At 43.9% G+C, this 44,964-nt stretch carries 37 protein-coding genes and 1 tRNA gene; 19 read left to right on the forward strand and 19 right to left on the reverse strand.

Annotated features, from left to right (window positions below; genetic code table 11):
- Positions 1-11: 11 nt before the first annotated feature.
- The 3 genes from A8L45_RS18140 to A8L45_RS18150 form a co-directional block, all read right to left on the reverse strand.
- Positions 12-85: transfer RNA gene (locus tag A8L45_RS18140), tRNA-Cys, on the reverse strand.
- Positions 86-252: 167 nt separating this feature from the next.
- Positions 253-861 carry an alpha-ketoglutarate-dependent dioxygenase AlkB family protein gene (locus tag A8L45_RS18145; protein ID WP_068904778.1) on the reverse strand — a complete coding sequence of 203 codons (609 nt, stop codon included), beginning with the start codon at positions 859-861 and terminating at the stop codon, positions 253-255.
- Between the two features lie 150 nt (positions 862-1,011).
- Positions 1,012-2,292, reverse strand: coding sequence for an NAD(P)/FAD-dependent oxidoreductase (locus tag A8L45_RS18150; RefSeq protein ID WP_068904779.1), 1,281 nt, complete (start codon positions 2,290-2,292; stop codon positions 1,012-1,014).
- Positions 2,293-2,502: 210 nt separating this feature from the next.
- On the opposite strand from A8L45_RS18150, the gene A8L45_RS18155 reads away from it, so the two are divergent.
- Positions 2,503-3,543 (forward strand): ABC transporter substrate-binding protein, encoded by a 1,041-nt coding sequence (locus A8L45_RS18155; RefSeq protein WP_068904780.1) that lies wholly within the window; start codon positions 2,503-2,505, stop codon positions 3,541-3,543.
- Between the two features lie 139 nt (positions 3,544-3,682).
- The gene (locus A8L45_RS18160) at positions 3,683-4,180 is read left to right on the forward strand and encodes a DUF7010 family protein (protein WP_217492180.1); all 498 of its coding nucleotides are present in this window, start codon (positions 3,683-3,685) and stop codon (positions 4,178-4,180) included.
- A gap of 80 nt (positions 4,181-4,260) precedes the next feature.
- Here the strand turns inward: A8L45_RS18160 and A8L45_RS18165 are convergent, their stop codons facing one another.
- Positions 4,261-4,875, reverse strand: coding sequence for a flavin reductase family protein (locus A8L45_RS18165; RefSeq protein WP_068904782.1), 615 nt, complete (start codon positions 4,873-4,875; stop codon positions 4,261-4,263).
- Between the two features lie 372 nt (positions 4,876-5,247).
- Between A8L45_RS18165 and ltaE the strand changes: the two genes are divergently transcribed.
- The 7 genes from ltaE (at position 5,248) to A8L45_RS18200 (ending at position 13,055) form a co-directional block, all read left to right on the forward strand.
- Entirely contained in the window at positions 5,248-6,261 is a 1,014-nt protein-coding gene (gene ltaE / locus A8L45_RS18170; RefSeq protein ID WP_068904783.1) for a low-specificity L-threonine aldolase, read from the forward strand.
- 18 nt (positions 6,262-6,279) lie between these two features.
- Complete coding sequence (locus A8L45_RS18175) at positions 6,280-7,227, forward strand: DUF808 domain-containing protein (protein WP_068904784.1); 948 nt, start codon at positions 6,280-6,282, stop codon at positions 7,225-7,227.
- A 225-nt stretch (positions 7,228-7,452) separates the two neighbouring features.
- Positions 7,453-9,834, forward strand: a complete 2,382-nt coding sequence (locus A8L45_RS18180) for a Lon protease family protein (protein WP_068904785.1) — start codon at positions 7,453-7,455, stop codon at positions 9,832-9,834.
- A gap of 214 nt (positions 9,835-10,048) precedes the next feature.
- Entirely contained in the window at positions 10,049-10,678 is a 630-nt protein-coding gene (locus tag A8L45_RS18185) for a LuxR C-terminal-related transcriptional regulator (RefSeq protein ID WP_068904786.1), read from the forward strand.
- 329 nt (positions 10,679-11,007) lie between these two features.
- Positions 11,008-11,697, forward strand: a complete 690-nt coding sequence (locus A8L45_RS18190; RefSeq protein ID WP_068904787.1) for a hypothetical protein — start codon at positions 11,008-11,010, stop codon at positions 11,695-11,697.
- 11 nt (positions 11,698-11,708) lie between these two features.
- A complete protein-coding gene (locus tag A8L45_RS18195; protein ID WP_068904788.1) occupies positions 11,709-12,449 on the forward strand; it encodes an SDR family NAD(P)-dependent oxidoreductase in 741 nt (246 codons plus the stop codon).
- A 147-nt stretch (positions 12,450-12,596) separates the two neighbouring features.
- Positions 12,597-13,055 (forward strand): hypothetical protein, encoded by a 459-nt coding sequence (locus A8L45_RS18200; protein WP_068904789.1) that lies wholly within the window; start codon positions 12,597-12,599, stop codon positions 13,053-13,055.
- A gap of 41 nt (positions 13,056-13,096) precedes the next feature.
- On the opposite strand, the gene A8L45_RS18205 is transcribed toward A8L45_RS18200, so the two are convergent.
- Both A8L45_RS18205 and A8L45_RS23910 read right to left on the reverse strand, forming a co-directional pair.
- Positions 13,097-14,008 carry a S1/P1 nuclease gene (locus A8L45_RS18205; RefSeq protein WP_068904790.1) on the reverse strand — a complete coding sequence of 304 codons (912 nt, stop codon included), beginning with the start codon at positions 14,006-14,008 and terminating at the stop codon, positions 13,097-13,099.
- A 154-nt stretch (positions 14,009-14,162) separates the two neighbouring features.
- Positions 14,163-14,408: a DUF2798 domain-containing protein gene (locus A8L45_RS23910; RefSeq protein WP_083228408.1), complete on the reverse strand. Its 246-nt coding sequence runs from the start codon at positions 14,406-14,408 to the stop codon at positions 14,163-14,165.
- Between the two features lie 81 nt (positions 14,409-14,489).
- On the opposite strand from A8L45_RS23910, the gene A8L45_RS18210 reads away from it, so the two are divergent.
- A complete protein-coding gene (locus A8L45_RS18210) occupies positions 14,490-15,368 on the forward strand; it encodes a LysR family transcriptional regulator (RefSeq protein WP_068904791.1) in 879 nt (292 codons plus the stop codon).
- 63 nt (positions 15,369-15,431) lie between these two features.
- Positions 15,432-15,563, forward strand: a complete 132-nt coding sequence (locus A8L45_RS25555; RefSeq protein ID WP_281181531.1) for a hypothetical protein — start codon at positions 15,432-15,434, stop codon at positions 15,561-15,563.
- Between the two features lie 304 nt (positions 15,564-15,867).
- Here the strand turns inward: A8L45_RS25555 and A8L45_RS18215 are convergent, their stop codons facing one another.
- Complete coding sequence (locus A8L45_RS18215) at positions 15,868-16,965, reverse strand: M20 family metallopeptidase (protein ID WP_245680763.1); 1,098 nt, start codon at positions 16,963-16,965, stop codon at positions 15,868-15,870.
- A 195-nt stretch (positions 16,966-17,160) separates the two neighbouring features.
- On the opposite strand from A8L45_RS18215, the gene A8L45_RS18220 reads away from it, so the two are divergent.
- The 4 genes from A8L45_RS18220 to A8L45_RS18235 all read left to right on the forward strand — a co-directional run bounded on the left by A8L45_RS18220 (position 17,161) and on the right by A8L45_RS18235 (position 22,597).
- On the forward strand, positions 17,161-18,096 hold the full coding sequence (locus A8L45_RS18220; RefSeq protein ID WP_068904793.1) for an ATP-grasp domain-containing protein: 936 nt from the start codon (positions 17,161-17,163) through the stop codon (positions 18,094-18,096).
- Between the two features lie 5 nt (positions 18,097-18,101).
- The gene (locus A8L45_RS18225; protein ID WP_068904794.1) at positions 18,102-19,487 is read left to right on the forward strand and encodes an ATP-grasp domain-containing protein; all 1,386 of its coding nucleotides are present in this window, start codon (positions 18,102-18,104) and stop codon (positions 19,485-19,487) included.
- 70 nt (positions 19,488-19,557) lie between these two features.
- Positions 19,558-22,158, forward strand: coding sequence for a M14 family zinc carboxypeptidase (locus tag A8L45_RS18230; protein ID WP_068904795.1), 2,601 nt, complete (start codon positions 19,558-19,560; stop codon positions 22,156-22,158).
- Positions 22,159-22,402: 244 nt separating this feature from the next.
- The gene (locus tag A8L45_RS18235) at positions 22,403-22,597 is read left to right on the forward strand and encodes a hypothetical protein (protein ID WP_068904796.1); all 195 of its coding nucleotides are present in this window, start codon (positions 22,403-22,405) and stop codon (positions 22,595-22,597) included.
- A gap of 197 nt (positions 22,598-22,794) precedes the next feature.
- On the opposite strand, the gene A8L45_RS18240 is transcribed toward A8L45_RS18235, so the two are convergent.
- Entirely contained in the window at positions 22,795-23,415 is a 621-nt protein-coding gene (locus A8L45_RS18240; protein WP_068904797.1) for a LysE family translocator, read from the reverse strand.
- 617 nt (positions 23,416-24,032) lie between these two features.
- Between A8L45_RS18240 and A8L45_RS18245 the strand changes: the two genes are divergently transcribed.
- A complete protein-coding gene (locus tag A8L45_RS18245; protein ID WP_245680762.1) occupies positions 24,033-24,839 on the forward strand; it encodes a M12 family metallo-peptidase in 807 nt (268 codons plus the stop codon).
- Positions 24,840-24,994: 155 nt separating this feature from the next.
- The gene (locus A8L45_RS18250) at positions 24,995-25,399 is read left to right on the forward strand and encodes a GrpB family protein (protein WP_349267005.1); all 405 of its coding nucleotides are present in this window, start codon (positions 24,995-24,997) and stop codon (positions 25,397-25,399) included.
- A 627-nt stretch (positions 25,400-26,026) separates the two neighbouring features.
- Here A8L45_RS18250 and A8L45_RS18255 read toward each other — a convergent pair.
- The 9 genes from A8L45_RS18255 to A8L45_RS18295 all read right to left on the reverse strand — a co-directional run bounded on the left by A8L45_RS18255 (position 26,027) and on the right by A8L45_RS18295 (position 38,543).
- Positions 26,027-26,236: a cold-shock protein gene (locus A8L45_RS18255; protein ID WP_068904798.1), complete on the reverse strand. Its 210-nt coding sequence runs from the start codon at positions 26,234-26,236 to the stop codon at positions 26,027-26,029.
- A gap of 284 nt (positions 26,237-26,520) precedes the next feature.
- Positions 26,521-26,739: a DUF3820 family protein gene (locus tag A8L45_RS18260; RefSeq protein ID WP_068904799.1), complete on the reverse strand. Its 219-nt coding sequence runs from the start codon at positions 26,737-26,739 to the stop codon at positions 26,521-26,523.
- A 228-nt stretch (positions 26,740-26,967) separates the two neighbouring features.
- The gene (locus A8L45_RS18265) at positions 26,968-27,201 is read right to left on the reverse strand and encodes a hypothetical protein (protein WP_068904800.1); all 234 of its coding nucleotides are present in this window, start codon (positions 27,199-27,201) and stop codon (positions 26,968-26,970) included.
- Between the two features lie 195 nt (positions 27,202-27,396).
- On the reverse strand, positions 27,397-28,533 hold the full coding sequence (gene nspC, locus A8L45_RS18270; RefSeq protein ID WP_068904801.1) for a carboxynorspermidine decarboxylase: 1,137 nt from the start codon (positions 28,531-28,533) through the stop codon (positions 27,397-27,399).
- A gap of 54 nt (positions 28,534-28,587) precedes the next feature.
- Complete coding sequence (locus A8L45_RS18275; protein WP_068904802.1) at positions 28,588-29,832, reverse strand: carboxynorspermidine synthase; 1,245 nt, start codon at positions 29,830-29,832, stop codon at positions 28,588-28,590.
- Between the two features lie 74 nt (positions 29,833-29,906).
- Entirely contained in the window at positions 29,907-32,828 is a 2,922-nt protein-coding gene (locus tag A8L45_RS18280; RefSeq protein WP_068904803.1) for a pyridoxal phosphate-dependent class III aminotransferase, read from the reverse strand.
- A 592-nt stretch (positions 32,829-33,420) separates the two neighbouring features.
- Positions 33,421-33,975, reverse strand: coding sequence for a glutathione peroxidase (locus tag A8L45_RS18285; RefSeq protein WP_068904804.1), 555 nt, complete (start codon positions 33,973-33,975; stop codon positions 33,421-33,423).
- 276 nt (positions 33,976-34,251) lie between these two features.
- The gene (gene cysS / locus A8L45_RS18290; RefSeq protein WP_068904805.1) at positions 34,252-35,634 is read right to left on the reverse strand and encodes a cysteine--tRNA ligase; all 1,383 of its coding nucleotides are present in this window, start codon (positions 35,632-35,634) and stop codon (positions 34,252-34,254) included.
- 371 nt (positions 35,635-36,005) lie between these two features.
- On the reverse strand, positions 36,006-38,543 hold the full coding sequence (locus tag A8L45_RS18295; RefSeq protein WP_068904806.1) for an FG-GAP-like repeat-containing protein: 2,538 nt from the start codon (positions 38,541-38,543) through the stop codon (positions 36,006-36,008).
- Between the two features lie 789 nt (positions 38,544-39,332).
- Here A8L45_RS18295 and mrdA point away from each other — a divergent pair.
- Complete coding sequence (gene mrdA / locus A8L45_RS18300; RefSeq protein WP_068904807.1) at positions 39,333-41,225, forward strand: penicillin-binding protein 2; 1,893 nt, start codon at positions 39,333-39,335, stop codon at positions 41,223-41,225.
- Between the two features lie 137 nt (positions 41,226-41,362).
- Here mrdA and A8L45_RS18305 read toward each other — a convergent pair whose 3' ends face one another.
- Positions 41,363-42,028: an SRPBCC family protein gene (locus A8L45_RS18305; RefSeq protein WP_139122413.1), complete on the reverse strand. Its 666-nt coding sequence runs from the start codon at positions 42,026-42,028 to the stop codon at positions 41,363-41,365.
- Between the two features lie 198 nt (positions 42,029-42,226).
- A complete protein-coding gene (locus tag A8L45_RS18310; RefSeq protein ID WP_068904809.1) occupies positions 42,227-42,895 on the reverse strand; it encodes an SRPBCC family protein in 669 nt (222 codons plus the stop codon).
- 1,285 nt (positions 42,896-44,180) lie between these two features.
- Between A8L45_RS18310 and A8L45_RS18315 the strand changes: the two genes are divergently transcribed.
- Positions 44,181-44,964 (forward strand): hypothetical protein (locus A8L45_RS18315; RefSeq protein ID WP_139122414.1); only part of this gene is annotated, 784 nt, incomplete at its 3' end.

Here is a 44,964-nt window from a genome sequence, read left to right on the forward strand (position 1 = left end):
TTTAAGTGAAATGGAGGCGCGTCCCGGAGTCGAACCGAGGTCCACGGATTTGCAATCCGCTGCATAGCCACTCTGCCAACGCGCCTTTTTTTGTTTACCGCTTTAGGAAGTTGCCCTCCGCTGCGGTACGGGTGGGCATTCTACGCATTAGCTTGATCGAGTCAACAATAAATTTTGTAAAACCTTGCCGTTAGGTCAATCTGCCGCCAAAAGCTATAAAAAAGCAACATAGCGGTAGCAAAATAAGCAGAATCAGTGGTTAGAAATGATTTTTCTATAAGTGAGATTAATTCTCCCACGCCGAGGTTTGGCTGTTTTCGGCACTGTATGTTGCCAGAATGTCTGAGTTCTTCCCCCCATCACAAGCATTGAGCCCGAGTTCAGCTCAAATTCTTTTTTCTCCTTGGTTTTCAGATGCCGTAATACAAATCGCCGAGTTTCACCAAGACTGACTGATGCAATCACCGGCGTTTCACCGAGTTCCTTTTCATTATCTTGATGCCATCCCATGTAATCACATCCATCACGGTAGTAATTGACCAACACAGAATTGAAAGTAGCTTGGGAGACCTTCTCACACTCAGATTTTATCTCGTTAAGTACGTCCGGCATGGGGCTCGGTGGAAGAGTCAGGCCTGAGTATGTGTATTCATGATCACCATGCCATGCCTGCAGTCTGGGCTGGAGCAATTTGCGACCAAACATTGTTACGGGTAACTGGCTCCAGGCTAACGTATTCTCAATACAGTCATACAAATCGGTGGCATGATGAAGCGGATAAAACTCTGGGTACCAAAGAAGCCAACTCTCATCATCGAGTTCTATCCTGCCTGGTTGGTCAAACAAGTCCTGTTGATGCATCAGTTCCTCAATCAGTCAGTCCCCCAGCCTTCTATTTACGGCACCGCATGGTTGTATAGGGGATACAAATTATTCAGTGAAGAGTAAATACGAATCAAATACAAAAAAGCCCATCGTAATGACAGGCTTAATTGTGTATTGAAACTGTACTTACTTTGACAGCTTATCCTCAAGCTGGGCTTTCCAAATGGCCATCGCCAGGGCAGGCTTCCTCAGCACCTCTGGTGTTGGTATCCATTTTTGCTTAATACGTGAAAAGACGTCAAAGCGACCCGCCTGACCCGCCATTGCCTCAGCCACCACACGGCCTGCAATATTTGTCAGCCCCACACCGTGTCCGGTGTAACCGTGAGCCGTATAGATATCATTGCCAAGATGGGCGATCTCCGGCATATAACTGCGAGTGACGGCAAACATCCCTCCCCAGTGATACTCCATTTTTATATCGTCTAACTGAGGAAATACCTTCAGCATACGCTGACGCAGTCGTTCCTGACTATCTTTATACTCACCATTGAAAGGGTGGTTTACGCCACCAAACAGCAGCCTTCCATCTGCGGTAGGACGATAGTAATCGATACAGTTATTGAGGTCTGACATCGCCATCCTATTAGTGATTGGCATTCTCTCGCCCAAAGGTTCAGTAACAGCAATATATGAAGCCACGGGTAACACTTTAGACTGAGCTCGTCGATCAAGGCCGTCAAGATAAGCGTTACAGGCCAACAACACTTGACTGGCAGATACCCGTCCTTTGTCCGTGATAACCTCGTTGACCTTGCCCTTTTTGATCTGTTTTACAGGGCTGTTCTCAAAGACTCTAGCACCAAGAGATCGTGCAGCCTTAGCCAGACCTAGCGTGTAATTTAGCGTATGAAGATGTCCGCTGTTACTGTCGAATAACCCTCCGAGATATCGCTCTGTATTGGCAACCTCAGAGACTTTTTCGGCATCCCACCACTGGGCGCTTGGATATTGATAGTCTCCCTGTTTGAGCGCAAACCAGCTTTTAAGCTCTTCCTCTTGCGAGGCATTCAAAGCCAGTTCAATGTATCCGGGTTGAAAGTCACAATCGATATCAAATTCTGATATGCGGTCGCGAACTATATCAACGGACTCTACCGACAAATCCCACAGTTGCTTGCCCCACTCTCGGCCATAAGCGTCATCAACGTCGCGTAAGCCAAGACAGTAGCCCACCAGACATTGCCCTCCGTTTCGGCCTGAACCACCAAAAGCAATATGTTGAGCCTCGAGCACCACTACACTCAAGCCCTTTTTCCTCAGTTCAATAGCGGCGTTCATGCCAGTAAGACCTGCCCCGATAATGCAGACATCTGCCTGAATATCACCCTCAAGGAAAGGATGAGGATCAAAAGGATTGGCTGTCTTGTGGTAATAACTGTTCGATAAGTCGTGCTTTACTGACATAAATTTTTACAGGCCCTGATAAACAACGTGGGATGACAGAAAAAAAACGCGGGCAGTTTGGCACTAACCTCTATCACCATCAAGTGTAAATATTGTAGCAATGTTGCATTTTTTACGTGACAGTAATCAGAGTGTTGACTCTAAAGCAAAAAAAAATATGATTCACAGTCAGTTCCATCGGTGGGACAGTTTATAAGGATTGTGACAACTATGATTTTTTCGAAAGAGGTGAAGGCGGCAAGCATCGCACTGTCCGCAATGTGTTCTTTTTCAGTTTCTGCAAACGAGCAAGTGCTGAACATTTATAACTGGGCAGAATATATGCCAATGAAGGTGATTCGTGCGTTTGAGAAGGAATATCATGTTTCGGTAAATTACTCGACCTTCGAGAATAACGAATCTATGTACACCAAACTCAAGCTGCTGGATGGGAAAGGCTATGATCTTGCGTTTGCGTCTACCTACTTCATTGATCGCATGAGTTCAGAAGGCATGCTAGCAAAAATCGACAAGTCACAAATCCCTCATTTGAAAGATCTGATCCCTGGATTACTCAATCAACCGTTCGACAAAAACAATGACTATTCACTGCCTTATATCTGGGGTGTGACAGGCATAAGTTACAATGGTGAATTAGTGGATGGCAAAGGTGTCACCAAGTGGGCAGACCTTTGGCAACCTCAATTTGCAGGTCAGCTCATGCTACTGGACGATGCCCGGGATGTGTTTGGTATGGCACTCAAAGCAAACGGACACAGCGTGAATAGCCGCAGTGAAGCTGAAATCAAGCAGGCCTATGAGAGTCTTAAATCACTCCGCCCCAATGTCGTCGTTTATAATTCAGACGCACCCCATGTTCCTTTTGTGACGGGTGAAGTTGGTATAGGTCAGCAATGGAACGGTAACGCCTATCTCGCTCAGGGAGAGATGGAGGATATACACTTTATCTACCCAGAAGAAGGGAGCATTCTATGGATGGATAACTTCATTATTCCAAAACACGCCGAGCAGAAAGTACTCGCCCATAAGTTTATTGATTTCATGTACCGACCTGAAAATCAGGCCGCTATGGTGGAAGAACTTGGCTATCCGGCACCGAGTAAGCGCGCGAAAGAGTTACTTTCGAAAGAGTTTACTGAGAACAAGACGATATTTCCTGACGACAAAGATGTTGAAAACGGCGAGTTTACCGATGATGTCGGTGACGCTGTCAGAATCTATGACAAATACTGGCAACTGCTAAAAAGCTAGACGTCAGCGAAAACCACAAGAGAGCCGCTCATGCCCAGCGGCTTTTTTGACTGACTTGGCAGGTAGCAAATCTGATACGTTGACAATAACGGCTCCTACCTAACTTCATAAGCTTTAGCCTAGGTTTACTGCTATCCCTTTGGCAGGCATGATTATTTGGAGTTTACTTATTGCCACAGGTTTTACATTTACTCTACAGACGCAAACTTGGGCAATTTATATTGGTACGGGTTCTATTGTTCATTTGATATTAGGGCTTACTAAATTAACAGGAGAAGACATAAAGTTCAAAAAAGGCGCTGAAAGAAACCCCTTCGACAGCATATTTTTAGCCGCTGTAGGCATGACGTTTCTCACTTTTGTGATTAGCATCAGTCTTGCGATTGAGACCCCCTATGCATTACCCTTTGCGATAGCCGTTCAATCAGGTTTAATGTGGTTGGTGCATGGTGCGATTTGTAAACTTAAGGTCTGTATTTTTCATGCCATAAGCAGAACTATTTCATGTACCTGTGCGTTCATTATTAGTCCAGAAAATAGCTTTATCCGTCAGCCTATCATTGTCGTCTTTTGCTATGCATTCACTATTTTCAAACTAGAAAAAAGATGGGCGAACATTCAACATGGAAAAATTTAACACCTCGTATAGCTTAAATAATGACATGTCTAAAGTAACGCGCACAGTGGTGTTCTGTGCGCCAGTAAATAAGGTAATTTTTATTGAGGTCTCACAATAGCAAAAGGCTCAGTGATGCCCGCATACTCACCTCCACCTAGTCTTGCAAGGGGAGATACTTTGTCAGCAAACACTTTTAAACGTTGTTTAGCATCAAGCGAAACTACTTCGTCATTAATATGTAAAGTTTTAACTTGAACAAATACCAATGACTGTGGTGTATCACCTATCTCTTTTACTTCGAACAACTCACAACCATAAGCAATACTGCAGTGTTTTATTCGTGGTAAGTCAAAACCAGTAAATTCAACCAACTCAACTTCATTGGCTAAGACCTCTGAATCACCATGCTCAAGAGTTGCTGCCGTTGCGGTCACTAAATCTGCATCTTCTTGAGATGCAATATGAATCACACATTGTTTGGTATTCACCACATTTTTGACAGTATCTTTAATCTCACCAGAGGGCTTTTTCCCCGCTGAAAACATCATTAATGGAGGGGCACTGGAGACAGCACTAAAGTATGAAAAAGGCGCTAAATTATAGTTTTTTTCGCCTGAATCAGTTAATACCCAAGCTATCGGGCGTGGAATAATGGTTTGCGTCATTAAGTGATAAATTTGATGACTAGAAAAATCAGAAAAATTCAGTTCCATGTACATGATCATATTAAAAATAAGACAATCATCATTACACAGTTAACGACACATAAGAAGCCATTAAAATTAATCTCTACTATAAACGTGTGCGTATCTAATGAGCGGATATCTAAAGGCACCCACTTCATCTCATACAGTGAGAAACTCCTAACATCAGTGTCTGAATACGTACTAAGCATTCAGAATTTATTAGTCTCATTGAATAATCGTCAGCCCAGACAGCCTGTACAGGATGTTGTTCTTCCTCGCATTAACCTGCCTCAAGTTACAGAATCTCAACTATTTGGCGAAAGAATCATTTTTTGTTTTTTCCATTTAACGTTAAGCTCTTAGGCATGAACGGTGGATTTATATATCAGGTAGGGATACATGCTCGATTTTCGCTCAGATACTGTCACTAAACCTTGCAATCGTATGCGTAAGCTCATGGCTGAAGCGCCGGTTGGCGATGACGTATACCAAGATGACCCCAGCGTAAATGATCTTGAAGCATGGGCCGCCGACAGGCATGGATTTGAAGCCGCTCTTTTTACGGCATCTGGTACTCAGGCAAATCTGCTCGCGATCTTGTCTCATTGCGAACGAGGAGATGAGTATCTATGCGGACAACAAGCTCATAATTATAAATATGAAGCGGGCGGCGCTGCTGTTTTAGGTTCAGTCCAGCCTCAACCTATTGAAAATGATAAGAATGGTACGCTTCCATTTGATAAGCTTGCAGCGGCAATTAAGCCTGAAGACCTTCATTTCGCCCGCACGAAACTGCTCAGTCTTGAGAATACGATTGGTGGAAAGGTCCTTCCCCTAGAGTATCTGGCCAAAGCACGTCAGTTTGTTGATCAGCATAATCTTCTGTTACACCTTGACGGTGCAAGGGCTTACAACGCAGCGGTGGAGCTCAGAGTCGATATCACAGAGATCAGTAAACACTTCGATTCAATGACCATTTGTCTGTCTAAAGGCTTGGGAGCACCTGTTGGCTCATTATTACTCGGCGATACCGCTTTTATCGCGCGCGCAAGAAGACTCCGAAAAATGGTTGGTGGCGGTATGCGCCAAGCGGGGATCCTTGCCGTTGCGGGTAAGATGGCGCTGACTGAAAATGTTGACCGTCTGGCGGAGGACCACAGCAATGCCCGCTACCTTTCTGAGCAACTCGGCGCGATTCCCGGCTTCAATACCTTTATTTATCCCGTGCAAACAAATTTGGTTTATGCCGATGTCGCTGACCACATAGATATTAAAGCGATTGCCAACCAGTTAAAGGAAGAGGGCATTCTCTTCTCTCCTGCTCATAAGTGCATGAGACTGGTCACTCATAAAGACATATCACGTGAAGATATAGATACCTTCTTACAGCGTGTTGAATCACTGGTCGGTTAATTGTAAGAGGAAGAGAGTATGGCCGGAGCCAGTTTGTTAACACTGTTGGATGACATTGCGACAATTCTTGATGATGTAGCCGTAATGAGCAAAGTGGCGGCAAAAAAAACCGCAGGGGTGCTGGGTGATGACCTCGCCCTTAATGCTCAACAGGTTACCGGCGTAACCGCAGACCGAGAGTTACCTGTCGTCTGGGCCGTCGCTAAAGGCTCACTACTGAACAAGCTAATCCTTGTACCCTCAGCGTTGCTCATCAGTGTATTTATGCCGGTTCTCATTACGCCTCTTCTCATGCTGGGAGGCTTATTTCTATGCTTTGAAGGCGCGGAGAAAGTCGTTCATATCGCCTTACACAGCAAAGACAAAAAAGAAGATCAGTCTGATTCTGGTGACCATAATCAAATCACGCTTGACGCGGCGAGTTATGAATCCACCAAGATCAAAGGCGCAATAAGGACAGACTTTATCTTGTCCGCTGAAATTATTGTCATTGCCCTGGGCGTAGTTGCATCGGCACCTTTTGTTACTCAAGTGGTTACCCTCTTCACTATTGCCTTGCTGATGACCATAGGTGTTTACGGACTGGTAGCGTTAATTGTCAAGATCGACGACGCTGGGCTTTACTTGAGCCAGTCAGAGAGATCGGGAAATTTGGGTGTCGCCGCGAGACGTTTCGGTCTTATGCTGCTTGGCTTTGCACCTTATCTGATGAAAAGCCTCTCTGTGGTTGGTACCCTCGCTATGTTTCTGGTAGGTGGGGGAATACTGACTCACGGGGTTCATCTTCTCTCTGAGGTGATCACTGACGCTGCAAGAGAAACTGCGCTTATCCCGGCGGTGGGCGATATTATTTCTGCCGTGCTTCCAACGCTGTTGAATGGAGTTATCGGCCTATTGGCAGGGCTGATACTGGTAGGTATTTTCCAGCTTTTCAGTAAAGCAAAATCAAGCCTTACTCGCGCGTAATCTTCCCTTTCCAGCGACTTATCTATTCTTTGTCATTGCGGATAACGCCGAGGTTATCCGCACCTTATCCCTTCTGCACGCTATCATCGCTCACAGAATAATCATCTGACTCTAAAATAAGTGCGCTAGTCCACATTGCTGCAATTCCCCGCCAAGAAAGGCTCTAAATCAGTCAGTTAACAGCGTTACACTGAAATACGAAATATGTAGCGAAAGGAGAGCCATATGCCACAGAAGCCATTAACCAGTGACAAGCTCTATCGCACCGCAGACTTAAAAAAATTAACTGCCTCATCAACGAAACATCTTGAACCTCTCGAAGAGATCGTGGGACAGGATCGTGCCAGACATGCCGTTGAATTTGCCATGTCGATTAAAGAAAAAGGCTATAACATTTTCGCTATCGGACAGAATGGTCTTGGCAAACGCACTATGGTAATGCGTTACCTAAAGAGCCATTGGGTGCCGTGTGAGAGCGCATTTGACTGGTGCTACGTCGCCAACTTTGACGATTCGCGTTCGCCAAAGGTTCTCAAGTTGCCTGCTGGACAAGGACGTAAACTCAGAAAAGATATCGAACAACTTATGAATAAGTTGGGTAAGTCTCTTCCACTCGCCTTTGATAATGAAATGTATTATTCACGGGCTGACTTACTCAAAAATCAACTGGCTGAGCGTCAGGAGCTGGGGCTCCAAACGCTGTCTGAAGATGCAAAAAAATCTAACGTCAGTCTTTCGGTCACCTCTCAGGGCGATTATCAGTTTATTGCCCTCAACGGAGACGAGCCTCACTCAGAAGAAACCTTTGATGCACTCAGCCTGAAAGAGCAAGAAGCGTTTGATATTGCAATTAGTAACCTGCAAGTAAAACTGCGCGAACTGATTCGCCAGATCTCGGCATGGGAAGAAGACTATGCAGACAAACAAGAGCACCTTGACGAAGAAATTGCATCTGAAGTCGTTTCTCATCATATCAGTAAGCTGAAAAAAACCTATAAATCACTACCCGAGGTCAAACAGTATCTCAAAGCGATGGAAGCCGACATCCTTGAGAACCTCGATATCTTTCTTGAAGAAGATGAAGATCAAGCCGCTCTCGCTTATGCTGCGCTGGACAAGAAGCTGCCTCGACGCTATCAGGTCAATATTCTGGTTGAGCAGGAAGAAGGCCAACCGCCAGTCGTTATCGAGGACAGCCCCTCATACCATAATATTTTTGGCTACGTAGAGAACGCGACCTTCAAGGGAACTGTTTTTACTGACTTCTCGCTGATTCGTCCTGGAAGCCTTCACAAAGCAAACGGCGGTGTGTTGCTCATTGATGCTATTAAAGTGCTTGAGCGCCCCTATGTCTGGGACGGCCTTAAACGAGCACTCAGTGCGAGAAAAATCACCCTGAGCTCGCTGGAGCGGGAAGTCAGTCTAAGTGGCACTATTTCCCTTGATCCAGAGCCGATTCCACTGGATGTGAAAATCATTCTGTTTGGTGACTATCAAACGTACCGAACCCTGCAAAATTATGATCCTGAATTTGCGGAGCTATTCCGTGTTAACGCAGATTTTGAAGATGATATGCCGCGCAATGATGAGTCTGAGCTGAAATATGCCCAGTTCATCTCCAGCATCTGTCATCAAAGTGATCTGAGGCATTGTGACAAAAGCGCAATTGCTCGAATCATCGAACACAGCTCTCGTCGGGCGGACGATCAGTTCAAGCTATCACTCCACTCTGCAGACATTGCTAATTTGCTCCGTGAAGCCAACTATCATGCAATACAGAGTAAGGCTACGATGATCCGCGCGATGCACGTTGAAAAGGCACTCGCAAACCGAGATATGCGGGTCAGCAGACTGCGTGATCACTTTATGGAAGGTTTCCATAATGGTACCACCCTGATTGATACCAAAGGGAAATCAGTAGGTCAGGTCAATGCCCTATCCGTATTAGCCACCAATGATTTTTGTTTTGGCAGTCCGAATAGGATCACTGCTACCACTGCATATGGTGACGGACAAGTACTGGATATAGAGCGCAGTGCAAGCCTTGGCGGAAACATCCACTCCAAAGGGGTTATGATTCTTACTGCTTACCTGACCTCATTATTAGGTAAAACGGCTAAGATTCCTCTCACTATGCATCTGACATTTGAGCAGTCTTACAGCGGTGTCGATGGTGACAGTGCCTCAATGGCTGAACTCTGCGCTGTCATGTCTGCTATTTCAGGCATTTCTGTGCGACAGGATTTAGCGATCACTGGCTCCATGAATCAGTTTGGTGAAGCACAGCCGATCGGTGGAGTAAACGAGAAGATTGAGGGATTCTTTGATGTTTGCACCATTAAGGGGCCAAAACCCACTCAAGGTGTGATCATTCCTAAATCAAACATTCATAACCTGATGCTGCGCAAAGATATTGTCCATGCAATTGAAAAAGGTCAGTTCCAGATTTATGCCATTGATCACGTCACTGAAGCCTTAGAGCTGATGATGGGCTTGCCAGTAGGCAAAGCAGATGCAAAAGGAAAGTACAAAACCAATACCTTATTTGGTAAAGCAATTCAAAGCCTTGAAGCCACAAGGAATGCAGCCGAAAAGGATAATAAATAATCGCTCCTCACAGCCGGGTTTCACCCGGCTTTCTTTCACTCCGACTTCTCTCCTCTATTTGATGCTTCCACCGACGAGATCTATTCTCTTCAAACCAGATCAATATACTCAGTGTTGCAACCAATTTTGTATCATAAATACAGAGATTTAACGTCGAAACGCAACAAACGGTAAGTAATGTAACCGCAAAAGGTTTCGTTTAGGGGTAATGTGAGTGATTAGGATACTGCTGGCTGACAACCACACACTTTTTCAAGAAAGCTTTATCGATCAACTCGAAAGGTATCATCATTTTTCTGTTGTTGGCTCTTCAACAGACGGTGATATCACAATCAAAAAAGCACTGTCTCTTACCCCAAATATTCTGCTGACCGACGTGACTCTGCCGGGTGTAGATATTCTCAATACTATTACAAGGCTTCATCAACAGTTACCTAACCTAAAAATAGTTATCCTGACACGGTTGGATGATGCGTCTCTCGCCGACACGCTAATGAATGCAGGCGCCTCTGGCTATCTCTTAAAGTCATGGCCTATGTCTAAAATTTCAGATACTTTGATACATATTACAAAAGGTGAGTATTTGGATACGCCATTTGGAAGCGCATCAGCTGAGAAAAGTGACGATAGAAAAGAAACAAACACATATCCATCCCGCCTCAGTGCTCGAGAAACAGAAATTTTACGCTTAATTGCTGCAGGACAGAGTAATAAATCAATAGCAGGTTCTCTCAAGATAAGTATCAGGACAGTCGAAACACATCGGTTCCGAATGAAAAAGAAGCTCGGCGTCAAATCGATAATCGAGTGTGTTCAGTTCGCACTGAAAAATAATATCGCATAATGAATGAATTTATATTCATTACTGGCACTATTCCCCTCTCCCCAACTTTTTATATTTTGTTAATTTACCCTCATAAACACTCATTATTTAGAGTTCAAATACTAATTAATTAATACAAAATAAATTCGGTATAGTTGTTTATTTTCCCGTACAAAGTAATGGCTGATAATAATTATTAATCACGCTTATATAAGTGGTAAGAGGACATGTTCTAAAAAATGAGACCTGACAATCAATACGCAAAAATATCGGGACACATGTAACAAATTTAGGCATATTTACGTTAAGTTAATGTTATGTCGATTGTGATTCTACGGAAGGGGGAGCCTATGAACACACCAAGATTCACTGTTCCTTATTTTTCTGAGTTTGTCATCGGCCGATTATCTTACGCCAGACTAATAAGAAAAATGCCTGATTTTATATCTAAAGCTAAATGGAATTTGAGAGTAGGCATATCGTCTTTATTTTTATTTTTTACACTGACTATAGCGTGCACCATTATTTTTCACGGCCTGTCTCACGAAGACTTTTACCGTACATTGTTATGCATAAACTTAATTAGTTATGTGATTGCATTACCTATTGTCACCCATATTGTTGCTCAACAAAAATGGATGAAAGACTGGATCAGAAACTCAAGAAAGTCGCACATAAATAACGCGCTACAAGAATTATCAATGCGTGATCGAAACATTGCTGCAAACCGAATATGGAAAATGTTGCACCACCCAAAGTGGCAAGAGTGTATAAACTACGCGTTTGCTGCTGATCCTCGGCGCGCTCAAAAGAGTTATCAGGCGATAAGACAGGTTCTAATCAATATAACGTCTGACAAACCCAGCGTTTACTGTGACGCAGCCTGGCGGGTGATCAGCGAGCAACGGGGCAGTATCCGCGACCAGCTTGACATTTTAGTCACGCTCGCAAACAGACACTATCAAACACATCAACCTAAAAATGAACAAGCCAGAAAAACAACTGTACTTGAGGGTGAATTTCTGCGCAAAAGCGGCTAAGGGAGTAGCATATGAGAAATGCACTTGTTACCGGCGGCACCAGTGGTATCGGATTAGAAACCGTCATCCAGCTCAGTCAGTTGGGCTATCGAGTCATAACCTGTTCCAGAAACGAGGACAACTGGAATAAAGTACTGGCAACTAACTCAGATCTCTCAGCAGTCGATTATCTATGCGTCGACTTAAAAGATGTAAAACGCGTAGACAGTATGTTTGCCTATATCAGAGAAAATTATGGCAGTCTCGATGTCGCCATTAATAATGCCTCTCCACAGCTGGCCTCCAAGGGGAATTATGAAGAGGTCGGCATAGATAGCCTTTATGGCACATTGATTGGTGACTTTTGGACGCATGCCCTTTGTCTCAAATACGAATTAGGATTGATGACAGAGGACAGTGCCATTGTAAACGTCAGCTCCGTCAATGGTTCCCGTCCCACTCCATCCGCAGCCATGTATTCAGCGGCTAAACATGGTTTAGAAGGTCTTACCCGGTCAATAGCACTAGAGGCAATAAAAAAGAAGATCAGGGTGAATGCGATTGCTCCCGGCGTTACATGGACACCCAGGTGGCAAGAGGGAAACGAAACAGCCATCAACATTTTAAAAGAGACCGTCTCCCGTAAGGTTCCCGCTGGTCGGTTTGCTGAAGTCAGTGAAATAGCAAATGCAATCACTTGGTTATGTTCAGAAAACGCTCGTTATATAGTAGGACATACACTAGTTGTAGATGGGGGGCTTAGTCTCGCCTGAATTCACTCTACGGGAGTGCTATGCTCCCGTTCCTCACATCTATCCCATCACTTTTTCACTGGAACTTTCCTGCAAGTTATGGAACCCATCTCGGTAAAGTTTTGCAATCTCTAATCTAGGATTAATAGGTCAACAGCGGAGCGTGACATGTCCTTTGTGCAAAGCAAACCGCCATTGAGTGCGTCAGCGCTCTCTACACCCGGAGCAATGTCAGAGACTAAGCAGCATCCAGAGGGCGCTCGTGGAGCTGGTTATCTCGGCGGTATGGATGAGAACAATGACAAGTTTCACAGAGCGCCTGACGATGATCGAACACGTAAGGTTGTCTGGAACCCAGTGACCAGAAAGTACGTGGTAGTCGTCATGCCTGAAGATTATCGCGAAACGGATGAACTCTCGACGGATGACGAAGAGATCACGGCAAAACAAGAGCACCAGGGACAAGAAGACACGGATCAGGATGATTCTGAGGACGATGATCTTGATGAAGTCGATCTTGACGACGATGACGACTTCGATGAAACCGAGTTCTATGACGAAGAAGATATCGAGTTTAAAAACATATCAGCTGGCGGAAACCCCCACCCGAGGCTCCGCCGCTATTAAGGATAGTCTGATAACAAAATATAAGGTCTACATCCGAGACGCTATCTGTTTATTGTTGCCAGTGCCTCGTTCATTTCACCCGCAAGCCTGTAGCCAGCCTGAGTGAGTCTTTGTCTGACCATCTCGGTTCCCTTTTTATAGTACGTTTTCCCTGGCTTTTGCCCCTTTGGCGTGTTGTAAGCAAAGTATGCCAGTTGATAACTCTCATCTACCCAGCTACTCACGTTGCCTTGTCCCTGGCTAAATGATGCTTTTGGAAAGGCCACCTGTAGTTCTTTTGCCATCTTGTCAACATTGAATGGTTGTTCGAGAAATCCCAAACCGCTATCCCAAAAATGATGAAGGTCTTTTTGAGCAACATCCAATGAGTATTTATTGGCCCCAAAATCAGAAATACATAAAAGTTCACTGGTGCTTTGAGTAACTGAATGCATTGGTTGATGAGCGTCACCAGCAAGATGGCTCAGAAACATCATGGTTGCGGCCTTGGGGTGCCTTTTGAAAGACGCATAGAGTGCATCATTTACCATAACGATATTTGGCTCTTTGACGAATTCACAATCAGACTTGGCGGGATATGCCTGATTGATGTAATGCCAGCCGCCAGTTGTTTTATCGTCCCAGCCATTAACCGACTCAGGTATCCTCTCTCCCATCAACAACCAAACGTCTTTTGCTGGCATATTTCGGATTAAATCGGGAACCATAGCCAGACGGGCAAACTTACTTGCGCCCTGAACACTTTCCATCTTCTCCAGAATATGGTCAGGCATCGAGTTATATGCTTTGGTTGCCAGAGCATCGACTTTTTTCTGAACATCCTTATCAAGATTCTGATACGCGATCTGAGCAATAGTGACATGCCCCTGATAATTCCATGCGATTGCTGAGGGCGTATAAGCGGTCACAAGAAGAGCTGTGAACGCAAGAGGGATGAAAGCAAGACTTTTCATAATTGATACCAGAAATGGTTATAACTGGAACGGCATTAAGCCCGTCATTTGAGATCTATGTCAAATAAATATTGAAAGATATGGATTTTTAGCCTGAATTCGCACCGATCAGTTCATATTTTGACCTTTCAATAAACGCTAATCCAGCTTTTGGTTAACAATTACCTCCGTCTGGCTTATCCCTCGTTCGTGAAAGATATGCTGAGAATTGCCGTATTTTCGGTAGCAAAATAACACTGATCACCAATGCAATAGGAAACCCCATGGCGAAGCTCCGCATCCAACGGAAAACTAACTCTCCATCAATACCCGTGTTGATGGCTGTAATGATTCCAGACATCAAGAATGCCATGCAAAGCGAGGACAAAAAGGTTGTGAGCAGGCGTTGCGCTTTTGTCATAGATTAAGAACCTCAATTTGCTAGTTTGTCAACCAAGCTTAATAATCAGCAATATGTGAAACAATATTGAAAATCTCAATTATGAATTCCATATTTGGAAACATGGATGATCTCTACCTGTTCTGTCAGGTTGTGGATGCAGGTTCGCTGCAGAATGCAGCCCGTCACCTTCGGCTGCCAGTTTCAACAGTTTCTCGCCGTTTATCACAACTGGAGTCCAGACTAGGTATTCGCTTACTGGAAAAACAGAGTCGGGAGCTGGTGCCAACTCATGATGGCGAGGAGTTATATCAAAGGATCTCAAATGAGATCAGATTTGCTGAAAATCAGATCGAGGGTTTTTTGCAACACAGCGGCCAGATAAAAGGTCACCTTAGACTTCTTCTGCCCTACAGTTTGTACCGTAACCAAATATCGACACATGTTGAGAAATTTCTAAATGAGTATCCGGACGTCACTATTGATATTGAGCTGACACTCGGAGACATTGTTCCTGAAACTGACAGAGACTTGGTATTGGCATTTGGCACCGCTGGACGCACTGACATCGTCGCGAGACCGCTTTTTCAGTCAGCATTTAAGATCTATGCCAGTAACAAATATCTTGAGAAGCACCCAACACCCAAAACACTCTCTGAGCTGGAGCAACATCGCTGGTTGACGTTAAGCTCATCACCTATCCTCACACTTTTCCAAGATGGACAGGCTCATGTGGTAAGGCCGAAAGCAAAAATGCGTATCAATGATGCTGAGATGCTCATCAAAGCAGTCGAGGCGGGTGTTGGAATTGCGGCCATCCCCAGTGTGTACGCAAGAGAAACAGATACCTTGCAGAGCCTTATGGAGGAATATGTTCCGCCTCCCTCACAAGCTTTCTTACTTTACCGACAAAGAAAGCACCAGCCTGCCGCTTTGTCACTGCTGATCGACCGAATAATGAATATTGAATTCATTGTGTAGACATAGCGAGTGGTTTAGCTGGTAGCAGCATAATCGTTGTGCAAGGGCAACGGAGCGCATTGAATGTCTGGCATGTCTGCGTTGACATTGCACAAAAAAGTCGTTGTTGATGTCAATGTAGGCAGCGTTGCGATGGTCTCGGTCGCTGCACTCACTCAAGCCGCCACGCCTCTTGATACGAATGGATCACATTAAATACCGATATCCACCATCATCACCAAAAACAAAGAACAAAGAGCAAAAAAGAAGCTCAATACCAATAAAGTGATGAACATCAACTCTTCACAACAACTATTATTTGTTTTGTTATTAAATCGTAACTAACCATAACAAATTACTCTATAAAAAAGATCGTAGTCACTGTATTTATCATTGTTATTAATAAATAATATTTACCACGCAAAAATATCATATTAAAAAAATAAAAAAATGAGGTTAATTAATAAATAAACTGGTAGTGAAAATCATATTACTACCAGTAAAATTTATTTTAAAAAAACTATTTCATCAAATATCTCAGTATATTTTTCACTTCAGAAATTCGACGTTCAAAACTCTTTTTTGATGCTCTTTCATGAATGGTATGATCACCATCGCCGAAGGGGCCAAAGCCATCCAGTGTTGTCGTGCCAACGCCTGCAGTGACATTTGCGTCACTGACACCACCACGACATTCTGTCAGTAACGGCGCACCAAGCAACTCAGTTAACCTGCCTAACAATTCATACTGTTCACTATTGGGTTCCATAACATCTCGCTGCACACCACCAGAGAGATTTATCACAACACCAAATTTTTCAGCATCAAGACATAGGCGCTCAATCTCATCAAGAACACGCGCTTTTTCTGCTTGATTGGTGAATCGCGCTTCGACACTCAGCTGCGCTTTTGGTGAGATGGTATTGGCACCAATTCCACCTGATATCTTACCCGGGTTCACCGTTGTTCCTTTATCAAGGTCTGTCAGAGACTTAAGGCCAATGAGTAAGTTCGCCAAGGCAAAATTGGCATCTACCCCGTCTTGGTAATGATTACCCGCATGTGCCGCCTTACCCTTGATATCAATGGAAAATGTTGCAATTCCCTTTCTACCAATAACAACTTCATGCTCTTTTCCAGCCGCTTCAAATACCAGACAATAGTCATAATTTTTTGCAAGGCGAGCAGTTAATTCGCGGCTATCATCACTGCCTGTTTCTTCATCACTGACCAAAAGCATATCAATGTTGAAAATTTCACTAAACTCTTCATGCAACTGCCTCAATGCACTCAACGCAACATAATTTCCACCTTTCATATCACAGACACCCGGACCATAAATCCACTCTGCATCTTCTGAAAAGTCAGTGAAAGTACCTGGTGGAAAGACAGTGTCAAGATGCCCAATAAGCAAGACCTTTTCCCCAGGCACTTTAGCTGAAGAAAAGAGCAGATGGTCGCCAATCTCCTGTCTGGTAAAGCGCTCAACAGAAAAGCCGATAGCCTCAAACTTGCTGATCATCTGCTCACCATGGCGGTCTACGCCAGCCTTATTTTTGGTGTAAGAATTACATCTTATCAACTCGGCCAGCTCGTTATAATCTATTTCCATTGGCATGTTAGACACAATTAATACCTTCCCTCTGTTTATATTTAACGCAAAAAAATGTAATTTTAATGGCCGTTAGTGAATGATTTTATTATTTAAAAATCAACCTTAATTTTTAATGCAGCGGTCACATAATTTATTTTAAAATTGATTTAGCCTACTCGCGATTTTCAACAGAGCCAATTTTTTAAAAGGAGTAAATATATGTCTTTGGGCACAGTTGGATTGTGGCTATACCGAAATGGAGGTGGAGAAAGAATACAACGTCAAATCGTCGAAATGCTAAAAGAGCGTAACATTGCATGTGTAACAGGTCTGGACCTTAAACATGCACAGGTGAAAAATGGAAAAATTATTTGTAACGATACCGCTATGGATGATTTAGATGCATTTCTGAGCTATAACGCGGGTGAACAAACTCCTTACCAACGTTATCTCTATCAGATGGTCAGCCAGGTAACGCCAACAATTAACAATTTTGATTCTTTTGCTATCGCCGAAGATAAGTTTCAAACCTCACATTTATTGACGCTTCACGGCGTGAGAACGCCTGATTACCGCTTATGTGGGCGTGATGACGAGGATGGTTTGAAGCAGGCTCTGAATGATTTCGGCGGTAGAATGATCTACAAGCCAATCGATGGCTGGGGTGGCTCAGGTATTGTGAAAATCGAAGGCCATGAATCACTCAAAACGGTTCTTCCTTTCATCTCTCAAACCGACCTTCGCTACTTCTATCTGGAAAAGTTTGTGAATTACGACAACACCGATTTTCGTGTTGATATTGTCGATGGCAAATTTGTCGGATGCTATGGACGCAAAGCGCCGAGAGGCGAGTGGAAGACCAACATCACGAGCGGCGGTTCCGTTTTTGTCCGCGAACCGGATCAGGAAGTAATTGAACTTGCAGTAAAAGCAGCCAAGATTCTGGGTCTTGAAGTTGCTGGTGTCGATATTATCTACGACCGTGAACGAGAAGAGTATGTGGTGCTGGAAGTGAATACTATTCCTGCCTTCGCCACACCAGAACAAGAAAAACTCGGTATTAACTTTAACTCATACAAAATCGACGCACTGGTCGACCTCCTAGAGAGAACAGTGCATTACAAAGCGCGCGAACAAACGATCAAGGTAGCGTAATAACAATGAATAACAACAAGAAACTGCCCAAAATTGGCCTGCTGTATCTGGACTATGTACTCCGCTTTTTTGATAAATCGAATTTCAAAGGCTGGCCGGACAAGATCGAAACCGTTACCTATCACTGGGGTAACGACAAAGACAGATTCGTTGCTGAAGTTAAGAAAAAGAAAATCGACATACTGATTGGGAACATCCCGGCCACAGCGTATGAAACGTTCCGCGATATTGCACGTGAGCTACCGAACGTAAGATTTTTGCCATCGCTGGATAGCCAGTTCTCGAACAAATCAAAAGAGAACGTTACCCATTTTTGTCATAAATACGATCTACCTGTGCCTAAAACAGAGATCTTCTATATTCCTGAGCAGGCAGAACAATATCTGGTCAATACTCAGTATCCAAAGATCATTAAACGATCTTATGGTCCATCAAACTATGGCGGCTATTTTGTTCATAAAGTAGATAGCTATAAAGAGGCCAAAACCCTACTGGCTGAAAAAAAATACTATCCCGTCTATGTACAGGATTTTGTGCCAATGGAAGCCGATATTCGCGTCATGTTGGTCGGTCATAAACCTGTATGTGCTTTCTGGCGTCGTCCACCAAAAGGTGAATGGCTGACAAATACCAGTCAGGGCGGCAGTATGGACTATCAGGATATACCAAAAGACGTCCTTGATCTTGCTGTGAAAGCCTCAAAAGCGGCAAACGCAGAATACTGGGCCTGTGATATTGCACTTGGTAAAGATGGCAAGCTTCGCATATTGGAATGTGCAACCGCTTTTGCTGCCTTCCCATATATCCGAGACTGGATCGGACAGTATCTAATGTGGCTGCTGTCTGATGGCAAATTCAGAAAACCTAATATCCCAATGTATAACTGGGAAGAGCTGGGCAAAATTGACTCCAGCCTACTGCGCACCATGCGCCATATCACTTTCTCCAGCTATACACCAAGCAGGGACAGTGATGAGTTGTTTACTCAGCTTGACGAGATGGGCTTCCCTATAATCGATACTCAGTATCGTCCTGAAGAGGAATGGCCAAGTGAAGTCTGGAACCGTCAGGATAACTTCAAACTAAAAGCAATCAACATTCAAGCCAAGGCACTCCAGCCAGTACCTGGTGCAGATGAACAAGGAGAAGTCGCTGAACTAGGCAGTTACTCACCTGCTGAGTTCGATGACGAAAAGCTTCGAGAGTTTCTATCGAGCATCAAAGGCATTGGTGGAAAAATGGTCGATGACATCATCGAACACTTTGGTGCTGAAGGGTTTGTTGAAGCTATAAACACCCAGCCTGAAACACTCTGCGCAGTCAAAAACCTCAAACAGAAAAAACTGGCACTGATTGTAGAAAGCTGGCAGCAGCAACAGCAACCAGCCTAAACACCGTCAACACTCACTTTTACTATCAAACACCGGAATCTCATTCCGGTGTTTTTTTAAGAGAGGCCCCATGAAAGTTCAATACGCTTCTTACCAGGAAACCATAGATTTTCTAAAACAAACCATGAGAGAGCACCCTCACCTCTTTCGTTTACAGAGCATTGGTGAAACATGGGAAGGCAGACACATCATGCTCATGACCATCTCCAACGAGGTGGCCTATGCAGATGATAAACCCGCCATGCTGTACACAGGATCCATTCATGCCCGTGAGTGGATTGGCAATGAATTGGCGATTAAGTTTGTACAGTACGTCGTTGATAATTACAGATTTAATCCAAAACTTCGCGAGGCGTTGAGTCGAAACACTGTCTACATGGTGCCTTGCCTAAATCCCGATGGTTTTGAATTTTCACGAAATCACTTCTCTTTTTGGCGAAAAAATCGGCGTAACAATGGCGATGGAACATTTGGTGTCGACCTCAACCGAAACTTTGATGCCAAGTTCATGCGAAATCAAAATACGGCATCGAATACCTACGGTGGACCACACGCGTTTTCTGAACCAGAGACCTGTGCCATTCGTGATTTCGTTGAAGGACACTCGAACATCCGCATCGCATTGGACTATCACAGTCAGGGCAATGTATTTTTCCCCGCACACAAATTTAATCACGAAGCAGAAATTGACGGCACCGATCTCAATGTGCTCTGTGCCAATATGAACCACGAAATTCAGAAGGTCACTGGTCGACAATACGGGATACACAGAGGCAAGCCACCAGCCAATTTAATACATGGTAGTGGCCGCGAATACTATTATGGCAAAGGCATACTCTCTACCGTCGTCGAGGTAGGAACCCGTAATATTCCTGACTACCTGAAAAATATGGCAGAGAGTATAGATGAAAATATACCCGCTCTGATCCATGCACTCAGTGAAGCCATTAACTACTCACCCGCTGCCCCTGTCAGGGTTCAAAATTTCACTATCCAGCACGTCGAAAGCGATAGCGTAACCCTTGAGTGGGAATACCCCGAGCGCGACGATATCTACTTCGAGATATATCGGAGTGATACCAATAAAAGTATGTGCGGTGAAGAAAATATGGTCACTGTGACCAAATCTCTCTCGTTCAGAGATACACAATTGAAAAGTGGCCGTTTCTATTTCTACAATATCCGGGCTGTCGATAAAGTTACCCGCGTTAAATCGCCATTCAGCCCAGAACTCCGCCTAAAAACCAGACTTGCGGATAATGAGTGCGCCTTAACTGTTTTTCCCGCCAAAGAACAGGTGGGCTATGTTGGGCAAAATGGTGGTGCGAAAAACAAAGAGCATTTCGGCTATAACTCTATGTTTGCTGGCGTGGACGTTAAGCGCGGCATCAGCTACGGCGTTATCGGTTTTGATGTGAGCAGCATACCTGAAGGCTCAACCATTCTTAACGCCTGCTTTTCCCTTTACCCGATGAACCGTGTGAACACCAAGATAGAGAAATATGGCGAATGGTCTGTCTCACTGCTTGATCCCACGACACTCTCGGATATTCAGGACTATCAAGAGATCGCCAATGCTACCCCACTTCACACCCTTGGAGTAACGATTAAATCAGATCGAATGACACAAGGGATTTGGCTGAAATGGAACTTCAATGGTGTTGAACGTGAGTTGCTTGAAAAGCTACTTACCATTGGCAACGTGCTGCTCCGTCTTCAAGGGCCAAGCCAATTACCATTGGGCAACGACTCTCAGGTTATGCAATTTGATATCGGCTATGGGCCATTTGGCAGCGGTCTTCATTATCGCCCTAACCTTGAGCTTCTTTATCAGTTACCCAAAACCCGACTGGCTCTTGCACCTGCTCAGGTAAACACCATCTGCAGTCAGGAAGTCACTGAGAACAAATTGGCATCTGGCTTTGATGCTGAGGGGAAAATTATTTACGGTCAGATGGAATTCTCCCCAGAGGGTTTACCAGATCCGGCAAAAACTGTCTTTACGCAAGCCTACCTCAAGCTCTGCAACAAAGGGGCACTGGCGACAGGCAAAGATATTCGCTTTACCGTCGAACTGGTAGAACTGAAAGATGTCGATTATCAAAGTGTTCGTAAACGAACCAAGATCGAGTACATCGGTTATGAGGTCAGTAACAACCAACTGAAAGATCAAAGTACTCACTACTTTATCTTTGATAGTTATAGCCTCAGTGAATTAGGCCGACTTCATGCAGAAAATAAACCTTTCTACTTTCTGATAAGAGCCACTGCGGAGTCTCAGGCCAGCAATGTGCAAGTACAATGGCGTGTTGATGAAGAACAGGGAGCTAATTCTGAACTGATCATTCATTGTATAAATCGTCGTAACCACCCTGTTGCACCGGTTACTGATTTGACTTATGGCATAGAGAACAATCAACTGAAATTGACATGGACAAATCCTGAAGACGAGGATTTTGTCGGTTGTTATGTTGTGAGAAACCGTTTCCATCCGCCACGCTCACCCCATGATGGGGTAAAGCTCTATGGCGGTAAAGACGCGTATACGCTGGATAACTTTAGCAATCATGATATCGGTAAATACTATGCCGTCTTTACCTATGATAACGTTCCAAATTACTCTGAACCTGTATTTGTTCACCATCAAGGTCAGGATAAGCGATCAGAGTAACTGATTTTTTATGCTTATATAAGCATATTCATAACCTGAACACTTTAAGGCCTACTCAGAGTAGGCCTTTTTATACGTAGTGATAAAAACGTATAAATTTCTCCTACACTTGGACACTCCTATGGTATTCTCATCTCAATAAGAAGACGAAAAAAGAAAAAAAGAGTTAAAAGTACTTTAAACCCCTCCTCCTTTTGAGTATAAAAACACCGTTCGATATTCATTTATTAAGCAAGAGGAAACTATGAACTCCCATCCCAACCTTATCGTCAAAAGAAAAGAAATTGAGAACATACAAAGTAGACTCAGGGATGCGATCAAAGACGGTAAGTATGCCGTGGCGGCAACAATCTTGCTGGCATTGAATGATGCACAGGCAGAGTTCGAATCTCTCTTCCAAGAGTTGGTCATTAATTCTGGATTAAACAACCTTGTCTGATGTAACAGCACTTAACCCCTTTAAGCAAAAGTGATCATGACAAAGGCATAGACGCTGCTCTCATCAGTGAATGGTAAAAAGTATCTGAGTTGTCGCTCACATCACTAATACACTGAGATCGGAGCACTACAAATTTGTCATGATTGCTATTAGCATGGCGGCTAGTAACACGATTGCGCTTAAATAAAAGAGATACCCTACTGTCTGATGGCGATACTGTGAAAAATATCCTGCAATACGGGTACAACAGACAGCGCGAGTAACAACGCCATAAAGTAGTTAAACCCTATGCGGTATTTTGAAGTGCTAAGCACTTTTCTGATTAACGATCCAAACAACAACCAAATGCCAACGCCGGGAAATGAAACAAATAGGAACGTCACACAAATGATAAAGTGCTGACTGTAAAAATCACCACCCGTCGACGTAAAAGCAGCAATAGCGCCTGTTGCGACGACCCAGGCCTTGGCGTTTACCCACTGAAACAATGCACCCTTCATGAAAGTCAGTGGCCTACTCTCTCCCGCAGAGTCTGAAATATCTCCCGAACGAGCAATGAGCCAGGCAAGGTAAAGTAAGTAAATCGTCCCCACACACTTAATCCAGAAGTGTAAGTCAGGAAATCGATCAAACAGCTGACCAAACCCAAGCCCGACAACTAAAAGCATGACAAAAAAACCGACACAAATACCCGTCAACAGTGGCAGGCTTTTCTTGACGCCAAAATTGAGGCCTGACGTCATCACCATCAAATTGTTGGGTCCAGGCGTCGCAGATGATGTCACTGCGAATAACACGACCGCCACAAGGTATTCCATTTATGCCTCCTGCATTTACAGTCCTTTTCATCAAACTTTATTGGGTTATCTGTCTAAATATCAACCAATAGATATAAGGTTTTTTAGTCAAAAGTGTAATCTTTGCGTTTCCCATCGCAAACACAAGTCGTGAGGCAAGTAAAATTTACTGATGCAGGTTATGCCGAAATTATCGTCGGCAAATAGTTGGAGTTTGATCTAATACAGAAGACGTTCGATCTAAACAAGATGGCAATCATTTGCTCACAGAACCAAGTATTTGGTGATTGGGCGAGAGGGCTGAGCACGACTATCCCATCGATCTGGAAAACGGTAGGCAACTAAATACGCTCCCTAACCACACAAAACAGAGATAACGAAACATGTTAACTCTGGGCAGAAGACCTCTCAATATCTTTAGAACACCGCATATTCTTTCTCGTGGAAAAGTATCGGCCGATAAAGCCAATTTGATTTTTGAGAGCGCATACAGAACAGCTCATCACACTAACTACGGACGTTCGAGATTTGGGTCGAAAAGGCTAGACGTATATCAGAATATCTCTCTTTAGGCTGAGAAACTTTAACTACTATGATCGACCAACGATCAAAGGTGAAGTTAAGCCAAGGAGATAGAAGTGTTGTTCAAGTCTTTTCTCAAAAGCATATTCCTACTCATCACATGCACCTTAATACCCAAGCTTCATGCTATTGAGGGAGATCTTAACTATCCAAGTTGCGAATTCAAAAAAATACTAGAAACGGAGGTCCACCTATATATATCTAAGTCAGTACTTAAAGATCTCTCAAGAGACGATGTAAAAACTGAAATATATACATGGCAAGAGAATGCAAATACAGTGCTTCAGAATTCCTGCATACCAATGCGGAGAAAAGTGACTGTTATAAGCTATGTGAAGCCCATCGACAGCTCATGGTTTACCGAAAGCCAAGTGGATAATACTGTTCTACTTATAGAAATGGAAAATAATATTGAATATCAAGATATAGACGCAGCCGGGGTTCCTATCTTCAACGGAATTATATTCGGACGATTCGAAAATGGCTTTAAGTCGGAGTTTTGTGGTTTTGCATCGGCAAGCTCGAATCACTTCGTTGCTAGGCTTAAATGCGATGACGATGTAATGGAACACGAAATTGGGCATTTAAGCGGAGCAAATCACGACCACAAAACACTGATAGAAATAAACCAATTCACATCTATTAACGCTTTTAAGGCGCAACGTGGACAACCGATAAAACCGTACTCATTCGGAAAAGTATGTGCTGGTAGAGGCACAATTATGACCTATGAGCCAAATATAATCCACGCATACTCAAATCCTGATATAACATTTGACGGCCATAGATGCGGTAACCCTCATCATGCGGATAATGCAAGAGTACTCAGAGAATTTGCCGAATTGTACTTAGCAAAAAATTAATCCAAACCTAAAAATAACAGCCATAAGGAATCGCAATGACACTCGGTGTAAAAGGACCAGAAGTAAAATTAATTGAACACAACGAAAGCTGGGCGACAGAGTTCCAAAATGTATAAAAGGCCTTAGTTAGCATTACCGGGATTGCAGAAGAGTGCATTCAGCATATTGGCAGCACGGCAATACAAGGGATAACAGCAAAACCCATTATAGATATCGCGATTGGTATTGATTCTCTCAATGACATTAACGACAAACTAACTAGCCAGTTGAAAACACTTGGCTTTATTCCCATGCCTCGTCAAATGATGGAAGGCCGATTTATCTTAGCTAAATACACTGACGATACTTGTCAGGTCAAAACGCACTATATCCACTTTGTCGAGCTCGAAGGAAGTGCTTGGTCTGATCTTCTTTTCTTCCGTGACCACCTAAACCAAAACCAACAGGCCAGAGCAGAGTATGCTGCCATTAAACAGCATGCGGCTGAGAAATATAATCATATTGAGCAATATACAGATGCTAAGGAGAGCTTTGTGAAAAAGATTTTTTCACAAAGATAGATATCTTTATAGATAATAAATTAAATACAATAGATACATATTAAAATATCTAGGTTCCTAAATATGTGGGGCCTAAATTTTCGATGGCGTTAACTATAGTATTTTTCAAAAAAAGTGAAGTATAGGTATTTTTATCAACGTAATTATAAAAAACTCTTTGATCTATAAAAATATTGAGTATGTTTATCTCAATTAAAGTGTGAGTAAACGTAGAAAACAATATATTTTAACTAGTGAATAACAGTGAACTCACCGAGCTTATTATTGCTATCATCATAAATGTTTCCTATTAAAGAGTCTTCACAATAGGAAAAGCCCAAGTTGAAGCACCCTGTATGTCCATTTATTAAGGTATGTCTTACTAATACATCACTATTTAATTGATGAATAGTAGCATTCCACTCTTTATTATTTTCAAAAATATTGAACTTAACTAACAATATACTTCCTAATTATTTAGTGTTGATTTTATCATTTGATGATAATTTCTTTGTTTTATTTTTTCTATGAAAGAAGTAACGATTTCTACCAAGAGAACGAGCCATATTTTATACCTATATTTATTATCGTAGGAAATTGAAGTGAAAATAATAATAGCCTTTCATTATTTAGAAAGGCTTTTTATTACTAAATAGCGGTGACATTTTCAGCTTGAAGACCCTTTTGCCCTCTGCCGATATCGAATGAAACTTGCTGACCTTCCGTTAATCTTCTAAAGCCGTCACCAACAATTGAACGGAAGTGAACAAACAGATCATCGCCATTATGTTGAGTGATAAATCCGAAACCTTTCGTTTCGTTAAACCACTTTACTGTTCCAAGAATTTTATTAGACATATGATGCCCCTTATTTGATTAATTTTAAGGTGCACTGATATTAGTAATTATTAGACAATATAACTAAGAGAGAGTAACAGAGAAAACTTGCTAGGAGTGCGCTGGAAGACTTACTTGATTTTATTTTTTAACAACTCTATTGTCAGAGCAAGATAGACTATACAGCATTTTTTACGTTCCGCTACGTTTATTTCAGATTATTTAAATAGCCCAAGTTTTCTGTATTGATTTTTATCGATATTGAATCATGCGGCGCAGCCTCTGCCTAAGCAAATGACAAGCCCTCAACTTTGCGTCTTCATTGGTTTTATCACGCTGTCTAAACCTTCAATTTTTAAAGCAAGACAAAGCGCCGTTAACTTGCCCAACTCGCCGGAGGGAAAACCCTTCTTTTCAAACCAGAGTAGATATTCCTCCGGTAGGTCAATCAACACCCTACCTGTATATTTGCCGAAAGGCATCTTGACTCTGGCCAGTTTGAGCATATTTTCTTTTTCCAACATCGACGAAACCCATTATCAATCTTTGTGAAGAATACGATGCTGCAACACGCGGAATAAAAAAGCCACCTTCTTTGGTAGCTTATCAGCAATTAGACACTAATAGCTCATCCAATTGCCCTCCCCTATCTCAAGAAGAATTTGGCAAATAGACTCATATCGTTGACCCTATTATCCATAGCCTTTAGGGAAAAATTCACTGGAGATACACCATTACAGATTGCGTATCTCCTACTCCAAACGGTAGCTTTTTTCTGTCACTATTTTTTCCAGCACTTCCACACGCTCACGCAGCGCCGCTAATTCTTGTTGATGTTCATCTTTCAATGCTGACATTTTTTCATCAAACTGACGCTGTTCATCTGGCCGCGAACGGGAAGCAAAGATACTTTGAAAGACGGTTTGTATCACTTTTGTGCCGGATAATATAGCGATGATAACCACTGCAAAGGTAAATAAATCCATTGTTATAACTCCTTGTTTATAAATACTATCCGACCATACATCCATTAACAGTCTTTGAGGTTATTTGGGTACTTCGGTCTACTGTTATATGCCACTGCACTTACCAATAGCAATATGAACAAGGTGATCTCACTCTAAGAGCGACAAGATCAAAAATGAAAGGGACGCCGCCATCACGGCGTCAAAGTAGATAGATTAGTGAACTGACCATTGGGACAGTGAGCGCTTGAAGTCGTCATAGTCGAAGTGGTTTAACGACTGAATATCGCCATTTTCACGCCGACAATAGATGGATGGCATTCTCAATCCGTTAAACCAGTTGAGTTTCACCATGGTGTATCCGGCACTGTCTAACACACGTAAACGCTGGCCAATGTGCAACGGTGTCTCAAATTTCGCCTCACAGAATTGATCACCTGCCAGACAAGAACAACTGCCGATAACGTAGGAGTATGCGCCCTTTTCACTTGCGCCGCCGATGGACGCCGGTTCATTGTAAATCAGGGTATCGAGTCGGTGTGCCTCGGTCGCACTGTCGACAATAGCGGTTGTCTTTTCGTTCTCAACAATGTCTACCACAGTCACTACCAGATCCGTGGTGCCTGTGATAATTGCCTCACCCGGTTCGAGGTATACCTGAACCCCATGACGCTGGGAGAATGCTTTGAGCGCAGCAGCCAGTTTTTCAATCTCATAGCCCGGCCAAGTAAAGAAAACACCCCCTCCCAGACTTACCCAGTCGAGTTTATTCAGGTAGGCACCGAAACGCTCTGAGATAACATCAAGAAGATGAACAAAGGCATCAACATCTTTGTTTTCACAATTCATGTGGAACATCACACCATCTAGGCCATCAAAAACGGATGGTTCGATATGGTCAAACTGTACACCGAGGCGTGAAAAAGCACGTGCAGGATCAGCCAAGTCTTGACCTGCATAACTCACCCCGGGATTCAAACGAAGGCCGACAGAAGCTTTACCTTCAACTAAATGGCGGTATGCCCTGAGTTGCGACTGGCTGTTAAAAATCAGTTTATCGGCCATATCAGCGACCTCTATAACATCCTGCTCACTGTAGCCAACACTGTAGGCGTGGGTTTCACCGCCAAAAGTCTCATGCCCCAAACGCACCTCGTAAGGGCCACTGCTGGTTGTGCCATCGAGATATGGCTTAATCAGATCGAACACTCCCCAAGTGGAAAAACACTTGAGGGCCAGCACCAGCTTACAACCTGACAGCTGCTTTAACTGCCGCGCCTGCTCTAAATTGGCAATCAGCTTTTGCTCATCAATCATAAAATACGGTGTGTTTAGGTCTTGCTCTTGTTCCATGTTGATTGACTCATCCTGATAAAGAAAAGCCAGCCCATTGGCTGGCCTTGTGAGTTATTTAAGAATGTTAATGTGCGGCGCTTTGGCTTCCAGCTCTTCCACTCCCCAGTCGAGGCCAATACGAGGCATCAGCTCAAGGAATGGATCCGGGTCAAGCTGCTCAATGTTGAAGACACCGTGGCCTTTCCAGTCCCCCTGGAAATACAGTAGTGCAGCCGTTATTGCAGGCACACCTGTGGTATAAGCAATGGCCTGATGCTCAACATCTTCGTAGGCCACTTCATGGTCGGCGTTGTTATAAACGAACACGCTACGCGGTTTGCCATCTTTTTTACCCTGAACCCAGGTGCCAATGCAGGTTTTGCCTGTGTAGCCCGGCGCAAGAGAAGTAGGATCAGGCAACAGGGCTTTCAGCACTTTGAGTGGTTCAACCACAGTACCGTCTTGTAGCGTGACAGGATCCGGAGACAACAGGCCAATGTCACGCATACAGTTGAAGTAATTGAGGTAGCGGTCCCCAAAGCCCATCCAAAACTCGATACGTTTGGCAGGAATAAACTCTTTCAACGAACGCACTTCGTCATGCGCCATTGAATACACTTTGTGACTGCCCACCAGAGGGAAATCAAACTCCATCATTCGGGTATGGCAAGGCACTTGTTTCCACTCGTCATTTTCCCAGAAGAAAGAGTCGCCCTGAATTTCAAGCATGTTGGTTTCTGGGTCAAAGTTGGTCGCGAACTTCTTCCCGTGATCCCCGGCGTTGACGTCCATGACGTCAATGGTGTCGATTTCATCAAACAGATGCTTGTTGGCGTAGGCAGCGAATACACTGACCACACCCGGGTCAAAGCCGGCACCCAAAATCCCCGTGATACCCGCTGCCTCAAACTTTTCACGGAAGGCCCATTGAGGATCGTAAGCTTCTGGCACCTGTTGGCCTTCAGAGCACAAATCCACTGCCACTGACGTATCGAGATAAGAGACGCGCGCCTGATAACACGCTTCCATTACAGTCACGTTGATCCACGGGGGACCCGCATTAATGACTAAGCCGGGTTTCACTTCTTTGATCAAAGCCACCAGTGCGGCCACGTCGTCTGCATCAACCGCTCGTGCTTCTAGCTTGCGTGCCGGATCTTTCAGGTTATTGCGCCCTTTGATGGAGTCGATGATTTTTTCGCACTTGGATATAGTGCGTGATGCAATGGTGATATCACCTAAAATATCGTTGTTTTGCGCCGCTTTGTGGGCAATAACCCAGCCAACACCACCAGCACCAATTTGAAGAATTGACATGATTTTATTCCTTTTTCAACGGCCAGCCACCTCTGCTTTCTGAGTGGCTGACCAACATCATTATCTATGTATTGTTATGACACGGGAGTCTGACAGCTCATGCTGTCTGCCAACTGCGCGAGCTTGTCGAGCAGCTGTTCAAAGTGCGTCATTTCAAGGCAGGGATTGAGAATGGTAAATTTCAGAGCCGCTTGCCCGTTTACCGTCGTTTCACCCAATACAGCTTCACCTTTTACTAGTGCTTCCAGTCGAAGCTGGCGGTTGAACTGACACAGGTTTATGCCTTCAGCAGACTGTCCCGAATAACGGAACAAGACGGTACTCAGTGCCGGATCAGTCAACAATTCAAACTCAGGCCTGTGGCCGATGAGGTCTGCCACCTGCTGCGCCTGATTGATCAGATGATCGACCATATTGCCCAGTGTTTGAGGACCAACATTCTGCATGGTCATCAACACTTTCAGCGCGTCGAAGCGTCGTGTTGTTGCGATAGATTTATCCACCAGATTTGGCAGTACATCGCTCTCCCGGTTGAGATAATCAGCGTGATGAAGCAGGTAGCGGAAATTTAACCCATCTTTCAGCAACACTGCGCCGCAGCTGATTGGCTGGAAGAAGAGTTTGTGAAAATCGACACTGACAGAGTCAGCACGCTCAATACCTCTCAGTCGGTTTCTGTGACGACCGAGAACAAGAGCCCCTCCATAAGCCGCGTCTACATGGAGCCAAAGGTCTTCAACAGCTGCCACATCTGCAAGTGCCGAGAGATCATCGATTGCACCATGATCTGTTGTGCCTGCAGTACCAACAATAGCGAAAGGAATCAGTCCTTCGGCTTTCAATGCCGCCACGGTTTCTTGCACTTCACTGACTTCAATTGCACCATTATCGACCGTACCGACACACACCACAGACGCTTCACCTAAACCGAGCAGAGACGCTGATTTTTGAACCGTAAAATGGGTTTTGCCTGAGCAGACAATACGCAGCCTGTCAGCATAATCTGGTAGTCCCTGCTTTTGCACCGACTCACCCGATATTTTTCGTACCGCGTTATCACGAGCGATCAGCAGTCCTATCAGGTTACTCTGGGTCGCACCACTGGTGAAAATACCGTCAGCGCCGTCCCCGAGTTCAAACTGAGTCGATAACCAGTCAACGACTTTTTGTTCAACATAGGTGGCTGCACTGGCTTGATCCCACGAGTCCATCGACTGATTTAACGCCGTTATGAAGGCTTCAGCCGCTACCGCTGGTAACATAGGTGGCGTGTGTAAATGGGCAATACAGTGAGGATGCTGAACGATGATCGAATGACGGCCAATCAGGTCACCCGTTTGTTCAATCACAGTATTTAACGGCAGCGGTGTTTCTCCCATCGGCTGCTGATTAATCAGGGAAGCCAACACTTTAGGATCCAGACCACTGTAGGGAGATTCCGCTTGCTCAAACACCTTCTTTATCGTCTGGGTTACCTTATGCATGGCAGATTCAAAGCCGTCAGCACCACTGGCACCCGTATGGATAAAGTGCTCACGCCACTCAGCCACCATGCTTTCTTTGGTGTGGTGGGGTTCGCTGTCTCCGACAACCGAGACCACCGCATCACGCATCACTCGCAAAGCAAAATCTAACTCTTCATAACTGATGATGATCGGCGGCAGAAAACGCAGCACTGAGCCTTCACGACCGCCCTTCTCAATGATCAGGCCACGCTCAAGGCATGCACGTTGTATCGCAGCCGTTAACTCTGGATCAGCTTCAGGCTCAGCGAACTTGTTCTTGCTGCCGTCGGCTTTCACAATTTCCAGACCCAGCATCAGGCCCTTACCCCTCACCTCTGCAATACAGGATGTGGCGTCTGCGATTGCTTGTAGCCCCCGACGCAGATAGTTACCCGCCTCTTTGGCATGGCGTGCAAGTTGGTCTCGCTCAATGATCTCCAGTGCTTTCGCACCGCTGACCATTGCCAGTTGGTTTCCGCGAAACGTCCCTGTATGTTCGCCTGGTTTCCATGTATCGATTGACTTGTCAAAGACCAACACAGACATAGGCAGACCACCGCCTACCGCTTTGGACAGGCAAAGAATATCGGGGGTGATACCCGAGTCTTCAAAAGCGAAGTGACTTCCTGTTTTTCCGATACCGCATTGGATCTCGTCAAAAATCAGTAAAATGCCGTGCTCTCTGGTAATGCGACGTAACTCTCTGAGCCAGAAGTCTGGCGCTGGAATAACGCCACCTTCACCCTGAACAGGTTCAACGATGATCGCCGCGGGTTTCTTCACACCACTCTCATCATCGGCCAGCATACGCTCGATGTAACGCAGCCCCTGACGAGCACCTTGCTCACCGTGGAGACCGAACGGGCATCGAAGGCTGTATGGAAATGGCAGAAAGTGGACATCGGCCATCAGGCCCTCGCGTCTTTCTTTGGTACCGAGGTTACCCATCAATGCCATGGTGCCGTTGGTCATACCATGATAAGCCCCATGAAAGGCAACCATGGTGTTCCGGCCCGTCGTTTGCTTAGCCAACTTAATCGCCGCTTCAACGGCATCAGCACCAGACGGACCACAAAACTGAATGCGGGCATTCTCCGCAAATTCCGGTGGCAGAAATCCCATCAGAGATTTAATGAAGGTATCTTTCGCTGGCGTTGTAATATCTAACGTCTGGTATGGCAACCCCGAGTTGAGTTGTTCAATGAGTGCCTGATTAATTTCTGGGTGGTTATAGCCAAGGGCCAGTGTGCCTGCTCCAGCCAGACAATCGAGATAAATCTGTCCCCGGCTGTCTTCTACTCTGGCACCACACGCACGGGTGATCGCCAATGGCAGTCTACGTGGATAAGATCGAACTTCAGACTCGTAATGTTCCTGACTTAATAGCAGTTCGTCGGGGGTTAAGTCATAAATGTCATTGCTGGTATCTGGCAAAGGCAGCAATGCCTGACCTGTAGGTAATTCAAACAGGTTATTGATCATCGTGTTCATCCATGGATCACGGCCAGACTTCTCACCCCTCTCATAAACGAATGCAACTGTAAAATGTCAGTTGGGAGGAAGGGGTAAAGCCGGGCCAAAACTAAACGTACACACACCAGACATGTGAAAGCAAAACATTGCTACACACACTGATGGTGCATGGCTCCGCTGGCATGCTGTCAATATCGATGATTTAGGATCAACAAGCTGACAGGCAAACGCACTGGCGGAATAACATACCGGGTTTAGTGGACGCTGATGTTCAAGGCTCAGTAATTATACTGCAGTGGGGTAATACGAAGGTTACGAAAGTATGTGATAGTTTCACTGTTGGGTTCCTCAATATGCGCCTGACTTTTCGTCCTTACAGGCCACATTATTAATGCCCTTCTACTGGTAACGAATTTCACCAGTACCTACGGGCACAGCAAGCGCAGAGACTCCCTCGCCTTGCTGTGCATGTGCTCCAAACACCTTGTGTTGGAATTGGCCGCAAATTATCACAGTGTGAATTTAAATGACAAGTTAATTTTTCACTTTGTCATCACAGTGTTTGCTGTGTTCCAGAAACAATTCCTGATATAAACATCAACAAATGCTTCTACAGAGCTTGGGCGACAACACGCTGGAAAGATGACGACATCGGCTCCGAATTGCTGGGAAATACCCCGATGACCTTGCCTTCCCTGTCGATAAGATATTTGTAAAAATTCCATTTTGGCGTGACGCCTGAGGTCGCCGCTAGCTGTTGAAATATTCCCTCACCGCCTCTGACGTTGACTTTCTCCATCATTGGAAAAGTGACACCGTAATTTATATGACAAACCTTGGCGGTCTCAGCTTCCGAGCCACGCTCCTGATAAAAATCATTACTGGGAAACCCAACAACCGTAAAGCCTTTGTCTTTGTATTGCTGATAGAGCTTTTCCAACTGAGTGAACTGAGGCGTAAAACCGCACTGGCTCGCGGTATTGACCACCAGCACCACTTTATCTTTAAACGCCTCACACATATTGACTGACTCAGTTGAATTCAGCTTTTTGTAACTGAAATTCAGAAGATCAGAGCACGATGACTGGCCATAAGCTGGCATAGTCGGTGCGCCAAAAAATATACCGGTTAACAGGGTGAGCAGAGAAAGGTAACGCTGTTTCATCAGGTGACTCCTCGGTAAATAACGGTGACAGGTATACATGTGATAGGCGCAAAACCAGTATTTCGATCATCCCCCCTCCGCACCGAATACAATGGCAGGCAAAGCTGGAAGATCGGACAGAGTCTTCCAGCAACACCTCACCACTTCTTTCAGCATTCAGTGAACGACTACTCATCGCTCACTGAGCTAATGCCCATAGCTTCGTGAACATAGCTCCGTGAACATAGCTCCGTGAACATAGCTCGATGAGCATAGCCCGGTGAATTAAGACGTTTCTCAATGGCTGATGTGTATCTGAATATCTATATTGCCATCTTTGCCATCGCTGACTTTGTAGCCCATCGCCAATAACTTATCCCTAATGGCATCAGCCTCTGCGAATTTCCGCGCCGCTTTCAGCGCCTTTCTTTCCTCTGCCAGTTGATAAATATCGTCCGGGATATGCGCCTGCTCGGGTTGGTCGACTTTCAGGCCAAAGATTTGGTCAAAACACATGAGCGTTGCCCGCTTGGTTGCACCATCTAATTCACTGTCCAGCAGCTCTGATACCAACGACAGTGCACGAGGCATATTGAGATCATCATTGATGAAAGCCACAAACCTGTTGAGGAAAGCGGTATCCACTTCCCCACCCTCGGGAAGTTCCGCCACTCGCCGCTTAAGACGCCTCAATGCCGTCTGTGCACCGCTCAGGCTCTCCCAGGTGAAACTCAGTTGGCTGCGATAATGTCCCGTCAGGATCAAATACCGATAGGCCAGCGGATCAAATCCTTTATCAGTCAGGGTTTTTAATCGCAGTGATGTTCCGGACTTTGAGATCTTCTCTTTGTTGAGGTTAAGGAAAAAACCGTGCAGCCAAACATTCGCCTGAATGTGCCCGTTTTTGGCCTCACACTGGGCAATTTCGTTGGTATGGTGCACCGGGATATGGTCTTCACCGCCAACGTGAATATCAAAACGCTTGCCGAGGTATTTCTCTGCCATCGCTGAGCACTCAATGTGCCAGCCCGGAAACCCTACTCCCCATGGGCTGGGCCACTCCATTTGCCGTTGTCGCTTACCGCTGAATTTCCACAGCGCAAAATCCGTGACCTGTTTTTTTTCTGCCATGTCTACCCGTTTGCCAGCCTCGAGACCTGCGCGATCCAGCCGGGCTAACTTGCCATAATCAGCTTGTTTACTGCTATCGAAATACACCCCATCCTGAGTCATGTAGGTGAAGCCTTTCTTTTCCAATTCACTGATAAAGTCGATTTGTTCCTGAATGTGTTCAGTCGCGCGGCAGGTTATCGAGGGCGAGGCAATATTGAGTTGCGCCATATCGGCAAAAAAGGCCTGCTCAAAGTCTTTGGCGATTTGCCATGCTGACTTCTGTTGTTGTCTTGCCCCCTTCTCCATTTTGTCTTCACCCGTGTCGCCATCAGAGACCAAATGCCCCACATCGGTAATGTTCATCACATGATTGACGCGAAGGTCATTAAAACGTAATGCGCGGGTCAGTAAATCAACAAACAAATAGGTTCTCAGGTTACCAATGTGGGCATAGTCATACACGGTGGGACCGCACACATACAGGCCAACCTCCCCCTTTTTCATTGGCGTAAAAGCTTCAGATTGTCTGCTCAGGGTGTTAAAAAATCGAATAGGCGTTTGAGTCATTGTCTGTCCTTATAAATGCAAAAAGGCCGCAGATGAAGTCATCTACGGCCTGAAAATGTGTTTGTAGGGAGGATTATTCGCGATGCACAGGAATACGGCCGTAAATGATGTATTTACAGCAACAACAGCAGAGGTGAGTGAAAATCAGCGACATATTCATCGTTTCACCATAAAGCAAACAAGCCGTAAATGACAAGGGGTGGTAGTGATGATGGGAAAAACAAAACCAAAAAGTGCGATGTAAGCCGACAGTCATAAGGTGTGAATGATATCTGCTGCCATTATGCCCAAAAAATGCATGTTGAATGGGACGTACAAAAAAGCGGCAGAATGGCTGCCGCTCAATGACATTTACAGTGACTTAATATCTGTTAATTAGATATGTTTTCATATATGCGGGTAAGGTGACTTACATCTTTGAATGATTTACCCTGAATAATCAAGTCAACATCTCCATCAGAATCGAGGTCTGCTGCCTGAATATCATCGACAGTAAGATAATCATTTTTATCTAAAGAAGTGGCTTGCGGACTAAAAAAACCATCGCCCATACCGAGGTAGTTGGTAAATTTCACACGTCCTCTGCCAGAGGATAGGAGAATATCAAGATTACCATCTTTATTTATGTCAAATATTACTGCGGCGAAAGAATTTTTACCAAGCCCAGAATTAAAGACATTGAATGTATTATTCCCATTATTCATGAATAAAACATTATTAGAAGAGGCTTCATCGACATTACTATTGGTAACGAATATATCTAAGTAGCCATCATTATTGATATCGCCAAGAGTAACACTCGTTGGGGCTATATCTGGTGTATATGGAAATAATTCAATAGCATTGTCAAACCTGCCCTTACCATCATTTAAATAGACTTTTCCACCAGAGCCTGTAGCTGCAACGACGATATCCGGATATCCATCATCATTAATATCACCTACTTTTACTATATTTTTTACGATATCTGATGAGTGATCCATATGTATTATTTGTTTTGAATTTTTAAAACCGTATTCTCCGTCACCTATGAAGATCTCTGGTATTCGAGAGATCCGAACTAAATCTGGGATACCATTACCAGTTAGATCTGCCAGCTTTGAATTCTGATAAGTTCCATTTACAATAGCACCCCCGAAACCGCGCCTACCTTTAAATTCACCATTTCCCCTATTTTCGTAGAACCAGATCATTTGTCTTTCTTCATCGCGGCTGATAACGACTAGATCTAAATGCCCGTCTTTATCTATATGGCCGACATTAACGCTATAAACTTTTTTTGGTTCATAAATTCCATATTCAAAAAAATCGAATTTACCATAGCTATTTCCAATACCAACTGAAAAGCCATTTTCGCTGCCTGTCACAATGTCCATTCGGCCATCAGTGTTTACATCACCAATTGCTAACGCCAATGGAATTGAGTTTTTGGTTATGATGACCTGCTTTTCGACAAAGTTGCCGCTACCTATATTCTCATCTTTTTTCAGCATCAACTGGACGTTTTTAACATCAAGCGGCTTAAGGGTAAGGGTTTCGCTGGCTGCGTTGCCACTTTGTTTAACCTCCAGCTGGTGTTCTCCGGCTGTCAGGTGAGCTTTAAACGTACCTGCACCGATATCAGCGCCAGTCACACCAATTTTTTTGCCATCGAGGAACACATTTGCACCTTCTGCTTGCGTCCAGTTTTCGTTCACGACATTGAGGCGAAGGGTGCCCAGTATACGGTTGGTGATAATGCTTTCACGCTTAAGCGCGGTTTTACAGCCTTTGGTCTGGTTGGTTGCCACGTTCAGTTCGATATTACAACTGGCGAAGGGTGTCAGTTCTTCCAGTGCCTGTGAGGTATGGGTGTTGTAGAAGGCGAGATATACATCAACCTTATCTGAACCGCCCGTCTCGAATATATCTTTTGCGATGTAGTCACCATTCACATCCTGAACAGTCAGCAAACGCTCTTGCGCAGGCGCGCCTTTGGCCGTCAGGTTTGCTTTCAGTGTCAGGTTGTCTAATCCGCCAGCTTCATCGACTAATACCTGTGGCAGTTTAAATGAAAAGTTACCGCGGTCTTTAATTGATGAGACCTCAAACCCTACATCAGCCTGCACAGGTACGATATTAGTTTGCGACTTTTCGCCTTCGGCAAAGTTCACTGTTTCACCTTCGCCGTTTTCACCGACCATCAGGTCGCCATCATACAGGCGCATTGAGAGGGTATACTCGCCCGGCTCGACGTTCATTTTGACTTCAGACAGGCCCGTTTCTTTGTTAATGGCATAAACCTGCTCTTTACCACCATTGAGAGAGAGACCGAACTGCGGTTTGTTGATCTCTGCCAACTCGTCTGCTTTCCACTGGAAAGACAGCGTTGGCACGTCTTCAATTTGGCTGATTTCAGTAATGGTGTCGCCAAGGTTTGGCTCAACCGTAAACTGAATCGCAGGCTGCTCGCCTTCTATCACCTCATGGGCAAGAGAGGTGGCTATGTATTGTTTAGGGTTTGGCCCTGTGCTGTTAAGCAACAGGTGAAAATCATAGGTGCCGGGTTTTAATGTCAACGCACGGTGAGAGGTCGTTGTGACATTGCCTTCGCTATCGACAGATTGAGTAACAGGCCACTCAAATTCCTGTTTCTTTTGCGTGACAACATTGGTCACCTGCAATTTGCCAACATAACGGGTCTGCTCAACGGCCTTTGCCGCTTGCTTTGTTTCACGGTCTGTATATGCCGCATAAGCCGCCAACTCAGGCGCCTTGCCGGGAAGGCTTTGAATGTACCGCGCAGAAAAAGTGGTTTCGATATCCAAAGGGGTGGCGGTTTGTGAGGTTTGTGCGGTTTTTGTGTCGTCACCGCCGCAACCGGAGAGCAGCAGGCCAGCAATCAGCGTGCTGATAAGGGTGTTTTTCATACTAGTTTACTTGTATATATTTTTGGGCGATTGAGCATATACTCTAAATTATCAATAAGGAAGGATTTTGTATTTTTTGTTAACCTCGCTTTTTTATTTGCGATCAAACTCAAATTAAGTTTTGACCACTCACTGTGTCGCAGACAGAGAATGTATTTTTACAGGAAATTTTATCATGAGCAGTAATGAATCTTGCTCAAAAAACATCCGACATTGAGGCTTGAACAAACAGATAAACGTATACTGATTAAGGATCAATCACCTTTAATTAACGCCAGCCACTTGAGTCGTCAGGTAATTCATCACTTCTCCAGCAGGTGTTATTGTCTATTTCAATTGATAGAAATATTTACTTCAGTGCTCAGGGAATGTACTGCGCTTGTTGATAATAAAAACAGAAAAGTTTGAGTGATTCCGGGTGAGTTGTATTGTCACTCACGACCTGCTTAAACAGCCTAAAAAGCCATACTTTTTTCTTTAGATAACGCTCATGAAAAAGTGATGAAAAGCACAAACCGTAGTGATCGCTTTAGGCATATTCCAATTTACGGTACACTTGTCCGCTAATATTTCTGTCAAAAAAGACAGTTTACACAGTCAGCCCATTTAAAAATAATAATAAACAGCATGTTAGCCAGATTATCACCTACCCATCGTCTTTCTATCCTTCGCTTCGCTGATTCGAATAACAATGTCACTAACGAAAGTGACACGTCTGAATATCAAAAAAGGCGCATAACGTTTAATGCGCTTGCACTGATGAGCAGCCACTGATCCGAAGGGGAAATCATGCTACCTAATCGCACAAAAGTTCGGGATTATGTTGAAGAGTCGCGCCTCTTTGGTCGCCGGGCAATTGTGGCCTTTTGTTTTATTCTGGCTATGGTGGGTGTGCTGCTGGCTAACCTCTATCATTTGCAAGTCAGTGATCATAAAGACTACCAAACACGCTCTAACGATAACCGAATCAAAATTCTGCCCATCGCGCCGAACCGTGGGCGTATTTTCGATAGAAACGGTGTGTTACTTGCCGAAAACCGCGCGGTGAGCAGCCTTGAACTGATCGCCAGAGAAGTAAAGGATATCGATGATACGCTGGCGCGGATTCAGGCATACATCCCTCTGACACCGGATGAAATTAAGCGTTTTCGCAAAAAGCTGCGCCAAACAGCCAGATTCAAACCAGTGATCATCAAAGATCAGCTCAATGAGGAAGAGATTGCTCGTTTCTCTGCTCACCAGTATCAGTTTCGTGGTGTCAACATAAATGCCAGACTTAAACGGTATTACCCGTTCGGCGAAATACTCACCCACACCATAGGCTACGTCTCCCGAATCAATGACCGGGATCTTCGACGACTTTCCAAAGAGGGCAAGGAAAAGAATTATCAGGGTACGTACGATATTGGAAAAATTGGTGTTGAACGCTATTACGAAGACATGTTGCACGGCACCAAAGGCTTTCAAAAAGTGGAAGTAAATAGCCATGGGCGGGTGATTAGGGTGATTGACTATGTGCCTCCTGTTCCTGGCAAAGATCTGGTTCTTAACCTTGATATTGAGCTTCAGACCTACGTTTACAAGCAACTTGATGGCCGACGTGGCAGTGCCGTGGTTATCGATCCAAGTGACAATGGTGTGTTGGCGATGGTCTCCAGTCCAAGCTACGACCCAAATGCTTTCGTCAATGGTATTTCAGGGAGAGAATACAGCGAGTTACTCAACGATCCGGATCGTCCTTTGGTTAACAGGATCACGCTGGGGGTGTATCCACCCGGGTCAACCATTAAGCCTTTTATGGCCATCGCTGCGCTTCAGGAAAAAGTCGTCACCCCGTTTACGCACCGCAATGACCACGGCATGTGGCGTTTACCCAAGACTAAAAATAAAACCAAAGTCTGGCGTGACTGGAAACGCTGGGGGCATGGCAATGTTGATTTAAGTTATGCCATTGAAGAATCCGTTGATACTTTCTTTTATCAGATTGCTTACGACCTAGGTATAGACCGTATTTCAAGCTGGATGAACAAGTTTGGCTTTGGCCATGAAACAGGCATCGATATCCCTGAAGAAACCTCAGCGAATATGCCAACCCGTGAATGGAAGTTCGCCAGACACCGTACACCTTGGTATCAGGGCGATACCATACCTGTCGGTATCGGACAGGGCTACTGGACAGCGACACCTATCCAGCTTGCCAAAGCTACCTCTGTGTTAATTAACCACGGTAAAGTCATGGCACCCCACCTGTTGCGTGCGGCAGTGGAGCGTGATGACACCAAAGAAATCGAAGAGAAAGCAGAGGTGAAGACAAACTTCCCAATGTCTGAGGTTGCCAATCAGTATTGGGACCTGAGCATTGACGCTATGCGTCTGGTCAACCACGGAAAGCATGGTACAGGCCGCCGCACCTTTAAAACCGCAAAGTATATCAGTGGCGGTAAGTCAGGTACTGCACAGGTCTTTGGACTGAAAGAAAACCAGAAATATAAGGCAGATGAGTTATCATCACGCCTGCATGATCATGCTCTTTATATTGGCTTTGCTCCCTACAAACATCCCAAATACGTTACCGCCGTGGTGCTGGAAAATGGCGGCAGTGGCTCTAAAGTAGGTGGTCCTTTCGTTCGTAAGATCTTTGATCATCTTCTTGACGATTCAGGCCAATTGGCAAAGCATTGATGCCCGCGTTTTTTTCAAATGAAAGCCAGCCTCTTCTTGTGCTGGCTTTTTTATAATCTCGTTGCTGATGATAAAAACCAGCGACTTAGGTACTGATTAATACCTAGCAAAAACAGTGGCCCATCGCCACCTTGGTTTTATATACCTAATTCAGCTGCAAGAGAGGATGAGATTTGAGTGCCTTTCATGTCTTTCTCAACAATTTTCCTGAATTTTTTGATGGTATTAACGACAATCTCTTTGGTATGGGAGTTGGCAGCAAACACCGGTCTCACCTTTGGGCTGTAGTGAAGAGAGAATTCCATCGCCACCCACCTTGGGTCAACCTGTTCAAGAGAAATATGGCCACGTATATCAGCCATTCTCACTGCGTCTTTTTTGGGATAATGATTGGGCTGTTCATGCAACGTAAACTGATACCGATTATCTGATACTTTCTCTCCAACAAAACGGATAAACGCATCGCGGTTTTCAAGCGTCAACGGCGCGTCAAATTTTAGATAAAGCGTTTGATCGGTGAGACCGCTACGACTGATCACTTCAGAAGCAACAATATCATGTACCCAATCGCCTACTCTGTTGGCGTCAATAATCAACGAAACGGGTGCAGCCAAAGACGTTCTCAACAAAATACGCCCCTGTGCAGTATCAAACTCGTCGCCTTCCATCGTTACCATTTTAAGACTTAATTTATCAGAATATGTTTGACCATCGCTGGCTTTAAATTTCGCAGCCTGAGTTGATGTGGCAGAAAGGGACAAAAGGAAGAAGACAGTTAATGCGCGGAATATATCCTTCATCATGTTATTCCTGAAAACAGTTAAATAATACCATTAATCACTCCTCTCATCGTTAGTCAGACTGGCTGTGGCTTTTGAAAAACTGGCCGTAACGATACAGAAGCGATGTGCTTACCCACGATGGGCATTTCTGTAAATCTTACTTTTCAGATACAAAAAACCAGCACAACCTAAGTTGTACTGGTCTGGATATGCATCTAATTACTTCGCGGCCAATGCTTGAGCGAGATCCATTGGGATTTCAGCATCTTTAAACTCGCCTTCAGTCAGCTTTTTAAACTTCTTCATAGTTTTCTTCACAATTTGCTTTGTGTTCGAGTTGGCGGCAAACACTGGACTAGCATGCGGGTTGTAGTGAAGCTTGAACTCGAGCGCCATGCGGTCTTCGGTGACCTGCTCAATTCGGAATTGCCCCCTAAAATCGGTTGCTCGAACGGCATCAGGATTTTCTGGATAATTAGTCTGTTCCACCAACGTCATGATGAAAACATTATCGCCTTCTTGGGAGCCGACAAAACGCACATATCCGTCTCTGTCGTCCAACGTCAGAGGCGCATTAAAACGCATATACAGCGTCTGATCATTGGGAGCGTCGATTTTCAATACTTCGGCGTAGTTAAGATCGTGTACCCACTCTAAAAGGCGATCCGTTGTTACTGTCACAGTAATGGGGGCACCAAGTTGGCCTTTTAATAACGCACGACCTGTTACTGTCGCGTATTTATCACCATCCAATGTTTCCGAGACAAGCTTTAATTTTGAAGAATATTCCTTCCCGTCGCTGGCTTTTAATGTTTCTGCATGTGATGAAAAGGCAAATAAAATCGTGAATGATAAAGTGAGTGCCCTAAGGTAGTTCCTCAATTTCATGCTTTCAATTCCTCCGTGGAACGGTTTATCGGGTAGTGATTGTATTTTGCAATACAAAGTAATCTGACTTCATACAATGTCAGTTTAGAGTAGGGAAATAACTCAGTTTCGAAGGTCACAATAATGAGAAAGGGCTCATTTAATAGCGAATAATTAACATAAAAAAATCATATCATACTGAAAAAACGAGTTTTATTTTTTTAAACGAATGTTTATATTAAAATTTAACAAATGCTAATTTTGGCTACTAATATAGGCATTAGTAATGAAGTTTGCCGAGAATCATGCTGCCATAATAATTGCTCATGACTAAAAATATCTCAGAAGTTGATGATATTGCTGTGGGTATCTGCACTGCTTGGAAATAGGTGAATGTGCAGTTGAATGAGAAAAAGGTTCAAGCATGCTAAGGGATTAGCTTTAATTTTTCCTTATACAGAGTAACAGTTAGTCAATAATAAACTGTGCCTTTTACAATCAGAACATACCTGGGTAGCGGCTACTTTCAATAAACGAATAACCTATCGAGTCCTTATCGCTAAATACTATCAAGGTTGACGGATACACGTCTCGCCAGTCAAAAATACACTGCCCGAATTACTTAGAAGACATTTCGACATTAAGCTGCTTTTGCAGGTTAAAACGTATCAAGCATTTCGGTGAGATAACAGAGTCGCCACTACCCGTGAAAACACAACCAGAGCTTTGTATTTCAACGGTATTTAACGGCAAAAAGTTATTTAAAGGGTTATCAACTATCATCACTGTATTCAATATAAAAACTGATAACACTGAATTCACAATAAAACTATCTTTAATACTTATGATCTATATTAATCGATAAGAAAACAACTATAAATACTTAGGTATTCACCGCAATAAACATAGCAAATTTTATCATTTAAACCACACCTTTCAGAATTAAAAATTTCTACTAATTTGTATTAATTATTTTGGTATGGATTATATTTATGATTAAAAAATTAGCTTAGGCTAAAAACTAAAATGAAATTATAAATATATTATATTAGAGCTGATAAACAATACCCGATCTAAAAATATCCTAGAGACGATGTATCCGAATGATAAAAAATCTAATTTTATTTACTATTTTAATTAAAAAAATTTATCTGAATATAAAGTTAGGTTAAAAAAAACATCTCGTTTTTAATAAAATCAAAAAATTCCAAATTGTTCAATAACAGAAAAAAATACAGCCGCTAAAATACTACAATAAATAATTACTAGATAATTGAATCACCAGTCAGTTGGGGAGTAGAAAGGTATGGGTAAGTTGCAGGGAACGGGTGGGAGTCCATTTGATAATTTTCGTGCTTTTAGTAGTGATAAAAATAATGTTTCACTTGATAGTTCAATTGATTTTCAACAAGATAGTAACGTAAAAAGCGTTACAGGAGATAGTGATGGGGTACTTGGAACTCCAGCAGCAACACCTGACCGGCAGATCAAAGGAGTTCATACTCCTCCTAACCCTAATACTAGAATGAAAGGTGTTCAACTTACAGGAGAGATGGATAAAGATTATCGAAGTAAAGTTAGTGAAATAGATAAGAACAGTCCTTTCGATTTTATCTATAGTAAAAAAGATACGTCATCTCCTTACGCCACTAATACTATTTCAGTAAATGATGAAGGGTTAATCAAGGCTTTTAATATTAACGGAGACGAAGAGCTTAGTGAGAAACTTACTCAACAGTATAAAGATAAAAATATTTCGGTATTAAAAGATGAACTAAAAAACAGTCTAAAAAATAGTCTAGATGATACGGAAAATACAAACCCTATCAAAGATATCGCTAAAAAAGAAGCAGAAAAATTAATAAAAAACAACGGCCTGGATTTTAAAGAAAATAAAGGATTGACTGACAAAGAAGGAAATCCATTAGCTCCAGAAGATGTAGATAAACGCATCAAACAATTACTTGAGAAAATGCCTGAATGGATGCGAAAACTATACTCAGATGAAAAGTCTCTTGCATTTAAAAAATGGCTTGAGGATCAAGGAATCGTGCCAAAAGGTACATTTCCGGAAGTAGGAAACATAGCTG

This window comes from Veronia pacifica (assembly GCF_001707825.1).
Lineage (GTDB): Bacteria > Pseudomonadota > Gammaproteobacteria > Enterobacterales > Vibrionaceae > Veronia > Veronia pacifica.

Coding starts and splice junctions, on each gene's coding strand:
- mrdA (WP_068904807.1), top strand. CDS start 39,333: ATGCTACCTAATCGCACAAAAGTTCGGGATTATGTTGAAGAGTCGCGC.
- A8L45_RS23910 (WP_083228408.1), bottom strand. CDS start 14,408: ATGACAAAAGCGCAACGCCTGCTCACAACCTTTTTGTCCTCGCTTTGC.
- A8L45_RS18210 (WP_068904791.1), top strand. CDS start 14,490: ATGAATTCCATATTTGGAAACATGGATGATCTCTACCTGTTCTGTCAG.
- A8L45_RS18205 (WP_068904790.1), bottom strand. CDS start 14,008: ATGAAAAGTCTTGCTTTCATCCCTCTTGCGTTCACAGCTCTTCTTGTG.
- A8L45_RS18230 (WP_068904795.1), top strand. CDS start 19,558: ATGAAAGTTCAATACGCTTCTTACCAGGAAACCATAGATTTTCTAAAA.
- A8L45_RS18220 (WP_068904793.1), top strand. CDS start 17,161: ATGTCTTTGGGCACAGTTGGATTGTGGCTATACCGAAATGGAGGTGGA.
- A8L45_RS18165 (WP_068904782.1), bottom strand. CDS start 4,875: ATGGAACTGAATTTTTCTGATTTTTCTAGTCATCAAATTTATCACTTA.
- A8L45_RS18180 (WP_068904785.1), top strand. CDS start 7,453: ATGCCACAGAAGCCATTAACCAGTGACAAGCTCTATCGCACCGCAGAC.
- A8L45_RS18280 (WP_068904803.1), bottom strand. CDS start 32,828: ATGAACACGATGATCAATAACCTGTTTGAATTACCTACAGGTCAGGCA.
- A8L45_RS18235 (WP_068904796.1), top strand. CDS start 22,403: ATGAACTCCCATCCCAACCTTATCGTCAAAAGAAAAGAAATTGAGAAC.
- A8L45_RS18285 (WP_068904804.1), bottom strand. CDS start 33,975: ATGAAACAGCGTTACCTTTCTCTGCTCACCCTGTTAACCGGTATATTT.
- A8L45_RS25555 (WP_281181531.1), top strand. CDS start 15,432: ATGTCTGGCATGTCTGCGTTGACATTGCACAAAAAAGTCGTTGTTGAT.
- A8L45_RS18175 (WP_068904784.1), top strand. CDS start 6,280: ATGGCCGGAGCCAGTTTGTTAACACTGTTGGATGACATTGCGACAATT.
- A8L45_RS18305 (WP_139122413.1), bottom strand. CDS start 42,028: ATGATGAAGGATATATTCCGCGCATTAACTGTCTTCTTCCTTTTGTCC.
- A8L45_RS18255 (WP_068904798.1), bottom strand. CDS start 26,236: ATGTCTAATAAAATTCTTGGAACAGTAAAGTGGTTTAACGAAACGAAA.
- A8L45_RS18225 (WP_068904794.1), top strand. CDS start 18,102: ATGAATAACAACAAGAAACTGCCCAAAATTGGCCTGCTGTATCTGGAC.
- A8L45_RS18155 (WP_068904780.1), top strand. CDS start 2,503: ATGATTTTTTCGAAAGAGGTGAAGGCGGCAAGCATCGCACTGTCCGCA.
- A8L45_RS18275 (WP_068904802.1), bottom strand. CDS start 29,832: ATGTCAATTCTTCAAATTGGTGCTGGTGGTGTTGGCTGGGTTATTGCC.
- cysS (WP_068904805.1), bottom strand. CDS start 35,634: ATGACTCAAACGCCTATTCGATTTTTTAACACCCTGAGCAGACAATCT.
- A8L45_RS18260 (WP_068904799.1), bottom strand. CDS start 26,739: ATGTTGGAAAAAGAAAATATGCTCAAACTGGCCAGAGTCAAGATGCCT.
- A8L45_RS18200 (WP_068904789.1), top strand. CDS start 12,597: ATGTCCTTTGTGCAAAGCAAACCGCCATTGAGTGCGTCAGCGCTCTCT.
- A8L45_RS18145 (WP_068904778.1), bottom strand. CDS start 861: ATGCATCAACAGGACTTGTTTGACCAACCAGGCAGGATAGAACTCGAT.
- A8L45_RS18240 (WP_068904797.1), bottom strand. CDS start 23,415: ATGGAATACCTTGTGGCGGTCGTGTTATTCGCAGTGACATCATCTGCG.
- A8L45_RS18215 (WP_245680763.1), bottom strand. CDS start 16,965: ATGCCAATGGAAATAGATTATAACGAGCTGGCCGAGTTGATAAGATGT.
- A8L45_RS18295 (WP_068904806.1), bottom strand. CDS start 38,543: ATGAAAAACACCCTTATCAGCACGCTGATTGCTGGCCTGCTGCTCTCC.
- A8L45_RS18310 (WP_068904809.1), bottom strand. CDS start 42,895: ATGAAATTGAGGAACTACCTTAGGGCACTCACTTTATCATTCACGATT.
- nspC (WP_068904801.1), bottom strand. CDS start 28,533: ATGGAACAAGAGCAAGACCTAAACACACCGTATTTTATGATTGATGAG.
- ltaE (WP_068904783.1), top strand. CDS start 5,248: ATGCTCGATTTTCGCTCAGATACTGTCACTAAACCTTGCAATCGTATG.
- A8L45_RS18195 (WP_068904788.1), top strand. CDS start 11,709: ATGAGAAATGCACTTGTTACCGGCGGCACCAGTGGTATCGGATTAGAA.
- A8L45_RS18150 (WP_068904779.1), bottom strand. CDS start 2,292: ATGTCAGTAAAGCACGACTTATCGAACAGTTATTACCACAAGACAGCC.
- A8L45_RS18190 (WP_068904787.1), top strand. CDS start 11,008: ATGAACACACCAAGATTCACTGTTCCTTATTTTTCTGAGTTTGTCATC.
- A8L45_RS18265 (WP_068904800.1), bottom strand. CDS start 27,201: ATGGATTTATTTACCTTTGCAGTGGTTATCATCGCTATATTATCCGGC.